Annotated in this window: 46 protein-coding genes and 2 tRNA genes (2 of these 48 cut by a window edge); 14 read left to right on the top strand and 34 right to left on the bottom strand. The window is 61.1% G+C overall.

Annotated features, from left to right (window positions below):
- The 3 genes from DXA43_RS03215 to DXA43_RS03225 form a co-directional block, all read right to left on the bottom strand.
- Positions 1-630: the 5' portion of a PRD domain-containing protein gene (locus tag DXA43_RS03215; protein ID WP_233540008.1), read on the bottom strand. The gene continues 225 nt to the left of window position 1, outside the view; the window shows 630 of its 855 coding nt (coding positions 1-630); the start codon lies at positions 628-630; the stop codon falls past the left edge of the window.
- Positions 631-648: 18 nt separating this feature from the next.
- Entirely contained in the window at positions 649-1,161 is a 513-nt protein-coding gene (locus DXA43_RS03220) for a PTS glucose transporter subunit IIA (RefSeq protein ID WP_158564931.1), read from the bottom strand.
- Positions 1,162-2,163: 1,002 nt separating this feature from the next.
- Positions 2,164-4,434 (bottom strand): DEAD/DEAH box helicase, encoded by a 2,271-nt coding sequence (locus tag DXA43_RS03225; protein ID WP_199580515.1) that lies wholly within the window; start codon positions 4,432-4,434, stop codon positions 2,164-2,166.
- 560 nt (positions 4,435-4,994) lie between these two features.
- On the opposite strand from DXA43_RS03225, the gene DXA43_RS03230 reads away from it, so the two are divergent.
- The 4 genes from DXA43_RS03230 (at position 4,995) to DXA43_RS03245 (ending at position 8,634) form a co-directional block, all read left to right on the top strand.
- Positions 4,995-7,334: a cation-translocating P-type ATPase gene (locus DXA43_RS03230; protein ID WP_117806250.1), complete on the top strand. Its 2,340-nt coding sequence runs from the start codon at positions 4,995-4,997 to the stop codon at positions 7,332-7,334.
- Positions 7,335-7,481: 147 nt separating this feature from the next.
- Positions 7,482-7,703 (top strand): heavy-metal-associated domain-containing protein, encoded by a 222-nt coding sequence (locus DXA43_RS03235; protein ID WP_006235338.1) that lies wholly within the window; start codon positions 7,482-7,484, stop codon positions 7,701-7,703.
- A gap of 38 nt (positions 7,704-7,741) precedes the next feature.
- Entirely contained in the window at positions 7,742-8,014 is a 273-nt protein-coding gene (locus tag DXA43_RS03240; protein WP_022094020.1) for a metal-sensing transcriptional repressor, read from the top strand.
- 146 nt (positions 8,015-8,160) lie between these two features.
- Positions 8,161-8,634, top strand: coding sequence for a hypothetical protein (locus DXA43_RS03245; protein ID WP_117806251.1), 474 nt, complete (start codon positions 8,161-8,163; stop codon positions 8,632-8,634).
- Between the two features lie 133 nt (positions 8,635-8,767).
- Here DXA43_RS03245 and DXA43_RS03250 read toward each other — a convergent pair whose 3' ends face one another.
- From DXA43_RS03250 to gltB, 5 genes are all read right to left on the bottom strand, one after another.
- Entirely contained in the window at positions 8,768-10,138 is a 1,371-nt protein-coding gene (locus tag DXA43_RS03250) for an amidohydrolase family protein (protein ID WP_233540009.1), read from the bottom strand.
- A gap of 295 nt (positions 10,139-10,433) precedes the next feature.
- Positions 10,434-11,510 carry a hypothetical protein gene (locus DXA43_RS03255; RefSeq protein ID WP_117806253.1) on the bottom strand — a complete coding sequence of 359 codons (1,077 nt, stop codon included), beginning with the start codon at positions 11,508-11,510 and terminating at the stop codon, positions 10,434-10,436.
- A gap of 197 nt (positions 11,511-11,707) precedes the next feature.
- Entirely contained in the window at positions 11,708-12,415 is a 708-nt protein-coding gene (locus DXA43_RS03260; RefSeq protein WP_117806254.1) for a hypothetical protein, read from the bottom strand.
- Between the two features lie 353 nt (positions 12,416-12,768).
- Complete coding sequence (locus tag DXA43_RS03265) at positions 12,769-14,250, bottom strand: glutamate synthase subunit beta (RefSeq protein WP_117806255.1); 1,482 nt, start codon at positions 14,248-14,250, stop codon at positions 12,769-12,771.
- A gap of 5 nt (positions 14,251-14,255) precedes the next feature.
- The gene (gltB, locus tag DXA43_RS03270) at positions 14,256-18,941 is read right to left on the bottom strand and encodes a glutamate synthase large subunit (RefSeq protein ID WP_117806256.1); all 4,686 of its coding nucleotides are present in this window, start codon (positions 18,939-18,941) and stop codon (positions 14,256-14,258) included.
- Between the two features lie 566 nt (positions 18,942-19,507).
- On the opposite strand from gltB, the gene gpmA reads away from it, so the two are divergent.
- Complete coding sequence (gene gpmA / locus DXA43_RS03275) at positions 19,508-20,254, top strand: 2,3-diphosphoglycerate-dependent phosphoglycerate mutase (protein WP_199580041.1); 747 nt, start codon at positions 19,508-19,510, stop codon at positions 20,252-20,254.
- A gap of 75 nt (positions 20,255-20,329) precedes the next feature.
- A complete protein-coding gene (locus tag DXA43_RS03280) occupies positions 20,330-21,586 on the top strand; it encodes an Nramp family divalent metal transporter (protein WP_117806258.1) in 1,257 nt (418 codons plus the stop codon).
- Between the two features lie 388 nt (positions 21,587-21,974).
- Here the strand turns inward: DXA43_RS03280 and DXA43_RS03285 are convergent, their stop codons facing one another.
- The 6 genes from DXA43_RS03285 to DXA43_RS03310 form a co-directional block, all read right to left on the bottom strand.
- Entirely contained in the window at positions 21,975-22,118 is a 144-nt protein-coding gene (locus tag DXA43_RS03285) for a rubredoxin-like domain-containing protein (RefSeq protein ID WP_055251878.1), read from the bottom strand.
- 89 nt (positions 22,119-22,207) lie between these two features.
- On the bottom strand, positions 22,208-22,711 hold the full coding sequence (locus DXA43_RS03290; RefSeq protein ID WP_117806259.1) for a flavin reductase family protein: 504 nt from the start codon (positions 22,709-22,711) through the stop codon (positions 22,208-22,210).
- Between the two features lie 208 nt (positions 22,712-22,919).
- A complete protein-coding gene (gene smpB, locus DXA43_RS03295) occupies positions 22,920-23,390 on the bottom strand; it encodes an SsrA-binding protein SmpB (RefSeq protein ID WP_006235325.1) in 471 nt (156 codons plus the stop codon).
- On the bottom strand, positions 23,380-24,297 hold the full coding sequence (locus DXA43_RS03300; protein ID WP_117564212.1) for a hypothetical protein: 918 nt from the start codon (positions 24,295-24,297) through the stop codon (positions 23,380-23,382). Before DXA43_RS03300 ends, smpB begins: the two co-directional genes overlap by 11 nt.
- Before the next feature lie 97 nt (positions 24,298-24,394).
- Positions 24,395-24,471 (bottom strand) — tRNA-Glu (locus tag DXA43_RS03305).
- 17 nt (positions 24,472-24,488) lie between these two features.
- A tRNA-Gln gene (locus tag DXA43_RS03310) sits at positions 24,489-24,562 on the bottom strand.
- A 276-nt stretch (positions 24,563-24,838) separates the two neighbouring features.
- Between DXA43_RS03310 and DXA43_RS03315 the strand changes: the two genes are divergently transcribed.
- A complete protein-coding gene (locus DXA43_RS03315) occupies positions 24,839-25,249 on the top strand; it encodes a hypothetical protein (RefSeq protein WP_089572222.1) in 411 nt (136 codons plus the stop codon).
- A 72-nt stretch (positions 25,250-25,321) separates the two neighbouring features.
- Here DXA43_RS03315 and DXA43_RS03320 read toward each other — a convergent pair whose 3' ends face one another.
- From DXA43_RS03320 to DXA43_RS03395, 16 genes are all read right to left on the bottom strand, one after another.
- Positions 25,322-25,681, bottom strand: coding sequence for an arsenate reductase family protein (locus tag DXA43_RS03320; RefSeq protein ID WP_089572223.1), 360 nt, complete (start codon positions 25,679-25,681; stop codon positions 25,322-25,324).
- Positions 25,682-25,803: 122 nt separating this feature from the next.
- Positions 25,804-26,385, bottom strand: a complete 582-nt coding sequence (locus DXA43_RS03325; RefSeq protein ID WP_158564932.1) for a VanZ family protein — start codon at positions 26,383-26,385, stop codon at positions 25,804-25,806.
- Positions 26,386-26,489: 104 nt separating this feature from the next.
- Positions 26,490-27,095, bottom strand: coding sequence for a recombinase family protein (locus DXA43_RS03330; protein ID WP_117773343.1), 606 nt, complete (start codon positions 27,093-27,095; stop codon positions 26,490-26,492).
- Between the two features lie 177 nt (positions 27,096-27,272).
- Positions 27,273-29,408, bottom strand: a complete 2,136-nt coding sequence (locus tag DXA43_RS03335) for a ribonuclease R family protein (protein WP_117806261.1) — start codon at positions 29,406-29,408, stop codon at positions 27,273-27,275.
- A 135-nt stretch (positions 29,409-29,543) separates the two neighbouring features.
- Positions 29,544-30,464, bottom strand: a complete 921-nt coding sequence (gene ftsX / locus DXA43_RS03340; RefSeq protein WP_035137414.1) for a permease-like cell division protein FtsX — start codon at positions 30,462-30,464, stop codon at positions 29,544-29,546.
- Positions 30,451-31,671, bottom strand: a complete 1,221-nt coding sequence (gene ftsE / locus DXA43_RS03345) for a cell division ATP-binding protein FtsE (protein WP_117759469.1) — start codon at positions 31,669-31,671, stop codon at positions 30,451-30,453. The genes ftsX and ftsE overlap by 14 nt, the downstream gene beginning before the upstream one ends.
- A gap of 450 nt (positions 31,672-32,121) precedes the next feature.
- Positions 32,122-33,063: a transketolase family protein gene (locus DXA43_RS03350; protein WP_006235309.1), complete on the bottom strand. Its 942-nt coding sequence runs from the start codon at positions 33,061-33,063 to the stop codon at positions 32,122-32,124.
- 1 nt (position 33,064) lies between these two features.
- Positions 33,065-33,895: a transketolase gene (locus tag DXA43_RS03355; RefSeq protein WP_117746563.1), complete on the bottom strand. Its 831-nt coding sequence runs from the start codon at positions 33,893-33,895 to the stop codon at positions 33,065-33,067.
- 207 nt (positions 33,896-34,102) lie between these two features.
- Positions 34,103-34,993, bottom strand: a complete 891-nt coding sequence (locus tag DXA43_RS03360; RefSeq protein ID WP_117746564.1) for a YitT family protein — start codon at positions 34,991-34,993, stop codon at positions 34,103-34,105.
- Between the two features lie 166 nt (positions 34,994-35,159).
- The gene (gene prfB / locus DXA43_RS03365; RefSeq protein ID WP_117806262.1) at positions 35,160-36,308 is read right to left on the bottom strand and encodes a peptide chain release factor 2; all 1,149 of its coding nucleotides are present in this window, start codon (positions 36,306-36,308) and stop codon (positions 35,160-35,162) included.
- Positions 36,308-39,115 (bottom strand): preprotein translocase subunit SecA, encoded by a 2,808-nt coding sequence (secA, locus tag DXA43_RS03370; RefSeq protein WP_117806263.1) that lies wholly within the window; start codon positions 39,113-39,115, stop codon positions 36,308-36,310. The genes prfB and secA overlap by 1 nt, the downstream gene beginning before the upstream one ends.
- A gap of 340 nt (positions 39,116-39,455) precedes the next feature.
- The gene (rpmE, locus tag DXA43_RS03375) at positions 39,456-39,881 is read right to left on the bottom strand and encodes a 50S ribosomal protein L31 (protein WP_006235303.1); all 426 of its coding nucleotides are present in this window, start codon (positions 39,879-39,881) and stop codon (positions 39,456-39,458) included.
- A 367-nt stretch (positions 39,882-40,248) separates the two neighbouring features.
- Positions 40,249-40,593: a hypothetical protein gene (locus tag DXA43_RS03380; protein ID WP_006235302.1), complete on the bottom strand. Its 345-nt coding sequence runs from the start codon at positions 40,591-40,593 to the stop codon at positions 40,249-40,251.
- A 1-nt stretch (position 40,594) separates the two neighbouring features.
- Entirely contained in the window at positions 40,595-42,283 is a 1,689-nt protein-coding gene (locus tag DXA43_RS03385; protein ID WP_158564933.1) for an ATP-binding cassette domain-containing protein, read from the bottom strand.
- A 279-nt stretch (positions 42,284-42,562) separates the two neighbouring features.
- Complete coding sequence (locus DXA43_RS03390; protein ID WP_117769450.1) at positions 42,563-43,303, bottom strand: ATP-binding cassette domain-containing protein; 741 nt, start codon at positions 43,301-43,303, stop codon at positions 42,563-42,565.
- 5 nt (positions 43,304-43,308) lie between these two features.
- Entirely contained in the window at positions 43,309-45,531 is a 2,223-nt protein-coding gene (locus DXA43_RS03395) for a hypothetical protein (RefSeq protein ID WP_117806265.1), read from the bottom strand.
- A gap of 552 nt (positions 45,532-46,083) precedes the next feature.
- On the opposite strand from DXA43_RS03395, the gene DXA43_RS10170 reads away from it, so the two are divergent.
- The 6 genes from DXA43_RS10170 (at position 46,084) to DXA43_RS03435 (ending at position 50,693) form a co-directional block, all read left to right on the top strand.
- A complete protein-coding gene (locus DXA43_RS10170; protein WP_147336061.1) occupies positions 46,084-46,596 on the top strand; it encodes a hypothetical protein in 513 nt (170 codons plus the stop codon).
- A gap of 9 nt (positions 46,597-46,605) precedes the next feature.
- Positions 46,606-46,857 carry a helix-turn-helix transcriptional regulator gene (locus tag DXA43_RS03415; protein ID WP_006235292.1) on the top strand — a complete coding sequence of 84 codons (252 nt, stop codon included), beginning with the start codon at positions 46,606-46,608 and terminating at the stop codon, positions 46,855-46,857.
- Between the two features lie 18 nt (positions 46,858-46,875).
- Positions 46,876-47,583: a site-specific integrase gene (locus DXA43_RS03420; RefSeq protein WP_255360342.1), complete on the top strand. Its 708-nt coding sequence runs from the start codon at positions 46,876-46,878 to the stop codon at positions 47,581-47,583.
- Positions 47,584-47,979: 396 nt separating this feature from the next.
- Positions 47,980-48,267, top strand: coding sequence for an ACT domain-containing protein (locus DXA43_RS03425; protein WP_006235289.1), 288 nt, complete (start codon positions 47,980-47,982; stop codon positions 48,265-48,267).
- Positions 48,268-48,344: 77 nt separating this feature from the next.
- Positions 48,345-49,763, top strand: a complete 1,419-nt coding sequence (locus DXA43_RS03430) for a citrate synthase (protein WP_117806267.1) — start codon at positions 48,345-48,347, stop codon at positions 49,761-49,763.
- An 87-nt stretch (positions 49,764-49,850) separates the two neighbouring features.
- Positions 49,851-50,693 (top strand): Cof-type HAD-IIB family hydrolase, encoded by an 843-nt coding sequence (locus DXA43_RS03435; RefSeq protein ID WP_117806268.1) that lies wholly within the window; start codon positions 49,851-49,853, stop codon positions 50,691-50,693.
- A 119-nt stretch (positions 50,694-50,812) separates the two neighbouring features.
- Here DXA43_RS03435 and DXA43_RS03440 read toward each other — a convergent pair whose 3' ends face one another.
- The 4 genes from DXA43_RS03440 to DXA43_RS03455 all read right to left on the bottom strand — a co-directional run bounded on the left by DXA43_RS03440 (position 50,813) and on the right by DXA43_RS03455 (position 57,430).
- Entirely contained in the window at positions 50,813-51,607 is a 795-nt protein-coding gene (locus tag DXA43_RS03440) for a Cof-type HAD-IIB family hydrolase (RefSeq protein WP_117806269.1), read from the bottom strand.
- 198 nt (positions 51,608-51,805) lie between these two features.
- A complete protein-coding gene (locus DXA43_RS03445; protein WP_117806270.1) occupies positions 51,806-53,626 on the bottom strand; it encodes an adenine deaminase in 1,821 nt (606 codons plus the stop codon).
- A gap of 518 nt (positions 53,627-54,144) precedes the next feature.
- On the bottom strand, positions 54,145-55,356 hold the full coding sequence (gene tyrS, locus DXA43_RS03450; protein WP_117806271.1) for a tyrosine--tRNA ligase: 1,212 nt from the start codon (positions 55,354-55,356) through the stop codon (positions 54,145-54,147).
- Positions 55,357-55,453: 97 nt separating this feature from the next.
- Positions 55,454-57,430 carry a U32 family peptidase gene (locus tag DXA43_RS03455; RefSeq protein ID WP_158551506.1) on the bottom strand — a complete coding sequence of 659 codons (1,977 nt, stop codon included), beginning with the start codon at positions 57,428-57,430 and terminating at the stop codon, positions 55,454-55,456.
- 162 nt (positions 57,431-57,592) lie between these two features.
- On the opposite strand from DXA43_RS03455, the gene DXA43_RS03460 reads away from it, so the two are divergent.
- Positions 57,593-57,671, top strand: partial view of a transglycosylase domain-containing protein gene (locus tag DXA43_RS03460; protein ID WP_117806272.1) — the start only. Its footprint extends 2,120 nt past the window's final position; only the first 79 of its 2,199 coding nucleotides appear in the window; its start codon is at positions 57,593-57,595; its stop codon lies off the right edge, out of view.

A 57,671-nucleotide genomic window follows, 5' to 3' on the forward strand; every position in this document is an offset into this window, starting at 1 on the left:
AACGAAACGCTCATAGGGCAGCGAGGTGTTATCGAGGGTCGTAGCATAGCGTTCGGAAACAATCGCGAGCACGTCGCGAACAAGCTGGACCGAGATGATGAGACGGTCGGAGCGTTGCGGCACGGTGGCGTTGACGATATGCAGCGTAATAAAACCCTGCTCTTCTTCGCTCATCTGGATGCCCATATACTCCTTGACAATCTGCAGCGCACGGCCCGCAAGCGCATACTCCTTGCGATAGAACTGCTGGATCTCGAGCAGCAACGGATTCTCGCAGGAGACGCCCTTGCGCTCGCGCTCCAAAGCAAGGCCGATATGGTCTGCGAGGGCAATGAGGATCTTGTCGTTGATATCAACATTGAGCTCCCGACGGAGCATCTGAACAATGTCCTCGGCAATCACGAGGTTGACGGTGGGGATGGACTCTAAAAGATGTGCCAAGCGGTCAATCGTACGCGAATCCTGAGAAGTGCCCTCCTGCAGCGCATAGGTCTTTTCGACCGATGCGTCATCGATAGCGTCGCCGGCATGACGGCCAAAGCAGAGGCCTCGACCGATGACAATGAGCTCGGAGCCATCGTCCGAAGTGACCATTGCGACGTTATTGTTGAAAACTCGCTTGATAACCACGGTACCCACCACAAGAATTTACTCGGAAAGCCAGACGACAGGCTCTTTAACAGCAACAGGGCCGGAAGCATGCTCACGAAGAGTCGAATTCTCCGAGCGCTCGCACACGATAACGAAGACCGTGGGATCGAAGCCGGCGGCGCGGACCGCGTCGAAATCGACCTCGACGAGGGGCTGGCCCGCGTCGACATGGTCACCCTGGGCAACAAGCGCATGGAAGCCCTTGCCCTCAAGTTTAACAGTGTCGATTCCGATATGCAGCATCACCTGAGCAGAGCTGTCGTCAGACATGATGCCCAGCGCGTGCTCAGTCGGAAATAGCGCCGCGACGGTGCCGGAAACAGGAGCGCACACCGTTCCCTCTTGGGGAACCACGGCAACGCCATCGCCCACAGCACGGCTGCTAAAAGCGGGATCATTGGTTTTTTCTAGGTGAACAAGCTCGCCGGAAACAGGAGCGAGGATTTCGAACTCGGAAGCTGCAGTCTTCTGCTCATCCGAACCGCCCATCAGGCGAGAAAAGAAACCCATGGTGGCATGTCCCTTCATAAATATAGCCCAACCAAAATCAAGCGAATGCATCCATAGAGACACACCCGTTCAAAGACTTTGGTTAGGCCCACGTCCGAGGGACTCGGTAACCTTCCGCATTTCTTTTTACGGGACCTATTGTAGACAAGCCCAAAGCCAGAACAATCATTATGACCGGTGAACGGTATTTATTCTCCGATAAACGGTTTTTAGGCGATATTTGGATGTCTCTATAGTTTTGTAACCCTCGTGGCTATTCCCGGTGAGGCACCCGACCCCGTATCGCGGCGCATGTCGCCCCCAATCTGGGTATCCGGTGCATGGTGCCCTATTGTCTTGCATAATTTCGCTTGCGTCATGCATAAAAAGACGGGGGCACCCCTTCCCGTCCCAACGTACCCCCGCTTGGACCGTGCAAAAACCGGAATATTCAGCATCGCGGTCCCCGTCGGCGACGCCGCGAATCGGGGAAGCCGCGCGATCGGCGTCATTTTGGGGCCCGGCGCGACGCGAAACGCGTGATTTTGCCGCGTCGGACCCCGTCCGCCAACCCAAATAGTCTGTCGAAGGATCTCGCTGGCCCAAAAAGACGCTTCCGGTGCGTATGCAGCCGCCCCGGCCTGCTGAATACTCCCAAAAATGCACGGTGCACCCGGGGGGACCCGTGCATGCCGTGAAAAAACACGCTCACATCCAAAAGAATGCGAGCGTGAAAGCAAGATTGCAGCAGGGGCGCCAGACGGCGGGCGGAATCCCTGGCGTGTCCGCCCGGGCACCACAGCCGCCGCGTGTCAGTGGGGAGCTTCATGTTCTCCGTCGATGCCAGAACCCCGCATACGCGAATCTCCAACTAAGCCGATAGCCCACATCTCTTGCCGCGACCGCCTCCGTGCATTTTCGTGAGGGGGACTGGCCCACCTAAAACTGCACCCACTAAAAAGGGCCCCGAGCACAGTCTGCTCGGGGCCCAATTTCATCTCGCCTTACCGCGCGACGCGTATGCTACTTGCGCTTGCCGCCGCCGTCGCCGGGACGACGGGAGCTGCCGCCGCGCTTGCCGCCACGGCTGTTACCATAGCTGCCACGGTTATCGCGACCGCCGGCACGACCGCCGCGGGAGCCGGCCTGGTTGCCGCCACGCCCGCCGCGATAGCCGCCACGGCGCTCCTCGCGGGTGTCATCGTAGTTGCGCCAGTCATCGCGACGATCGCGGCTGGCACGCGGGTCGCGACGATCACGCGACTCATTCGAACGACCGGCGCCGCTGCGGCCACCGTTGCCACGAGCGCCCTCGCGACGCTCGCCGCCACGGCCACCCTCGCGACCCCCGCGCTCGTCAAAGCGCTTGCCGCCGCGGGACTCGCCGCTGCGGGTACCACGCTCGTCACGCGAACCACGGCCCTCGCCACCGCGACGCTCGTCACGGCCACTGCGCTCGTCATTGCGACCGGAGCGACGACGGTCACCCGAGCCGCGCTTGCCGCCGCGTGAACCACGGCCCTCGTCCTCGCGCTCAACACGACGACGACCGCCACGGTCCTCGTCCTCGCGGCGACGGCGATGCGCCTCGCCCTGGAACTGCTTGGCACGGCGCTCGGCACGGTTGCCGCGCGGGGCCTGCTCGACGGCAGCAGCACCGCCGCGCTCCTCGGCAGCCATCTCGCGGGCCACACTCTCCACGGCCTCGTCCACGCGAGCCTGAACGCCCTCGCGCACGCGGGTCTTACCGCCACGCTTGGGACGGCTCGGACGCTCGCCGTCGCCACGACGCTCGTCGCGGCCGCGGTTGGAACGACCGGCCACATCGCCGTAGTCATCGCCGTTGCGCTTGCCGTCGCGACGTGCCTGCTCAAGCTTCTTCTTGCTCTTGGACTTGCCGCGCTTGGTCTTCTTCTTCACCTTAAAGGCCGCAGGATCGCGCTCGGGATCAACGGCGGGCGGGTTGGGACCCACATGCAGGTCGCCGGCCTCGTAGATGTCGGCCGTCTTGTCCATGAGCTTCTCGATCTCGTAGAACTCATCGACATCCTGCTCGGTCACGAACGTGATGGCCCAGCCCAGCTCGCCGGCACGACCCGTGCGGCCAATGCGGTGGATGTAGTCGGTCGGCTCGGCCGGCACGTCAAAGTTCACGACGTAGCGCACGTCGCTGATGTCGATGCCGCGGGCGAGGACATCGGTTGCCACCAGTACGTCGACGGTGCCGTCGCGGAAGGCCGAAAGCGCGCGCTCGCGCTGGGCCTGGCTGCGGTTGCCGTGAATCGCGGCGGCCTTGATGCCCTTACGCTCCAGACGACGGCAGCAGCTGTCGGCGCGGTGCTTGGTACGCATAAAGACGATAGTGCGCTCCGGGCCCTCCTTTTTGAGGAACTCGGGCAGCAGGTTGTTCTTGGCCTCGATGGACACCGGGAACACAAACTGGTCGACGGTGTCGGCGGTCGACGTGGCGGGCGCGATCTCCACGCGTGCCGGGTCGCTCACCAGGTCGGTGATCTCGCCCACAGCCTCCTCGTCGAGCGTGGCCGAGAACAGCAGCGTCTGGCGCTCGGCCGGCGTCTCGCGCACAATACGGCGAACGGCGGGCAAAAAGCCCATGTCGAGCATGCGGTCGGCCTCGTCGAGCACCAGCACCTTGACCTCGTTCAGGTGGCAGGCGCCCTGCTCGATCAGGTCGACCAGACGGCCCGGCGTGGCGACCAGGATGTCGCAGCCATACTTGAGCGCCGCGGTCTGCGGCTTGTAGCTCACGCCGCCCACGACGGTCACGGCGACATGGCCGGTGACGTCGGCAATCTTGCCGGCGACCTCATCGATCTGCTGGGCAAGCTCGCGCGTGGGGGTGATGACGAGCATCACGGGACCGCGACCGTTGCCCTCGGGCTTCTTGGCGCCGCGACGGCGGTTGCGGCCTCCGCGCTCGCGCACGGGCTTGGGCGGAGCGATGTGCTCCAGGTTGTTCATGGTCGGCAGCAAAAAGGCAGCCGTCTTGCCGGTGCCGGTCTGAGCGGCGGCAAGCAAGTCGCGGCCCTCGAGCACCACGGGGATGGAGCCGGCCTGCACGGGCGTGGGCGCCGTGTAGCCCAGGTTCTCGATAGCACGAAGTATCTCGTCGGAAAGGCCCAGCTCGTCAAAGGCGGGCAGGCTCTCGGTCGCGGACTCGACGGCCTGGGCAGCATTGGCCTCATCGGCGGCATCGAAGGCAGCCTGGGTCATGGCCTCGCGGGTCTCGTCCAGGATCTCGGCGTCGGTGACGTCGGATACAGAATTACGCATATGTTGTTGTTCCTTATCTGCACGCGTTATGGGCACGGCATGCGGCCGCGCGAGCGTGCTTGGTAGTGCGCTAATACATACAAAAACAGGTGCGCACAGAGAGGACGTTGCTCAGCACGCTGGCGATCGCTTTGGCAGCCCTATCACGCGCCGTCCAGACGCAGCAGCTCTAAGCGATGGAGCAGATTCGCCGCCGGTTAGTATACCCGTACTCCGTATGCCCCCACGTAAACCACAGATGACGGGGCGGACGGGGCGGGCCTGGGCCAATTGTCTCAATCTATAACAGATACTCAGCAAAAACCGGTCCAGCTGTTATAGATCGAGACAAACTCAAACCTCGCAAAACAAAATCTCGATCTATAACAATTAGAGGTCATTTTCCCTGCTAGATATTACAAATTGAGATGTTTGACAGGGACTGACAACGATTGAGCAGCCACCCTCATCTGTATCGAAATGTCATACATTTCTTTCTGCACTGGACACCCCCAGGGGGTATGGGTGTACAGTATCGGCAGGTTAACAATTACAACACCTAACTGCAGAAAGGAGAAGCCATGGCTCAAGATACGTTCGACGTGGGCGGTATGACCTGCGCCGCCTGCCAGGCGCACGTAGACCGCGCCGTGAGCAAGCTCGACGGCGTCGAGAGCGTCGCGGTCAATCTGCTCGCCGGCTCCATGATGGTCGACTATGACCCCGCGCAGGTCACTCCCGACGACATCTGCACCGCCGTCGATCGCGCTGGCTACTCGGCCTCACCCGTCAGCACGGGCACCGACGCCGCCCAAAGCGGCAGTACGCAAGCCAGGTCCGGCGCCGCCCATATGGAGTCGCCCACCAAAAAACTGGAGGCCGCCGCCTCTGCCATGCGCACTCGTCTCATCGTCTCAATCGTATTCCTCATCCCGCTGTTCTACATAGGCATGGGGCACATGCTTGGCTGGCCGCTGCCCGGCGTCTTCACCGACCATACCCACAGCATGACGCTCGCCCTCACCGAGCTCGTCCTGCTCATCCCCATCGTCTATGTCAACGACGCGTACTTTATCAACGGGTTTAAATCGCTCGCGCACGGCGCGCCCACCATGGACGCCCTCATCGCCGTGGGCGCCACCGCCTCCATCGCCTGGTCGCTCTACGCCATGTTCATCATGGCCGACCAGTTAGCCGCGGGTCAGGTCCACGAGGCCATGATGACGGGCATGGACAATCTGTATTTTGAGAGCGCAGGCACGATCCTGTCGCTCGTCACCGTGGGCAAATACCTCGAGACGCGCAGCAAGTCCAAAACCGGCGGCGCTATCGAGGCGCTGATCGACCTGGCGCCCAAGACCGCGACCGTCGTGGCAGAGGACGGCAGCGAGACCACCGTCGACGTCGACAGCATCCTTCCCGGCCAGATCCTGCGCGTACGCCCCGGCGAGTCCATCCCCGTCGATGGCGTGGTGCTCGAGGGCAGCTCGGCCGTGGACGAGAGCGCGCTGACCGGCGAGTCCATCCCCGTGGAAAAGACCGCCGGTGACACCGTCAACGCCGCCACCGTCAACCGCACCGGCTCGTTTACCTTCCGCGCCACGCGTGTGGGTGCCGAGACATCGCTCGCCAAGATCATCAAGCTTGTCGAGGACGCCAACGCCACCAAGGCGCCCATCGCCCGCATGGCCGACAAGGTCGCCGGCGTGTTCGTGCCCGTGGTGTTCGTGATCTCGGCCGTGACCTTCTTGGCGTGGATGACACTGACCGGAAGCGTCAACGAAGCGCTCACCTCCGCCGTCGCTGTGCTGGTGATCAGCTGTCCGTGTGCACTCGGCCTAGCCACGCCCGTCGCCATTATGGTGGGCACCGGCAAGGGCGCCGAGATGGGCATTCTGTTTAAGAGCGCCGAAGCGCTGGAGAATCTGCGCAGCGTGGGCACGGTGGTGCTCGATAAGACGGGCACGGTCACCCGCGGCAAGCCTGCCGTGACCGATATCGTGGTAGCCACGCGTGCTGACGGCTCGCGCGCCATGAGCGAAAAGGCGCTGCTCAAGCTGGCCGCCGCGTTGGAGCGCTCAAGCGAGCACCCGCTGGCCGAGGCGATTATGGCCGAGTGCGAGGCGCGCGGAATTGTCGCGCGCATGGTCGAGGACTTTGCCGCCGTGCCCGGTCGTGGCGTTACGGCGCGCGAGGGACAAAATGTCATCGCAGCCGGCAACGTGCGTCTGATGGACGAGCTGGGCGTTACCGTGCCCGCGGGCCTTGCCGAACAGCTCGCCGCCGAAGGCAAGACACCGCTGTTCTTTGCCAAGAACAGCGAGCTTGTCGGTACCATCGCCGTGGCTGACGAGGTCAAAGAGACGAGCGCCGAGGCCATCGCCGCGCTGCGTTCGCTCGGCGTCGACGTGCGCATGCTCACCGGCGACAACCGCGTGACGGCCGAGGCCATCGCCCGCCGCGTGGGCCTCGACCGTGCGCAGGTCATCGCCGACGTCCTCCCCGCCGACAAGGAGCGCCACGTGCGCGAACTGCAGGATGCGGGCGGCAAGGTCGCCATGGTGGGCGACGGCATCAACGACTCCCCCGCCCTGGCGCGCGCCGACGTGGGCCTTGCGATCGGCACAGGCGCCGACATCGCCAAGGAGGGCGCCGACGTGGTACTCATGCGCAGCGATCTCATGGACGTCGCCCGCGCCATCGAGCTTTCGCGCGCCACGATCCGCAACATCAAGCAGGACCTGTTCTGGGCGCTGTTCTACAACGGCATCGGCATTCCGCTGGCGGCCGGTGTGTTCTTCCCCCTCACCGGTTGGCAGCTCTCGCCGATGTTCGGCGCCGCGGCCATGAGCCTGTCGAGCGTGTGTGTTGTTTCCAACGCGCTGCGCCTGCGAACCTTTAAGCCTAAAGTGGCAAAATAGGCTCACTATTACGTCCATTTAGAACGGGTTTTCCAGGTGCCAGAGATTGACCTGAAAGAGGAGCGACGCGTACTTTGGTACGCGAGCGACGGCTTGAAGGTCAAGGTCGGGTGCCTGGGAAAGCCGACACAACAGAGAGGAATACCCATGCGTTACACAATCAAGACTTCCGGCCTCATGTGCGGCCACTGCGACGCCACCGTCGAGACGGCGTTGCTCAACGTGGCCGGCGTGACCGACGCCGACGCCGATCACGAGACTCAGACCGTCCAGGTGGAGTGTGCCGACACCGTGACCGCCGAGCAGCTCGCCGCCGCCGTCGAGGGCGCCGGCGAGAAGTTTCACGCCCTGTCCGTAACCGCCGCGTAACGACCCACGCGCACCCCGACCAGAAACGAGGACCCGCCATGATGGCAGACCATAAATCGGTGACCCGCATGCTCAAGACGGCACGCGGTCAGATCGACGGCATCCTGCGGATGGTCGAGGAGGACCGCTACTGCGTCGATATTTCCACGCAGCTTATGGCCACACAGGCGCTCCTCGCGCGCATTAACGCCGACGTGCTCAAGGCACATATCGAGGGCTGCGTGACTTCGGCAATCGAATCGGGCGACGAAGACCTCAAGGCCGCCAAGCTCGCCGAGATCGAACGCGTCGTCGACAAGCTCTCCAAGTGATTGGGGCATTGGAGACAGACTTCTTTGCACCATCTTGGTGCATCGGGGATAGGTACGTTTGCACCACCTTGGTGCAGATTAACCTGTCCCCCTTGCTCTAAATCGGGCATAAAGGCGTGCAGCATATCGAACGAAAGGCAATTTGCATGAATGACTTTATGAAGGGCCGCAATGGCGCCGATGAGCTCACCATCGTTATGGGCTTTGCCGGCATCGTCATCGCGATGATCGGATCGATAGCCCGCATCCAGTGGCTCAGCTGGATCGCCATCGCCGTGATCGTGATTGGCGTGCTGCGCGGCCTGTCCAAAAACATCGATGCGCGTCGCAAGGAAAACGCTGCCTTTGTCGCCGCGACCGCGAACGTCCCCGGCTTGGGCAAGTTCGTCGCCAGCTTGGGCGGCGGCGCTGCAGCAGCCAGCACCTCGCGCGCGGCTGGAACGAGCAAGGAAGACTTTGAGCGCGCCAAGCGCACGGCCAAGAAGATGTGGAAGGGTCGCAAAACTACGGCATACCTCAAGTGCCCCAACTGCGGCCAGATGCTCTCCGTCCCCAAGGGCAAAGGCAAGATCCGCGTCACCTGCCCCAAGTGCCACGCCAAGATGGAAACCCGCTCCTAGCGCCCGCACGCGGGATTAATTAATCAGGTTTATTTGTCCCAAATCTTAAGTATTTGTTCGATAAAAAAGCCGAGGCCCCGTGTTGAGACCTCGGCTTTTTGTATGCGGCAACGGAGCTGTCCCTTTGTCACGTCTACGCCACACCGTCGCGGGCCAGCTCCTCGGCCAGCGCCTCGGCCGGCATGGCCATAATCGCGTCGAGCTCGGCGTCCACCTCGGGAATACGCTTCACCTTGAGCTTGCGTACCAGATCACCGCGACACATCACATGTATCGGCTCACGCAGAGCGCACAGGTCATCGAGCGGATTCTTACGCGTCACCAGGATATCGGCGGCCTTGCCGCACTCGATTGTGCCGGTCTCGCCGCCCAGCCCCAGCAGCTCGGCATTGACTTGCGTAGCCGTATGCAGCGCGAAGGCGTTGCTCACGCCCACGCACTTGGCAAAATAGACCACCTCACGCCACATGTCGTACTGCGTCACGAACGGGCAGCTCGAGTCCGTGCCCAGGCCCACCTTAACGCCAGCCTCCAGTGCGGCACGGGCGCTCTCGATGATGCCCGAGCACACGATGTCGCCGTTCTTCTTTTGCGTGTCAGTCGAATGGGTCTTCTCCGGATCGAGCAATACAAACGGCAGCGCTGGGCTGATAGTGCAGGTAACGCTGGGCGCACGTCCCTCGAGCTGCGTGCCCGCGGCGCCACGGTACAGCTCCAGAATCTCGGGCGTCATCGGGGCACCGTGCTCGATCGTGTCGACCCCGGCCTCAAGCGCGGCCTTCACGCCCTCGGTGCTCTCGACATGAGCCATAACCGGCAGGCCCACCTCGTGCGCCGCCTTGCACGCCGCCGCGGCAACCTCCACCGGCATACGCAGCACGCCCGGCTCGCCCACCTCGGTCGCATCGAACACACCGCCCGTTACGAACAGCTTAATGACGTCGGCGCCGCGCGCATACAGGTCTCGCACCTGCTCGGCTGCCTCGACGGGGCTGTTGGCCACCTGGGCGAACAAGCCCGCACCATGGCCGCCCGGCACCGTGACGCCCGTTCCCGGCGCTACCAGACGCGGACCCTGATACTTACCGGCGTCGATAGCGTCGCGCACGGCGATGTCGGCAAACAGCGGGTCGCCCGCGCCGCGCACCGTGGTCACGCCGCTTGCCAGCTGCTGCTGGGCACTGCCCTTGAGGATGCGGCGGACGATGGCACGCCCCACGGGATTATCGAGCTTCTTCATCAGCGCTCCCGCATCGCCGGCCGAGACAGGCTTGCCCGAGCCGCACAGGTGCACGTGCATATTGATGAGACCGGGCATGAGATACGCACCGCCCAGGTCGATAACCTCGGCACCCGCGGGCGCCTGCGCCACAGCACTCGGCCCCATCCAGGTGATGACGCCGCGCTCAACAGTCACGGCCATATCGGGTTGCGGCTCCATATGCTCCGAACCATCCAGAATGGTCGCATTGATAAACAACGTGGAACGATCGGCAGATGCCATATCGAGCTCCTCCCTCACGATTAACTTGAACATTTGTCCATTATCACCTAGTCCCGCTGGATTGCTGCAGACGCATCGGTTAACGGAAGGAAGAGAGGATGTGGGGGACGGAATACGTTGCAGTCCCATCCCAGCGGCACTAGGGAAATCTCTCGATCTATAACAGGTACAGGGTTATTGGGCCCCCTGATGTTACAGATCGAGACATTCGGTCGACGTTTCACCGGCTTGTCTCGATCTGTAACAATTACGAGCTCAAACAACCTCTAAACGTTACAGATCGAGACAAAACCTCTCAGCGCCCATACCACTGGCATCTCCACTCCTCAGCCAATTCAACCTGCCGAGGAATACCCGCCAGCCTCATTTTCTCGACTAGCTTCCCCGGGTCTTTGAGTTCGTTAAACGTAAACCGAAGCACCTTATGCCCGAGCATTGTCAGATGAGATTCCCGCTGACGCTCTACCACGAATGGGTCAACCGACTCCCGACCCTCGCCGCTCTGCAAGGTGTACTTCCCCTTTCCGTCGAGCTCGCCGATGACACACGTCCCGTCCTCGAGCCGCCAAAAATAGTCGACGCGAAACACCTGGCTCGGATCGAGCGGGTCGCGAAACTCCACCTGCAGCTCCGGAACCGGAAAGCCGTACGCAATAAAGAATGCTCGGAACCGAGACTCGCCGCCGTTTTCAGACAGCCCGTCCGCATACGACGCAATCACCTGTGCCCTGCGATACCCTCGCCTGCCCTCGCAATCGGCGCGGAGGCGCTCGCACAAATCCCCACGTGATACGCCTTTCGCCCGCAGTGCAGAATCGGCAATCGCCAACCCATAGGAGAACGGCGCACGCAGTAGGCAATCCTCCACCGTGCGCCAAAACGACGTCACCCGCACGCCATCAACATGCTCGAGTGCGCCCGCCATCTGCGGACGCAACAACCTGCACCCGCCGCTCAACGTCACCGAACAACCCGTCTTAACAAGAAAACGCGACCCAAGCAGATCATTCGGCACCTCCAGGCCCCACAAAAGCGCCGCGTCATAGCCCCAAAACGCCCAATCGGGATGAAACTCTGCAAGCCCTTTGATGGTACGCAGCGTTCGCTCCGCCGGCGTCAGCACACCCCAATCATGTTGAAAGCAGAACAAATACGGCTCGGGTTCCGCGATATCGTCGGTTCCAACATGACGCCGCAGCCACATGAGCTCGGCATTGTCATGCGTTGTGAGCAGCGCACCTTGCTCGGTCGCCTCCGTGAGTCGCGCGAGCATCCTATTCCGCGCCAACGTGTTGCGAGTCGTATGCTTGTGCTTGAAAACGGTATTAGACACTTCCATCACCACCACATCGGACAAATGGACCATCGTCACCGTTGCCTCCACCGACAAACGTCTTGATCTGTACCAGTAAGACGTTCTCCAGGCCCCTAAACGTTACAGATTTAGACAAACCAGCGGCGCCCAAGCATTCGTCTCGTTCTGTAACAGGTAGACCGGTTTTTTGTCCCCAAACGTTACAGATCGAGACAAAAAGGCAAAAGGCAGGGCAGGCGACAACTACCCATCCCCTACTCCCACTCCTGCTCGTAGATATTGAGCGACTTTACGTACCGCCCCTGGGCACCCATGATGTCGCGGACCAGACGCAAGAAAAAGCTGATGCACGAGGTGTCAAAGCCGTCCTGCAGGTCCTCGGGATGCACCGCACCCGGCCCATCGACCGCCGTGTCGTTCAGGCGCGCGATGTCATACAAGTAGAGCTGCCCCGCCGTAAGCCAGGCATCGTCGACGCAGGCAAGGCGCACCGCAATCGCGCCGTCGTTCCAATGCTCCTTCTGCACGATATGCGGGTCGTAGACATCAAAGCGATGATCGGTGCGCGTGTCCTTCAGCACGACCATGCCGGACGCAGGATTCTTGTCCAAAATGCCAAAGCGCGAGAAATACTGCGTGTCGCGTACCTGCTCGAGCCGCTTGAGCGAGGCAGGCGAAAGCGATGCCGGCGGCTCGTCAACATATAGCTCAAGCAGCGTTTTGCCATGGCGATAGGGGCGCTCGAAGAGCAGCCAATCGGTAAACGCCATGTTGTAGGCCATGATTTCGTTTTGAGAAGGCCCCTCGCAATAGCTGAGCCACGGGTCGACAATGACCTCGAACTGTTCGCGTGCCGGCTCCAGGAATTGAAACTTCCGCAGCATCCAAAAGTGAGCCATGTCGGCAATATCGTTGCCGACGGCTTCAGCCAGCTCTGCTCGGTCAAAAGCGTGGTCAGTCATGGCATCCTCCTCAAACTGATGGACCTCAATTTGAGCTTACGAGGAGGGTGGGCAGCCACGACCAGCGCGGGCAAAATAGGCCTCCGGCTGCAAACCAGATGCTGACCAAACACTTGACGAAAAGCTTGACCGAAAATGCGCACCGCAACAAAACCGCAGGCAAACATAGACGGCCAGCCCGCCCTTTTGAGCCAGATGCCTGCAGCCACCACAGAAACAACAGGTGACCACAGCCCAAGAAGTCGACAAATGAACACCCGTACGTCGACAAACGAGCAAATCACTCGCAAAGAGTGTCCCCAACGACTAGACAAAAAATGACTAGTCATTGAGGACGTTCTTAAATGACTACTTTACAGCTCCAGCGCCTCGGCAACCTCGGCCGCGCAGGCCAGGGAGTCTGCCATGGCGCTCACCACGAGCGAGCTGCCGTTGCGGGCGTCGCCGGCCACATACACCGGCGCGGCATCCGCAGCAACGCCATCCACGCGGGCTGCAAGGTGCGAGCCCTCGGAAGCCATCACGGGCAGCGGGCGGCCCGCCGTAGCAACAGGCACGCCGACGGCATCGAACACGCTGCGCTCCGGACCCGTAAAGCCGCAGGCGATGAGCACCAGCTGGGCCGGCACCTCGTGCTCGGAGCCCGCAATGCGTTCGGGCTTGCCGGCCGACCAGTCCAGATCGACCACGCGCAGACCCGCGGCCGCGCCCTTCTTGTCCAGCAGCACCTCGAGCGTATCCACGCCCCAAGCACGCATCTCGCCGCCCATGGCAGCGATAGCCTCCTGCTGACCGTAGTCGGTCTTCTTAACGTTGGGCCACTGCGGCCAGGGGTTGCTCGCCGCACGCTTATCGGGCGCGGCCGGCAGGAACTCAAACTGGCGGACGCTGCGCGCACCCTGACGCACCGCGGTACCCACGCAGTCGTTGCCGGTATCGCCGCCGCCAATGACCACGACGTCCAGGCCGCGCGCCTCAATAGCGGGCTCACCGCCGTCGAGTACCGACACAGTCGAAGCCGTCAGATAGTCCACGGCATACACCACGCCTGGGGCATCCACGTTCGTAGCCGAAAGACCGCGGGGCGCACGAGCACCGGCAGCCACCACAACGGCGTCAAAGCCATTGAGCTTGGCCGCCACCGCAGGGTCCGTCACGTCGGCACCCAGCTCAAACACAATGCCCAACTCGCGCATAAGTGCCACGCGACGCTCGACCACAGACTTCTCGAGCTTCATGTTGGGAATGCCGTACATGAGCAGACCGCCCGGGCGGTCGTCGCGCTCAAACACCGTCACGCGGGCGCCGCGACGCGCAAGCTCCCATGCAGCCACCAGACCAGCCGGGCCGGAACCAACCACGGCAACCGTGGGTGCGCCCTCCCCTGCCGGCTCAAAGCGACGCGGACCGCCGTTGGCCCACTCATGGTCGCTGATCGCACGCTCGTTGTCGTGAATCGTCGTGGGCTGGCCGTCGACCGAGCCCAGGTTGCACGCGGCCTCGCACAGTGCCGGGCACACGCGACTCGTAAACTCAGGCATGGGCGAGGTGAGCGACAGACGCTCGGCAGCCTCGTCCCAGCGGCCGCGGTACACCAGCTCATTCCACTCGGGAATCAGGTTGTGCAGCGGGCAGCCGCTCGGGCGTGCCTTGCCAAAGCTCGCGCCCATCTGACAAAACGCCACACCGCACATCATGCAACGGCTCGCCTGGGCACGACGTGCGTCGTCGTCGAGCTCCACGTACAGCGGATCGAAATCGCGGCTGCGCTCCTCCACGGGGCGAAGCTCGTGGGCCACGCGATCGATATCAAGAAAAGCACCGGGCTTACCCATGGCACTTACGCCTCCTTCTTGGTCGAAGCAACAGAGCTGGCGGCGGCGGGCACAGCACCCGCAGCATCGAAGCGAGCAACATCCGCGGCGCTCGCGCGACCGGTCACAATGTCAAACGCCAGCTCCTCTGCCTGCGCATGTGTCTTGCCCACGGCCTCGGCCCCAGCGACAATCGCCAGCACGCGCTCGTACTCGGTCGGAATGACCTTCACAAAGTGCTTGCTCATCGTCTCAAAGCTGTAGAGCAGCTTAATGCCGCGCGGGCTCTGCGTCGCGTCCACGTGCTCCTGGATGAGCGCACGAATCTGTGCCAGCTCGCCGGCCGTCGGGGCCTTGAGCTCAACGCTCTCGTGGTTCACGCGGGCACTGAGCGTGCCGTACTGGTCAAAGACGTAGGCCACGCCACCCGTCATGCCAGCGGCGAAGTTCTGCCCGACCTCGCCCAGGACGAGCGCCAGACCACCCGTCATGTACTCGCAGCCATGGTTGCCGCAACCCTCGACCACCACCGTGGCACCGGAGTTGCGTACGCCAAAGCGCTGGCCTGCCAGGCCGTTAATGAAGCCGCGACCGCTCGTGGCGCCAAAGAACGCAACGTTGCCCACGATGATGTTCTCGTCGAACTTGTAGGTCGCATGCGGGTTGGGGCGCACCGACACCTCGCCGCCCGAAAGGCCCTTGCCAAAGTAGTCGTTGGCGTCGCCGCACACGTTGAGCGTAATGCCACGCGGCAGGAACGCGCCAAAGCTCTGACCGGCCGAACCATCGCAATCGACGGTGATGGAGCCGGCGGGCAAGCCCTCGGGATGTGCCTTGGTCACCGCGTTGCCCAGGATGGTGCCCACGCAACGGTTGACGTTGGCGATATCGGCGCGGAAGCGAATCGGACGCAGGTGCGCACGGGCATCGGCCGTATAGGGCACGAACAGCGTGGAGTCGAGCGTCTTGTCGAGCTCGCTGTCCGCGGCCATCTGCGGCAGGAAGTGACGACCGTCGGCACCCGGGATATGGGCACCGAACTCGCAGGTCGCGCTCGCCAGCACGGGCGACAGATCGAGCAGGTTGGCCTTACGGTTGCCCGGGACCTCAATCTGGCGCAAGCACTCGGGATGGCCGACCATCTCGTCGACGGTGCGGAAGCCCAGGCTCGCCATGACCTCGCGCAGTTGCTCGGCAACAAAGAGCATAAAGTGCTCGACGTGTTCGGGCTTGCCGCGGAAGCCGCGACGCAGGCGGCAGTTTTGCGTGGCGATGCCGGCGGGGCAGGTATCCTGCTGGCAGTCGCGCTGCATGAGGCAGCCCATCGAGATGAGCGGCATGGTCGCAAAGCCAAACTCCTCGGCGCCCAGCAGGCAGGCGACGGCAACATCGGTGCCGTCCATGAGCTTGCCGTCGGCCTCGAGCACCACGCGCGAGCGCAGGCCGTTTTGCAGCAGCGTCTGCTGGGCCTCGGCAAGGCCAAGCTCCAGCGGCAGACCGGCGTGCCAGATCGAATCGCGAGCAGCGGCACCCGAGCCGCCATTGTGGCCGCTGATCAAGATCTTGTCGGCAGCGCCCTTGGCCACACCGGTGGCGATGGTGCCGACGCCGGCCTCGCTGACCAGCTTGACCGACACGCGTGCGCCAGGGTTGGCGTTCTTAAGGTCAAAGATGAGCTCGGCCAGGTCTTCGATGGAGTAGATGTCGTGATGCGGCGGAGGCGAGATCAGGCCGATGCCGGGCGTAGACTGACGGACCTCGGCAATCCAGGGGTAGACCTTCTTGCCGGGCAGGTGGCCACCCTCGCCGGGCTTGGCGCCCTGGGCCATCTTGATCTGAATCTCGAAGGCGCTGCACAGGTAGCGGCTCGTCACGCCAAAGCGCGCACTTGCCACCTGCTTGATCGCGGAGTTCTTGGAATCACCGTTAGCCAGCGGGGTCTCGCGACGCGGATCCTCACCGCCCTCGCCGGAGTTGGAACGGCCGTGCAGGCGGTTCATGGCGATGGCCATGCACTCGTGCGCCTCTTTGCTGATGGAGCCATACGACATGGCGCCGGTGTTAAAGCGGCGGACGATGTTGAGTGCGGGTTCGACCTCGTCGAGTGCCACCGGAGTGCGACCGCTGGCATCAAAGTCCAGCAGGTCGCGCAGGCGCACGGCGCGGCCGGTGCGGTGCAGGCGGGCGCTGTACTCCTTAAAGGTGTCGTAGCTGTCCTCACGGCAGGCGGTCTGCAGCAAGTAGACAGTCTGCGGATCGATGAGGTGATCCTCGCCGCCGAGCGGGCGCCACTTGGTCAGACCCAGTGTGGGCAGCTGATCGGGAGCCGGGCTCTTAAGGATAGCGAGCGCGGCGTCGTAGCGCTCGTTTTGCTCGCACTCAACGTCCTCGACACCCATACCGCCCACACGGCTCACCGTGCCGGCGAAGTACGCGTTGACGAACTCCGGCGTAAAGCCCACGGCCTCGAAGATCTGCGCCGAATGGTAGCTCTGCACCGTGGAGATGCCCATCTTAGACATGATGGAAACGATGCCGGCGGTCGCAGCCTTGTTGTAGTTGGCGATGCCCTGCTCGACCGTCACGTCCAGGTCGCCGCGTGCCGCCAGATCGCGGATGCACGCATGTGCGTTGTACGGATAGATGCCGCTCGCGGAGTAGCCCACCAGTGCCGCAAAGTCGTGCGGGGACACGGCGTCGCCGCACTCCACCACGATGTCGGCAAAGGTACGCACGCCAGCGCGAATCAGGTGGTTGTGCACACAGCCCACGGCGAGCAGCGACGGCACGGGCACCTCGCCCGCAGCGGCACGATCGCTCAACACCACAATGTTCACGCCGTCGCGGACCGCAGCCTCAACGTCCTCGGCAAGCTGTTTGAGCGCAGCCTGCAGCGCGCCCTCGCCGGCATCGCGGCGGTAGACGGCACGGAAACGACGGGTCTTAAAGCCAACACGGTCGATGGCACAGATATGCTCGAACTCTTCCTCATTGAGCAATGGGCGCTCCAAGCGCACCAGCTGACAGGCCGTGCGGGAATCCTCGAGCAGGTTGCCGTGGTTGCCCAGGTAGAGCGTGGTCGAAGTCACCATGTGCTCGCGCAGGGCATCGATCGGAGGATTCGTGACCTGAGCGAACAGCTGATAGAAGTAGTCAAAGAACGAACGCGTCTTCTTGGACAGGCAGACCAACGGCGCATCGATACCCATCGAGGCGAGCGGGGCCTTGCCCTGCTGGGCCATGGGGCGCACGACCTCGTCAACATCATCCCAGTGATAGCCGAGCTTGGCCATGCGCACGGCGGCGGGCACCTCGGCATCCTCGGCGGGCGCGGGCGCGGCGGGCTCATCGAGCGCGTCGACGGTCAGTGTCTCCTCGGCAATCCAGTCGCGGTAGGGCTTCTCCTTGGCATAGCGGGCGCGCAGCTCGTCGTTGTAGATCACGCGGCCGCGGGCAAAATCGACCTCGAGCATCTGGCCCGGTCCCAGGCAGCCGCTCGTCAGGATGTTCTCGGGGCTCACCTCGATGGTGCCCACCTCGCTTGCCAGCATAAAGCGGCCATCGCGCGTCACGTAGTAGCGGGCGGGGCGCAAGCCGTTGCGGTCGAGGGCGGCGCCCAGCGTGCGACCGTCGGTAAAGGCGATGGCCGCCGGGCCGTCCCAGGGCTCCATGAGCATGGACTGGTAAGCGTCGTAGGCGCGGCGCTCCTCACTCAGGCTATCGTTGTGGTCCCACGGCTCGGGCAGCAACATGGACGCGGCACGCGTGAGCGGGCGACCGTTCATGACCAAGAATTCGAGCACGTTGTCCAGAATCGCGGAGTCGGAACCCTCGCGGTTGATGATGGGCATCACGCGCTCAAGATCGTGCTGCAGCACGGGGCTGTACAGGTTGGGTTCGCGGGCGCGAATCCAGTTGACGTTGCCCTTGAGGGTGTTGATCTCGCCGTTATGGATGATAAAGCGGTTGGGGTGCGCACGCTCCCAGCTGGGCGTGGTGTTGGTGGAGTAGCGCGAGTGGACGAGCGCCACGGCCGTTTTGACGGCGGCGTCGTTGAGGTCGATGAAGAAGCGGCGCATCTGCGTGGCGACCAGCATGCCCTTGTACACGATGGTGCGCGAGCTCATGGAGCACACGTAGAAGATCTTGTCTCGCAGGGCAAACTCGGCATCGGCCTTCTTTTCGATGGTGCGGCGGCACACGTACAGGCGACGCTCAAAGGCATCGCCGGCGGGCGTGTCGTCCGGACGGCCCAGGAAGGCCTGCAGGATAGTGGGCATGCAGGCGCGGGCCGTCTCGCCCAGGTCGTGCGGGTCGACGGGCACCTCGCGCCAAAAGAGCAGCGGCACGCCGGCCTCGGCACAGCCCTCCTCAAACACGCGGCGGGCATCCTCTACGCCCTTGTCGTCCTGCGGGAAGAACAGCATGGCCACGCCATAGTCGCCCTCTGCCGGCAGAATCTGACCGCACTTTTGAGCCTCTTTACGGAAAAAGTGATGCGGAACCTGGAACAGGATGCCAGCGCCATCGCCGGTATTCTTCTCGAGTCCCGTGCCGCCGCGGTGCTCCAAGTTGACCAGAATGGACAGTGCGTCGTCCAGAATCTGGTGATGGCGCTCACCGTTGATATCGGCAAGCGCGCCGATGCCACATGCATCGTGGTCGAATTCGGGGCGATAAAGGCCCTGCTGCTGAGCGGAATCTGCCTGCATCGCGATCCTCCCCTAGATATTTAGACAGTCAGTTGAATAGGCATAGTAGGAGCATCGTCGGCCCGTTGTGTTTCCCACCCGTTTCGAAACAATCGCGTAACGCACACCTTACGAGTGGGCACCGCCGACCTCAAGGGCGAAAACATAGGCCCCAAGTTCGGCCTGCAAACTCACCTCTTCAAACATCTCAATCTGTAACAGTAAGACCCAATTTCGACGACTAACTGTTACAGATTGAGATGTTTTCGAGAGACGGCTCCGAATGTCTCAATCTGTAACATGAAGGGCCGGTTTTTGCAGCTAACTGTTACAGATCGAGATTTTCCATAGGACCATTTCTTCCTGTCTCGATCTGTAACACCTAGGCCCAATTTCCATCCCTAGTTGTTACAGATCGAGACATTTCGGCAGCCCCCTTTCACCATCCCATTCAAATACAACAATTTTGTTAGTCTTGGTTAACTTTTAAGCTTAAAACGGGTATCCTTTGCGGCGTCAAGCAAACGGCACGCACACCGTGCCAGATCAAGGAGGCCCCTATGGCGCACCAAGCAGACCAGCAGACGATGCAACTCGTCCTTATCCGTCACGGAGAGTCCGAGTGGAACAAGCTCAACCTGTTCACCGGCTGGACCGATGTCGAGCTCACTGACACGGGCCGCGAAGAGGCGGCGGCAGGCGGCCGCGCCCTCAAAGAAGCCGGTTTCGACTTTGACGTCTGCTACACTTCGCGTCTCAAGCGCGCGATCCACACCCTCAACATCGTGCTCGGCCAAATGGATCGCGAGTGGCTGCCCGTCATCAAATCCTGGAAGCTCAACGAGCGCCACTACGGAGCGTTGCAGGGTCTCAACAAGGCCGATGCCGCAGCGGAGCACGGCGACGAGCAGGTGCTCATCTGGCGCCGCTCCTTCGATGTCTGCCCGCCGGCACTCGAGCCGGACGACGCGCGCGATCCCCACACCCAGGAGCAATACCGTGATGTCGCGCCCGATCAGCTGCCCTATACCGAGTGCCTCAAGGACACGATCGCCCGCGCCTGGCCTTATTTTGAGGATGAGATTCGCCCCCAGATGCTCGCCGGCAAGCGCGTACTCATCGCCGCACACGGCAACTCCCTGCGCTCACTCGTCATGAAGCTCGAGCACCTCACGCCCGAGGAGATCCTCAAGGTCAACATCCCCACCGGCGTGCCGCTCGTCTACACCTTCGATACCGATTTCAATGTCCTCGACAAGCGCTACATCGGCGACCCGGCGACCATCGCCGCCAAGATCGACGCCGTGGCCAATCAGGGCAAAGCGCACAAGTAGCTCCAACCCAAATCCGACGCGTGGCGCCGCACGACCCAGATGCGACGTCACGCCGCCCATACGCAGGAGCGCACCATGATCAACCATCTCAAACATCATTTTGGCCCCCGACGCACTGGTGGTCACGGAGGCCTAGACATTGCGCGGCATATCGGCCCTGGGCTGCTCGTGACCGTCGGCTTTATCGATCCGGGCAACTGGGCCTCCAATATGGCCGCGGGCTCGCAGTTTGGCTACGCGCTGCTGTGGATCGTCACGCTGTCCACGATTATGCTCATTGTGCTGCAGCACAACGCGGCACACCTGGGTATCGCCACGGGCGCCTGTCTTGCCGAGGCCACGACCCGCTTTCTCCCCCGCATCGTGGGACGCACGGTACTCGCCAGTGCCTATCTCGCGACCATCGCCACCGCCATGGCCGAAGTCCTGGGCGGTGCGATCGCGCTCCAGATGCTCTTTGGGCTGCCCGTGCGCGCGGGCTGCGTCATCGTGGCGGCAGTATCGATGGCGATGCTCATGACGAGCTCCTACAAGCGCGCCGAGCGATGGATTATCGCCTTCGTAGGCGTGGTAGGACTCTCGTTTTTGGCCGAGCTTGCACTGGTCAAGGTCGACTGGCCGCAGGCCGCCGCAAGCTGGATCACACCCAGTATGCCCAGCGGCTCGGCCGCGATTATCGTGAGTGTCCTGGGTGCGGTCGTTATGCCCCACAACCTCTTCCTGCACTCCGAGGTCATCCAATCCATGCACTTCGAAGGCCAAGGCGAGAAAGTTATCGAAGAGCGTCTACGCTACGAGCTCTTCGACACGCTCTTTTCGATGGGCGTGGGCTGGGCAATCAACTCGGCCATGGTCATCCTGGCCGCAACGACCTTCTTTGCGCACGGCATTGTCGTAGACGACCTCGCCGTCGCAGCGGCCACGCTCTCCCCCATCTTAGGCCCGGCGAGCTCGACCATCTTTGCGGTAGCGCTGCTGTTCGCGGGTCTCTCGAGTAGCGTGACAGCGGGCATGGCGGCGGGCACCATCACCGCGGGCATGTTCGACGAGGAATACGACATCCACGACCGGCACTCATCGATTGGAGTGGCGGTCTGTTTCGTCGGCGCAGTGGCGGCGTGCCTGATCGTCCCGAATCCTTTTGAGGGTCTCATCTGGAGTCAGGCACTGCTGTCGCTTCAGCTGCCGATTACGGTCTTTGTGCTCATACGACTCACCAGTTCGTCCCGCGTCATGGGCAAATACGCCAACTCGCACCCACTTAACGCGTTGCTCGTAGGGATCGGTGCCGTCGTGACGATTCTCGATGTCGTGTTGTTGACAGGGATGTAATGGGACGGGGTACCTACCCAGGCAAACGTCTCAATCTGTAACATCTAGACCCGCTTTTGATATCTAGATGTTACAGATTGAGATCATTCCGAGGGACAGCTCCGTTTGTCTCAATCTGTAACACGTAGACCCCGTTTTCACTGCTAGATGTTACAGATTGAGATCTTCTGCCGGACGGTTTTGGTTTGTCTTGATCTGTAACAAGTAGACCCGTTTTGAGCCGCCGCATGTTACAGATTGAGACAAACGGTCGGCCGACTCACAACAGACAGGATCGGCTAACAGCAGCCGTGATCCCTTGGGGACGGAGGAAAAGGGCCCCGGCCGGGATGACCGACCGGAGCCCTTGGACAGAGCTATGTTCGGCTGTTTGCCGTGTGTCTGTGAGCTACTCCTCGACGAGCTCAAACTGATCGGGACCGACGCCGCACACCGGGCACACATAATCCTCGGGTAGCTCGGGCGTATCGACCTCAACCTCGTAACCGCAAACGACGCACACGAACTTATACGTCTTCTTCTCCTCAGCCATGATGTTCTCCTCTCGAACGTGACTGGTGATGTACTTCGCTTATTAGTATATGTTCTCAATAATATAATGCAAGTGTTTTTAAAACATTTCTAGCCTTGATACGAGGACGCCTTCGGAGGCGTCTTGCCCTTCAGGACCTTATGGTAGTAGTCGTAGGTCAACGGCGTCTCGTCGCTCAGGCGCTCGGCGTCCTCGACCTCGCCGATAAACAGTAGATGCGTGCCCACATCCACAGTGTCGATCAAACGGCAGCTAAACAGGGCCGCCGCGTGCTCGGGCACATAGGGCATGCCCAGAGCCGTCTCGCGGGTCTCGTATTTGGCAAACTTGTCGTAATCGCTGCTGGTGCGGAACCCAAAGTTACCGATGTAGAGCATATCGGCGGTCTGATCGATCACGGTCAGCGCGAACGCTTTGGCCGATGCGATGACACCCGAGGTGACGTTGTCCTTGTTCACGGCAATCGAGATGCGCGGCGGCATGGACGTCACCTGCACCGCAGTGTTGATGACGCAGCCGGCGCGCAGCCCGTCTGCCGCGGCGCTCACCACATACAGACCGCTCGGCATGGTAAAGAACGCAGTTTTGTCCATAACAATCACTCCCCTAACGCGGGTTGGAACCTCATGGATGTATGTACCCACAAAAAAGGCGGCGCCCACAACGGACACCACCTTTGAGACATATGTGTCAAAACAGTATAAGCAAGATGAGACACCCGCAGCTGCGGTGAAATAGGGACTGAATAGCCCCTCAAACAGGCAAAACAGTCCGTATTCCACCGCAACTTATATAGAGCGCCTAGCGGTTGCGTTCCTTGAGGGCGCGGTCGATCTCGCGTTGGACATCACGCTTGGCCATGTCCTCGCGCTTGTCGTAGAGCTTCTTGCCGCGACCCAGGCCCAGCAGCAGTTTTACGCGACCGTCGGTATTAAAGTAGAGCTCCAACGGAACCAGCGCATAACCACGGTTGCGAAGTTTGCCGTCAAGAAAGTCGATCTCCTTGCGGTGCAGCAGCAGACGGCGCCGACGGTCGGGATCGCGATTCCACACGCCACCATGGCTATAAGGGTGGATATGTAGGCCGACGAGCCAGCACTCCCCGCCACGAATCAGTGCAAAGGTATCGGTAATCTGGCACGCGCGCTCGCGAATCGACTTGACCTCGGTACCGCTCAGCTCAATACCGCACTCAAACGTCTCATCGATAAAGTACTCGTGATGTGCCGAGCGATTCTTGGAAATGAGCTTGCGCTCGCGCTTACTGGGCATCGCCGGCCTCCTTGGCGCCATCGGCGTTTGAGCCCGCAGCCTCGCGCTTTGCCCTGCGCTCGGCATTAAGCTCGGCATCGCTCTCGCGCACCAGCTTGATAATCGCCGCGCATGCCTCCTCGCCCACCAGGTCGCGGGCACGGACCGTCAGACGCGTAGCCTCCTGCTTGTCGCCGTCGCTTGCAGCATCGGTCGCGCACATGATCAGGCAGATGGCGATCTCGGCCGAAGGCGAGGTCGGCACGCCCTGCAGGGCGAGCTCACCCATCACATGGTCGTCACTCTCGTCCGCGGCATCCGGATAGGTGGTATGGATCTTGTTGAGCAGGCGTGTCGTATGCGCATCATTGGGCGCCAGGCGCAGCGCCAGACGCGCGCAGCCCACGGCAGCCGAAATGTTCTCGGTCTCGGGCTCCAAGAAGTACTGACCCAAATTGGTGTAGGCGCGTGCGGCGCACTTACCGTCGCTCGCGCGCTCCAGCACCGAGAACGAGAGCGATGCCCACTCCTGCTTGTCCTCGAGCGCGCGGAACAGCTCGGCCAAGTCCAAGCGATAGTTGCAGTTCATGGGATCCCAACGCACGGCCTGCATCAGGGCATTCCGAGCACTCACATAATCCTGCTGGCGAATGTAGGCAAACGCCATGTCGGAGTACAGGCGGTCAAAGGGAACCTCGACCTGCACCAGCTCGCGCGGATCCTTCTCCACGCGGCGATAGGCCAGGCGCTCAAACTTGCTGTCGAAGCTAAAGTACTGGCGCTTCTCCTCCGTCTTGCACTCAGCGTCGATATACTCCTCGGCGAGCTCCACCAGACGCTCAAGCAGCGGCGTCGCCGTAGCCAGGTCGCCCTGCGCCAGATAGTTCTCGGCATACGTGATGTCTTCCAAGCTGATAGGCAGGTCCATGACAACTCCTCGGTCCGGGCGGCAGACTCAACGCGCGCCTTAAATATCGGTCAATACACAAAACCCGGGTCTCTTACGAGGCCCGGGCGTTCAATTTTGGTAGCCCGTACCAGATTCGAACTGGTGATCTCCGCCTTGAGAGGGCGGCGTCCTAAACCGCTAGACGAACGGGCCATATGTAGCAAATGCAATGGCTGGGATGGAGGGAGTCGAACCCCCATTGACGGAACCAGAATCCGCTGTCCTGCCATTAGACGACATCCCAATGACTGCATCGCTGCGCTCGGCTGTGCCTTTGCGCAAGAAAGAAATATACGGGAAGTACCGCCGTGACGCAAGCCCCAATTTTGACTTTTTTAAAATTCAGTCAAATTGGCCTAATTTAGTCCAACCCGTGAAGGACCTGTGAAGCCGACCGCCGTACACGAAGGGAAAAACGCAGCGAGCGGTAGCCGTCAACCGTTGGCAGATTCTACCGCGAAAACGATAGCACCAGGCAACACAATCGAAGTATCAATGATCACGTAGATATCGAGGCGCCATGGACGAAGAGCTTGATTACCTATGGGAGACCCTGGGCCTCGAGATCACTGCTGACCTTTGGCCCGAACGGGACAAAATCCATCCCACTCTGCGCCCCGCCATCACGGTGATGCAGGCAAACTACCGCCGTGCATCCTTTTTGATCATGCGGATGTCATGGCACGCGGGACTCCCCGACCTTAAGCGAATCCAGGCAAGCCTCGTCGAGCTGTCCGGTATGCCGACTGTCATATCCGAGGCGCACCTGGAGCAGCGACAGCGCGAGCGACTGCAACAGCAGCGGATTCCCTTTATCTGCCCCGGCGTTCAGGCATATCTGCCCTTTATGGACGAGGAGTACTGGAGCGGCAAGCCCAACAAGCACGTAAAGGTCTACGATCCGCACGAATGGGCACAGCTCGATGATTGAGCCGAGCGAGCCCGCCGATGGAAAACACGTCCCACCCTGAGCACTCAAAACGGGTCGCACTTTCCGCAGCCGCTACAGCAACGCCTCGACCCAAGCCGATTCCCTAAAGCCGGGAATCGCAAAGTCGTCGCCCACCAACAGCGGACGCTTGACCAGCATGCCGTCGGTCGCCAGCAGCTCGTAGCACTCCCGATCCGTCATGCCCGCATCTAGACGCGCCTTCAGGCCCAGCTCTCGATATTTCATGCCCGACGAATTAAAGAAGCGCCGCACCGGCAGTCCCGAACGAGCAATCCAGGTCGCAAGCTCATCAGCCGTGGGATTGTCCAAAACGATATCGCGGTCGATATACTCTACCCCGTGTTCGTCCAGCCATGCCTTGGCCTTCTTACAGGTCGAGCACTTGGGATATTCAACAAACAGTACCGCCATGGGATTTCCTTTCTTAGAGAAAACAGGTGTCCGGAAAACTGCACATCGACGACCACTCGCGATTGCAGCCGTTATTGTAGCCAATGTCGAAGCATAGGCAGTCGCGATGTCTCGTCTTAAGGCTAGCGCCTCGCATGGGCGCCGATCGGCCGAGTCGCATAGCGCACCAACGCCGCTGCCAGCAATACCAACAGCATGGCGGTGACATAGCCCGCAGCATCGAATCCTAAATCGATAACGTCGAAATGCCTGCCGGGAACAAAGATCTTATGTACCTGATCGCCAACGGAGCAGACGGCGCAAAAGAGCAACACGGGCACGCAACGGGAGCATACGCTCCAAGGACGCCTGGAAAAGCAAACCACGACCACCGAGGCGAACAATCCGACGAAGAAAAACTCTACGGTATGGGCAACGCGACGGACGTTCGTGCCCACCCACATGCGAATGGAAGCAAGTCGGCCAGACCGGACATTCGAAGCAGCCGAATCGGTGCCCCCGGTCATCCCGTTCTCGGTCTGAGCTTCACCCGCGACATCGGCAGCCTGTACGCTCGTAGCCTGACCCTCCACCACACGCGCGGTGGACTCGCTCAGCAACGACGTCTCCACCGCATTTTGCTCCGTCAGCACCCAGATGCCCGCCAGCGTTGCAGCGAACAGAACGATCGCGGTCCATCCGATTATTTGTTTTACGCGCGCCAAGGGCCTACCTCCTTTTTTGAATATCAGCGAGTGTAGCCCCAAATGACATCGCCATCGTATCAAAATTTGAATCGCAACAGGAAGCGACAAAGCGACGCAAACCCCTACCCCGCCTCGCGCATCCAGCGATCAAACGTCCCCACGCACACGCCCAGGCACTTTGCTGCCTGGCTGCGGGTAATATCGCCCGCCTCATAGCTATCGCGTACCAGATCAAACTGAGGAGGGCACGGCTTGCGAGGTCGACCGAAACGGACCCCTCGCGCCCGCGCCGCCGCAATTCCCTCCGCTTGGCGCCGATGGATATTCTCGCGCTCCACCTGCGCCACGTAGCTCAGCAGTTGCAGCACAATATCGGCAATCAGGGTGTTGGTCACATCCGGCGTGCCGCTGGCCCTGGCGCGCGTGTCAAGCAATGGCATGTCCAACACCACAATGGCAACCCCGAGCTCCTTGGTAATGCGTCGCCATTCCTCAAGAATCTCGGAGTAATTACGACCAAGTCGGTCGATAGAAAGCACCACTAGCACGTCCCCGTCTCCCAGGACGTGCAGCAGCTCGCGATAACGCGGTCGATCGAAGTCCTTGCCGCTCGCATGGTCGGCATAAATATTCGCCGAGCCCACGCCATAGGCGCCCAGCGCATCCAGCTGCCGATTAAGATTCTGATCGCGCGAACTCACCCGCGCATAACCATACACCGTCGCCATCTCATCCCCGCTTTCTTGTAAACCTGCCAAAAAGGGACAGGTTTATTATGGTAGGTTTTACCTCTCCAATAGCAGGCAAGCAGGCGGCCGAGCAGACGGCAAGATAGCCACGATTCAAATGCGAAGGGCGGTCCCGAAAGGCCGCTCTCCGCCCCCACACCATGAGTCGGAATTTGACTAATGGATAAGCTTAAAGTCCAAGTGCCCGCGCGTGGTATTGACGCGTGAGACCTCGATGATCACACGCTGCCCCAGTTCATAGCGGGTCCCCGTGTCGACACCTGTGAGCGTGAGCGCGTCCTCGTCAAACTCGAACCACTCGTTGCCCAGGCTCTTGATCGAAACCAAGCCTTCGACCTGTGTCAGGTCCAAGCGTACGAACAGGCCCATACTGCTGACCCATGAGACCGTTCCGGCATAGCGCTCGCCCAGGCGATCCTCATAGTACTGGGCAATCTTAATCTTTTGCGTCGCATGGCTGGCGGCATCGGCCGCACGCTCCGCATCGCTGCACGCACGGCAAATCTGCGGCAGAATGCGCGGCAGCGACTCGCGACCTTTGCCGATGAGCCGCGGCGTGCGCACCAAGGCGTCCTTGCCGCCGAGCTGCTCATAGGCCAACTGCAGTTTGAGCACGCGGTGCACCACCAGATCGGGATAGCGACGGATGGGACTCGTAAAGTGACAGTAGCACGACGCGGCGAGCGCAAAGTGGCCCTCGTTGCGCGGCTTGTACAGCGCACGCTGCATGCTGCGCAGAAGCAGCGTGTTGACGAGCGGTGCGCTTGCCGTACCGGCGGCAGCATCAACTGCAGCCTGCAGCTCATCGGGACTCCCCAGGGCAATACCGGCAGCACGGCGATCGTCGATGATGCCCAGCTGCGCCAGCGCAACGGCGGCACCGTGCAGGCTATCGGGGCTCGGATCCTCATGCACGCGATAGCAGGCCTCGATATCACGGTCTGCCAGCCACTCTGCAACGCACTCGTTGGCGAGCAGCATGGCTTCCTCGATAAGCGACGTGGCACACGAACGCTCACGCGCCACAATCTGCACGGGTACTCCGTCCTCGTCCAATAGAGCGCGAATCTCGGCCGTGTCAAAATCGACTGAGCCGCGGACGCGACGAATACGACGGCGAAGTTCGGCGAGTTCGTTGGCGGCGACAAGGAAATCGCCGAGGTCGACGTTATAGCCGCGAGCAGTTTCCTCGCACGCAAGACCGCGCTCAAGCGCCTCCTCGCGCGAGGCCTCAGCAGCCGCAACATCCTCAGCGGCGCCTTCCAGCACCGAATACTCAACCGCGTCGGCACGCACCAGCAGCGCCTCGGCGCCGTCATAGTCCATACGCACGCGCGAGCGAATCACGCTGGGGTACGGATCGTAATGCCGCACGCGACCCTGCTCATCGAGCTCGATATCGACGGTAAACGCAAGACGGTCCTCGTCAGGGCGAAGCGAGCATAGGTCACAGGACAGGCGTTCGGGCAGCATGGGAAGCACACGATCGGCCAGATACACCGATGTCGTACGATGGCGAGCCTCAAGATCGATATGCCCGTCCCAAGCCACATAGTGTGAAACGTCGGCGATATGCACACCCAGCTTGTAGCCACCCTCGGGCGTACGCTCCAGCGAAATGGCATCGTCAAAGTCGCGCGCGTCGACCGGGTCGATCGTGATGACAAAGCGGTCGCGCAGATCGCGGCGGAGCGGGTCCTTAAGCGCCGCGGACACATCGAGCGAAAGCCCCTCGGCCTCGTCCAGCGCGGCCTCGGGATAGCTATCGGTATAGCCGTAACGCGCCATCACGTATTGAACGCCCAAATCGGGCGCGTCATCTCCGCCAATGCGGCGTTCGATCGTCACGGTGCCCGATTCCAGGCGCGTCGGGTAGGTCAAAATGCGCGCGACAACGGCATCACCCGGGTGGACGCCCAGACGATCCGCCGAGGTATCCTCGGGCAGAATGAAGAAGTCGGCCTTCAGGCGCGAATCGAGCGGCTCGATCACACCGAGCGGACCAGCGGTCTGGTACGTACCCACCACGCTTATGGCTGCGCGCTCAACCACGCCTTCGATCACGGCGCGCCGCTCACCGTGCGGGCTGTTCTTAATGCTCACGGCAACGGTATCGCCATCCATGATCTCGCGCTTACCGCGGCCCATAACCTTGTAGTCGCCGCTCTCGGTTATGACATAGGCGCCATGCTCATGGAGCTGCACGCGCCCGGTCAGGCTCGGACGGCGTTCGCTGCGCACCGGCCCACGCTTATTGCGAGCACCGCGCTTATGCTTGTTATTGCGCCCCATGGCGCCTCCTTGCTATCGATGACGAACTCCAAAGAGTCTACCCAAATGATTCGCTTTCCTGCCGTCCCCTAGAGATCAAAAAACGGGCCGCCCCATAAGAGACGACCCGTTGGAAGGGATGAATTCCAGACATGCCTACACGCGCAGGTAGCGGCGCATGGCTATGGCAGAACCAAAGAGACCGATAATCACGCCGACCAGAATCAGCGCAGCATAGGTCACCAGGTAGTACTGCATCGGCAGGGCAAACGACATCCAGCCGATGCTCTCCTGCAAACGCGGAATCATCAGATTGCGCAGCAGCTCCAGAACGCCGATGGAAAGCAGCGAGCCCAAAATGGCCTGCAGTACGCCCTCGGTGATAAACGGACCACGAATGAAGCCGTTGCTGGCGCCGACCAGACGCATAATCGCAATCTCACGACGACGCGCCGTGATGGACAGGCGAATCGTGTTGTTGATGAAGATGAATGCGATAAAGGTCAGAAGGCCAACGAGCACCACGGCGGCGATGCGAATGTAGTTGGTCACCTGGAACAGGCGGCTCACTTCCTCCTGGCCATACAGTACGCTCGCGTTGACGTCGCCGTCGTCCGCGATCTTTTGGAAGTCGGCATTCTTCTTGAGCTTCTTGGCCGTGCTCTCGACCTGAGACGGATCGTCCATCTCAATCGCAAACGAAGCCGGCAGCGGGTTCTGGCCATCGAGCGCGCTCATGGTGGCGTCGGCGTTGCCCGACATCTTGCTCGTATACTCGGCCAGCGCGTCGTCCTTGTCCTTATAGGTCACGGACTTGACGTTATTCCATGTCTTAAGCTCGGCCTCAAAAGCCTGAACATCAGCCTGATCGGCGTCATCGCTAATGAACGCGTTGATGACAACCTGATCCTCGACGGTGCCGATCACGGAGTTCAGCATCGCGGAGCCCATGATGAACAGGCCGATGATAAACAGCGAAAGGAAGATCGTGATGACGGCGCCGAGCGAGGTAGTCCAGTTACGGAAGAAGTGGCTGATTGCCTCTTTGAAGGAGTAGCCCACGTTAGTTGGTGCCATAGTTGCCGTAACCTCCCCTCTCCTGGTCGCGGATAACGTGGCCGCCCTCGAGGGCGATCACGCGACGGTGCATGCTATCGACCATCTCGCGGTCGTGCGTGGCGACGATCACGGTGGTGCCGGTGCGGTTAATACGCTCGAGCAGCTTCATGATGCCCAGCGAGATCGCCGGGTCGAGGTTACCCGTGGGCTCGTCGCAGATCAGCAGCGGCGGACGGTTGACCATAGCGCGGGCGACGGCAACGCGCTGCTGCTCGCCACCGGAAAGCTGGTCGGGCAGCGAGTCCATCTGATCGGCCAGACCGACCAGACGCAGCACCTCGGGCACCTGGCTGCGAATGACGCCCTTGGGCTTGCCGATGCACTGCAGGGCAAACGCCACGTTTTCGTAGGCGGTCTTTTGCGGCAGAAGCTTAAAGTCCTGGAACACAGCGCCAATCTGGCGGCGCAGGAACGGAACCTTGCGGTTCTTGATCTTCATGAGGTCCTGACCGGCAACCAGGATGCGACCGCTCGTCGGCTTGACGTCGCGGTTGAGCGTCGACAGCAGCGTGGTCTTACCCGAGCCGGAGTGACCGACCAGGAAGACGAACTCGCCCGGATAGATCTCGATGTTGATGTCGTCGAGTGCAGGCTTGTTGGGCTGTGCCGGATAGATCTTGGTGACATGCTCCATAAGGATGACGGGCTCGACACCGGCCTGCTTGGCCATCTTCTTGCGGCTGGCCTGCGGATCGATGGGCGCAAACACCGACGTAAAATCGGGGTTGTTGAGCGCGTTATCGAGGCTTGCGACCTCGGCTGCCTGATCGCTCTCGACCACCGGGGCAGCAGGCTGCGTGGGATCGGGAATAGCGGCAAAGAGACCGGACTGCGCAGGCTGAGGAACCGGCGTCGCGGGGGCCATGGGGTCGGGAATGCCGGCCATGGTAGGCTGCGGCGTGGCGGCGCCAGCCTGAGGCTGCTCCACGCGAGCAGTCACGGCCTGAACGGGCTCAAAACCCGCCGTGCCGGAAAGCGCGACATCGCTGGTGGGATTGTAGGCAAAGGGATCGGATGCCGGCTGTGCCTGATCTGCCGGCTGAGTGGGGGCCTGAGCAACAGGCTGGCCCTCTGAATCCGGAGTGGCGAAACGACTGCCCTGGACGCCTGTCTGCGTCTTGGGGGCATCATCGCCCGCACCGGAGGTACGGAAGTGGTTACCCACTGGTGCTCCTTATCGTCGTGCGTTTAAACTACATGAGCGCTTTGTATTTTAGCAGCATTAGCTTTACTGCACATAAGAAGCATGGCGGGGTTTGGGTCTCACCGGCCGGGCGCAGGGTTACCTCCCAAATCGTCCTCGCGCATGGCCGGCATTTGTCCTGCTCCTGCGGAGCTGCGGACAAACGCCGGCCTGCGCTGCGGAAAGATTTGGGAGGTAACCCTGCGCCCGGCCTGCGGCTACTATGGGGCCGACGCACCAACTTGAGATGCTGCGCATACAAAGTTGGAAGGGTCTGAATTGCACTTTGTTGGGATGGGCCCGTTTCCCCATGGGAACTTTGCTTGGCAGGACTCTAATTTAAATTCAGCATAAACAGGGGCGCCCTCTTTGAGGACGCCCCTGTTCTGGCTTGTTTGCGGTTGTCGACGCGATACTTTGCCTCGTCTTGCCTTATGCCAAGAACTCCTTGGTGGTCGCCACGATGTTGGCGGCGTCCAGGCCGTACTTGTGCAGGAGCTCGGCACCCGGGCCGGACTCGCCGAAGGTGTCGTTGACACCGATCTTCTTGAGCGGCGTCGGGCACTGCTCACACAGGACGTCGGCAACGGCGCTGCCCAGGCCACCGATCACAGAGTGCTCCTCGACGGTCACGACGTGGCCGGTCTTGGTGGCGCTCTTGACGATCAGGTCGGCATCGATGGGCTTGATCGTGTGCATGTTGATGACCTCGGCGTCGATGCCCTCGGCAGCGAGCTGCTCGGCGGCCTCGAGAGCCTCGCCGACCATCAGGCCGCAGGCGATGATGGTCACATCGGCGCCCTCGCGCATGACAATGCCCTTACCCAACTCGAACTTGTAGGTCTCGGGGTCGTTAATAACCGGCGAGGCCAGACGGGCGAAGCGCATGTACACCGGACCGTCGCACTCGTAGGCGGCGCGCGTCACGGCGCGGGCCTCGACGTCGTCGGCAGGAACGATAACGGTCATGCCGGGGATGACGCGCATCAGGGCGATATCCTCGCAGCACTGGTGTGTGGCACCGTCCTCGCCCACCGAGATACCGGCGTGCGTGGCACCGATCTTAACGTTGAGGTGCGGGTAGCCGATGGAGTTGCGGACCTGCTCAAAGGCGCGACCGGCAGCGAACATGGCAAAGGTACTCGCGAAGGCAACACGACCAGTGGTCGCGATACCGGCGGCGACGCCCATCAGGTTGCTCTCGGCAATGCCCACATCGAAGAAGCGGTCGGGGCAAGCGGCCTTAAACTTACCGGTCTGCGTGGCGGCGGCCAGGTCGGCGTCGAGGACCACAAAGTCATCGTGCTCGTTGGCGAGCTCGACGAGGGCCTCGCCGTAGCTTACACGCGTGGCGATTTTCTTGACGTCTGCCATCCTAGAGCTCCTCTCCGGCGGCCGTGAGCTCTGCCATGGCCTGCTCAAACTGTTCATCGTTGGGGGCCTTGCCGTGCCAGCCAACCTGGTTCTCCATAAAGGACACGCCCTTGCCCTTTGTGGTCTCGGCGATAATGGCGGTCGGCTGCCCCTTGGTGGCGCGAGCCTCGGCAAAGGCGGCGCGGATCTGGTCGAAGTCGTTGCCGTCGGCGAGCTCAACCACGTGGAACTTGAACGCGCGGAACTTGTCGGCGAGCGGCATGGGGTCGTTGACCTCCTCGACGGGACCGTCAATCTGAAGGCCGTTGTGGTCGACGATCACGCAGAGGTTATCGAGCTGCTGGTTGCCGGCAAACATGGCGGCCTCCCAGACCTGGCCCTCCTCGCTCTCGCCATCACCCAGCAGGGCGTACGTGCGATAAGTATCGCCCCAGTGCTTGGCGGCAACGGCCATGCCCACGGCGGCGGAGATGCCCTGGCCGAGCGAACCGGTGGACATGTCAACGCCCGGAGTGTCGTTCATGTTGGGATGACCCTGCAGGTGGCTGCCGATGTGGCGCAGCGTCTCAAGATCCTCCTTGGGGAAGAACCCACGCTCGGCGAGCACAGCGTACAGACCAGGTGCACAGTGGCCCTTGGAAAGCACAAAGCGATCGCGGTCGGCCTTGCGGGGATGGGCCGGGTCGACGTTCATTTCCTCAAAGTACAGATAGGTCATGATGTCGGCAGCGCCGAGCGAACCGCCCGGATGGCCGGACTTGGCAGCGTGCACGCCGGTGACGATGCCCTTCCTTACCTCGTTGGCAACCTTTTTGAGCTCTTCGTCGCTCATTGTGCCTTCCTTTCATCCTCATTAGACAAAATGCGCACGGCACCGAAGGTAATCCCAACACAGCCGCAATGCACGTACGTCATTCATTATGCTGGAAACTGATGGCTTTACCAGAGTTTTTATCATTATTTGAACAATTTAGCAGGCAGAACCGCTGATGAAACGGTTTATCAATGTGAACGTCTTTTGGATGGGACGCGGTCGGCCCTACGCGCTAATGTCCTTGAATCCCTCGCCGAAAGCTTCCGTAACGTCGGCGACCGTCACAATGGCGTGAGGATCGCGCTCGCGCACGATCGTCTTGAGGGTATTGAGCTCTCGACGGTTCACGATGACCATGATCACCGGCTTCTCGGCACCCGAATACATGCCAGTCGCCTTAAACTTGGTACAACCACGACCCAGGCCATACATGATATCGGCAGCGATATCAGGGAACTTGTCCGAGATGATGAGTACCATACGGCGTTTGTTGCCACCATCGACCACGGCATCGATCACGTAGCCGCTAATGACCATCGAAAGGCCTGCATATAGTGCATTTTCGATTGAAAAGACCGGAGCCGACAGCGCACATACGGCAACATCGATCGCCATGACGGTCGAGCCCACGGGCAGCGAGGTATTACGCGAGATGATTTGGCCAATCGTGTCCGAGCCGCCGGTGTTGGCGCCGGCGCGCAGCACCATGCCGTAACCGATGCCTGTAATAATGCCGCCCCACATGGCAGGGAGCATCAGGTCCGCATCCGCCAGAGGTGCTACAAACGGGGCGAACAGATCGGTAAAGAAGCCCAGCAGCACAAAGCCCGTCGCGGTCTGCACCACGTAGAACATGCCGCCCTCGCGCATAACGACCAGCAACAGCAAGGCGTTCATCACAATCGTCTGAATACCAACGGGAAGCGATATGCCGCGCGATGCGCCGACCGCCTGGATAATGGTGGCAAGGCCCGTAACACCACCGGCAGCAAGGCCGTTGGGAATCAAAAACAGGTCGGTCGCAATAGCGGCCAGAGCGCACCCCAACATAATCTGGGGCAGGTCGTGAAAGAAGTTCATCGATAGAATGCGCTTGATGTCCAGACGATATGCCATGCTACCTCCCTCAAAAAAGCGCACCCAAACGGATGCGCTTCGAACTTCTTGCTGTATTCGATTCTACCGATTCGCCGAACAAAAACCACCCCTGCGCAGGGTTTGCTTTGGATACAAAACCACCCTGCTCGGAGGGTTTTATCCATTTCCACATAAACCGGGCGGTTTATGCAGATGGGATCTCTGCGTCAGCGTTGCCAGTGGCCCAGCGATGGTAGCCAATAACAAACGGGTCCAGGTCGCCATCGTCAAGAACTGCCTCGACGTTGCCGGTCTCAACGCCCGTGCGTAGGTCCTTAACCATCTGATACGGGTAGAGCACGTAGCTGCGGATCTGGTTGCCAAAACCAATCGTGGTTTTGGGTCCGCGAATCTCATCCAGGGCCTCGGCGCGCTTCTCGAGCTCAATCTCGTACAGGCGAGCCTTGAGGATCTGCATGCACGCGGCCTTGTTCTGGATCTGGCTGCGCTCGTTTTGGCAGGTGACCACAATGCCGCTGGGGAAATGCGTCACGCGCACGGCGGAGTCGGTGGTGTTAACGCCCTGACCGCCCGGGCCGCTCGCGTGGTACACGTCCACGCGGATGTCATCGGGACTGATTTCGATGTCGATATCATCGGGTAGCACGGGGATGACCTCGACGCCGGCAAACGTGGTCTGGCGGCGCTTCTTGTCGTCGGTGGGGCTAATGCGAACCAAGCGGTGGACGCCGGCCTCGGCGCGCAGCATGCCAAATGCGTCCTTGCCCTCGACGGTAAAGGTCGCGCGGTCGATGCCGATGACCTCAGCAGCGGGGCAGTCGTTAATCGTGACCTTCCAGCCGCGACGCTGGCAGTACTTCATGTACATCTTAAAGAGCATGAAGGTCCAGTCCTGGGCCTCCAGACCACCCTGTCCGGGCTTGATGGTCACAATGGCATCGCCGTGATCGAACTCACCGGTAAACCAGCTCGAAAGCTCAAGCTCATCGATGGCACGGGCCAGGCGCTCAGCCGTGGCTGTAGCCTCCTCGCGAAGGGCGGCGGCATCGGGGTCATCCCCCATCTCCTCGGCAAGCTCCAGCGCGGCGCGGGCATCGGAAAGCTCGCCGCGCGCGTTGTCCACGGCAGCGATATCTTCCTTGGTGCGCGCGATTTCCTCCATGGTGGCACGGGCGGCGTCGGCGTCATCCCAAAAGCCGGGGGCCACGCTTTTGGCCTCGAGCTCGGTCACGCGCGTGCGCTTTTCGTCCAAGTGGAGATACGACTCGACCTCGCCGAGCCGGTCCGCAAACGCGTCCAGCTCGGCGGGCGTTACCTCTAAAGCCTCTGCCATTAACGATTCCTGCCGTGGCAGTACTTAAACTTCTTGCCGCTACCGCAGGGGCACGGGTCGTTGCGGCCCACGTTGACGTACGGATCGTCGCTCTCGGACTTGCGATAGGTGGTCACCTTGCCACCGTTGTTGACGGCAGCCGGACCACCCTGGACAGCCGTGCGGGCCTGCACCTGCGCCTGCTTGCGCAGCACCGAGTCGCCGTTGTCACCATCGACCTCGGCAGGACCGGAGAAGTGCGCACCCTCGAGCGCGGGCTCCTCCTTGTGCTCCACGGCACGCGGGGCAGCCTTGATCTCGATGCGCAGAACCGTGCGCAGGTAATCCTCGTACATGGTGTCGACGAGTATCTGGAACGCGCCGTAGGCCTCGGTCTTGTACTCGACCAGCGGGTCGCGCTGGCCAAAGCCGCGCAGGCCGATGCCGGTCTTGAGGTAGTCCATCTCCTGCAGGTAGTTCATCCAGCGGGTATCGATGACGCGCAGCATGACCTGGGTGTTGAGCTCGCGCATCAGGTCCTCGCCCAAGCGCTCGGCCTTCATGTTGTAGCACTTCTCTACGTAAGCCAGGACATCGGCAGCCAGAGCCTCATAATCCTCGTCGGGGAACTTCGGCGTATCGATGTGGCCGGTGAGCTCTACAACCCACTTGCGCAGGCCCTCCAGGTCGCGCTCGCCATCGTGACTGTCCTTGGTGCAGAACTCCTGCACGCAGCGGTACACGGTATCGTGCATGACCTCGGTGATGTGGTCGGTCAGATCCTTGCCGTCCAGAATCTTATTGCGCTCGGCGTAGATGACCTGGCGCTGCTTGTTCATGACGTCGTCGTACTCAAGGACGCTCTTGCGCATGGAGAAGTTGATGCTCTCGACCTTGTGCTGGGCGCTCTTGACAGCCTTGGAGATGATCTTGTGCTGGATGGGCATATCGTCGCCCATGTCAGCCGTGACCATCATCTTGGAGACGCGGTCCATCTTGTCGCCGCCAAACAGACGCATCAGATCGTCCTCGAGCGACAGGTAGAACTGGGTCTCGCCCGGATCGCCCTGACGGCCGGAACGGCCGCGCAGCTGGTTGTCGATACGGCGGGACTCATGGCGCTCGGTGCCGATAACGGTCAGGCCGCCGGCGGCAAGAACGCGCTCGCGCTCGGCCTTGCAAGTCTCCTTGGCCTCGGCGTTAAACTGCTCAAGCTGCTCGGGCGTTACGTCCTCCATGGTCAGGCCCTCGTACTCCAGGCGCTCGCGCACCAGCTCGTCGGGGTTACCGCCCAGCAAGATGTCGGTACCGCGGCCGGCCATGTTGGTAGCGATGGTCACGGCGCCATAGCGACCAGCCTGGGCAACGATATGGGCCTCGCGCTCGTGGTGCTTGGCGTTGAGGACCTCGTGCGCGATACCGCGCTTCGTGAGGGCGGCGGACAGCTTCTCGGAGCTCTCGATGGAGACGGTACCCACCAGGACCGGCTGGCCCTTAGCGTGACGACGCTCAACGTCGTCGGCAACGGCGTTGTACTTAGCCTGAATGGTGCGGTAGACCAGGTCCTCGTGGTCCACGCGCTGCACGGGCTTGTTGGAGGGGATGACCTCGACGGGCAGCTTGTAGATCTCGCGGAACTCGGCGTCCTCGGTGAGTGCCGTACCGGTCATACCGGAGAGCTTGTCATACAGGCGGAAGTAGTTCTGCAGGGTGATGGTCGCCAGCGTCTGGTTCTCCTCGCGCACGAGCACGCCCTCTTTGGCCTCGATGGCCTGGTGCAGGCCCTCGGAGTAACGGCGGCCTTCCATAATGCGGCCGGTGAACTCGTCGACGATCTTGACCTCGCCGTTGGTGACCACATACTGCTTGTCGCGGTGGAACATGTACTGGGCCTTCAGCGCCTGCTGCAGGTGGTTGACCAGCTGGCCGGAGAGATCGGCATAGATGTCATCGATACCCAGGCGGCGCTCGATCTTCTTAAGACCGCGCTCGGTGGCAGCGATGGTGTGCTTGGCCTCGTCCATGACGTAGTCGCCCGTGGGTTCAACGTCCTCGGTGGCGGTAAGCATGTCGTGCGACACGTCCTCGCCGCGCTCAAGGCCACGCACGGCACGCGCGAAGTCCTTGTAGGTACTGGCGGACTTGGTGCCAGCGCCCGAGATGATCAGCGGGGTGCGAGCCTCATCGATCAGGATGGAGTCAACCTCGTCGACGATGGCGTAGTTGTGGCCGCGCTGCACGCGCTGCTCGGGACGGGTAACCATGTTGTCGCGCAGGTAATCAAAGCCGAACTCGGAGTTGGTGCCGTAGGTGACGTCGGCCTGGTAGGCCGGGCGCTTGAGCTCGAGCGGCATGTTGTTCTGGAGCAGACCGACGGTCATGCCCAGGTACTTATAGATGCGGCCCATCCACTCGGAGTCGCGCTTGGCAAGGTAATCATTGACAGTAACGACGTGCACGCCCTTGCCGGCAATAGCGTTGAGATAGCCAGCCAACGTGGAGACGAGGGTCTTACCTTCGCCGGTCTTCATCTCGGCGATGTGGCCCTCGTGCAGTGCCATGGCGCCAATGAGCTGCACGTCAAAGTGGCGCATACCCATGGTGCGCTTGGAAGCCTCACGCACGGTGGCAAAGGCCTCGGGGAGCATGTCGTCAAGCGACTCGCCGTTGGCGTAACGCTCGCGGAACTTATCGGTCTGGGCGCGGAGCTCCTCCTCGGTCATCTTCTCAAACTGGGGCTCAAGACCGTTGATCTGGTCGACGATCTTGTAGTAGCGCTTAAGGTCCTTATCGGATCCAAAGGACAGCAGCTTTGACATGAATCCCATGTTGTTTCCTTTTTGGCCATCGCCCGTGCCATGCAGCTCCGAGCGAGTTAAACACAGATAGTTGTACTTTAGCCAAACAGGACGCACCCTATGCGGTCGACCTCAACCGCCACGTAATAACTACGACCAACCTGCCAAAAAGGGACTGGTTTATTTTGGCAGCTTTTATCTGGGAAAACGCCGTCTCTCTGCCATTTGGTGCAAACCAACCTGTCCCCTCCGCACCAATCTGGTGCAATGGGGACGAGCTAGCTTGCACCAATAAAAAGAAAAGGGCCGCGCACCCGAACGGATGCACGGCCCTTATGCCATGAATGCGAGCGATTCCGCGGCGAGCTATTTACTCAGCAGCCTCGGTGGTCTCGGCCTCGGCAGCGGCCTCCTCGACGGGAGCCTCTGCAGGAGCCTCGGCGGCCTGCTTGGCAGCCTCCTCGGCAAACTTAGCGGCACGCTTAGCCTTCTCGGCAGCCTTAGCCTCAGCGGCGGCCTTGCGAGCAGCCTCGGCCTCAGCAGCCTTGGCGGCCTTGGCAGCCTTGGCCTCCTCAGCCTTCTTGAGCTGGGCGGCAGCGGCGCCACCGAACTTGTCGGCGAAGCGCTGGACGCGTCCACCGGTGTCGACGAACTTCTGCTGGCCGGTGTAGAACGGGTGGCACTCGTTGCAAAGCTCGACCTTCATCTCGGACACGGTAGCGTGCGTCTTGAAGGTGTTGCCGCAGGAGCACGTCACCGTGCACTCGACATACTGGGGATGGATACCCTGCTTCATGGTAGGACTCCTTATTGGTCAGGCGCTGGTTACCGATCAGCGCATAAGGCGTCTTGGTTTCCGACCAAGACAACAAACTCGGCTATGGTACCACGGCGCCGCGCGTCCCACAAAAGGTTCACGGTCTTTTCGGAACGACACGAATCTGACCCATCGAAACACATCTCCACCGTTCCTTCAACTGGGAGAATGCCGTCCCCGGGGCCTGAGAAGGGCCCCGGGGACGTTCGACTGACTGCGGGAACGGCCTTTCCGCTCAATGTGTTCGGCTGAGATCGGAAATCAACCAAACTGAACTAGGTTCAGTTGACATGGTTAAAAACGAGGGGCGACGCTTTTGCGTCACCCCTCGTCCCGGCCGGTTGCTTTAGTTGTACACACGGTAGTTACACTTGAACTGGGTTATGTGTCCATAGTTGGAGCGGTACCAACCCGACGTATAGCTGATTGCCTCTGCGCCTAGATAGTCGTAGCCCTTGTTGTAGCGAAGCTGACGGTAGGTCGTGTCGTACTCTGCTACGTAAAACGTGTCTCCAGAGAAGGCTTTGTACCGGTCTTTAACCGTCGAAGCCATGTACGCGGGTTCGACATCGCCTTTCTCTCCGTTGAGCGCATAGACGGGTGCCGCGATTCCGCATAAAGCCGTTGCCACGAGGATGGCGTAGACAGCCATGCGCGACGCATTGGACTTCAGCTGTTCAAATAGTTTCATGTCATTCGCCTCCCTCGTATGTATCGAGGTATTCCTGCTTGAGCGTCTGCGAGGACGACTTGATCTTTTCCACGAGCGTGCCGGCCTCGATGAAGTAGAACGAGTCGGTGAGGTCTGCCAGGTCGTCGAGCAGATGGCTTGAAATGAGCACGCTTCGTCCCCGCGCCACCTCGCTGCGCATCGCGTCGCAGGAGGTTTTCCGTTTTCCCGGATCGAGGCCGTTCAGCGGTTCATCGAGGATGAGGTACGGGCAATCGGTCGCTATCGCCATGGCAAGCTTTACCTGCTGCTTCATTCCTGTCGAGAGTTTACGGGTCGGCTTGTCGAGATATGGGGAGATTCCGAGGGAGCTGCAGAGCGAGTCGATGTCGGCGGCCGATTTCCACGCCTCCCTAACGAAAGCAAGGTGCTCGATGGCCGATAGCGTGGGATAGAGATCCGTGCCGCCTGAAGAGCTCAGGTAGACGAGTTCTGCAAATTCGGCTGATCGACGTTGGCTGATTCCGTCTGCCGCCAGGCTTCCCGAGCGGATGCGGGTGGGAAATTGGCCCGACAGCGCTTCAAGAAGGGTGGTTTTCCCCGAGCCGTTGGGAGCAACGAGGCCCGCCGCCGTTCCCGGGCTCAGGAAAAGCGACCCGATTGAAAGTACCGTCGTGCTCCCGTATCCCACGCTCGCGTCCAGAAGCTCGAGCCCATGGTGCTTTTTAGCGGGTCCGGGCTGTTTGGGCGAACGTGCCGCAACGGCGCCGACCGCAAGAAGGACCGCGGCGTATGCCAGGGCCACGGCAAGCATCGATGCGCTGCCTGAACCGGAGCCAATGAATTCTGTCGGGAAGCATCCTACGTAGCCCGTGGCCTCGATAGGCGAGAACACGGCCAGCGGCAGGAGCCCGAGCACGGCATTATGCTCCAGCGCCGAATCGGACAGCAACGGGAATGCCGGGGCCGCGACAAGCAGCGCTGAGGTAAGGGGGCCCGCGAGGACGCGCCTCGTTGCGGTCGATAGGACGGCGGAGCAAACGGATATCAAGGTTCCGCCCGCAAGCAGCGCGAGAAGCAGGGCTGTGAAGACGTTTCCCGCGGTCGTGGTGGCAAGCGCGCCGTCATGGAAGAAGGCGATCGGGTACCCAATTTGCCCGAAGCCGTTTAGGGCCAAGGCGTAAATGCCCCCGGGTGCGAGGCCGGCGAGGAGCATCGCGGTCCCCGCGACGATTATCGAAAACACGATCTGAATAAGGCGCCGGAATTTGGGCACGGGCGCCTTCGCCGCCAGGGTCGCAGGCCTTGTGGCGCCGAGCACGAGTATCGACGAGAGAAGGAAGGGGATGAAGGGAAGGAAAGACGGCGCCGTGGCAATGGCGTAAGGCAGGAAGGAAAGGAATGGCAGGTCGCTTGCGGAGGCCGGGATATCCGTGATGCCGGAGCTGCTCAGGGCACGGCAATACGCGAGCGCCGCGTCATTGCCCTCTCGGTCTCCCACGATGGACCCGGATTGGAAGCCTTCGCCCATGAGCGCGTAGTAGCTCTCGGCAGAATCGAGAAAGGCGGCGTCGGTTTGAGCGGCAAGGGCGGCGTTCGCGTATCTTGCAAGCTCCGCGTCAGCTTGCTGCTCTGGCGATAGGTCTGTGCCGCTGGCCTGGGGCGCGCGCGTATTGAATGCGTCGACAAAGCCCTGCATGCCCTGCTTCATAAAGAAGGGCCCGTAGATGGGTGAATTGAACGCAATGGGGACGGAAAAGGCTGCAGCGAGAACGAGCGTACAAATCCATGCGGCCTTGTCTCTTAGGATCAGTTTGAGAAGAAGTCGACAGTACATTCAGAAGCACCTACGTTCCTCAAAGAATCGTTAGATTAAAAGTAACAGACCGGATGAAGATACGTGCGACGGGGGCGAGGCGAATGGCTGAGCGGTATCGATATGCGGGTTTAACGGTATTATATTGACCACATAGATTATTAACTTGCATTTCTACCCGCCCTTTTCGTAGAGTCGCCGATACGTGCTTAGCGCACCCTCGGCGCGTCCGGCAGGCTTTGCGAAATGGGATCCAGGAGACTTCGGCGCAGCATCATCTTGCGGAATGCTTCTAATGAGCCTCCCATCCTTCAAAAACAGAATCTCATCGCACAGCCTATCGACCGAATCCAAGATGTGGGATGACATGATGATGCACGTACCAGAATCGGCCAGCTTCCTGAGAATCTCGGAATGCAAGTCCACCCTGCTGGGGTCGAGCGCGTTCATGGGCTCATCTAATAGAAGGTACCGCGCGCCCGTCGCATACGCAATCGCCAGGGTAAGCTGCTGCTTCATGCCCTGGCTCAGAGTGCGGATCCTCATCTTCGCGAACTCGCCTATCTGCGTTTGTTCCACTATCTCTTCGATATCGCGAGCATGCGGCCACATATCGCAAACCATCTTGAGGTGATCTTCCGCACGCAATCCGGGATACAGCAGCGTCCCCTCACCAGGTGCATAGAAGATCATAGAACGGACCTCTCTCGCACCCGTACCCTGCACCTCATCCAGAACGATGCTCCCGTCCACGCGAGGACCCGGCAAACCTGCCATCGCACGCAGCAACGTCGTCTTTCCATGCCCGTTCGGAGCGACGAGACCGTAGACCGTACCCGGGGCAAACTCAGCGTTCACCGAATCTACGAGCACCTTCTTTCCATAAGAGATCGTCAGCGTTTGAAGGTCAATCATCGAGATCATCCCCTTTCGATCTTTGGAACACTCAGGCGCACCATCAACGGAGATACGGCGCCCAAGACCACCAGCAGAGCGCCCGATGCGCCGACGACCTCTCCAAAAGGCATCGCGTTCGTCCCTCGCCCAAGGAACCCAATCGTCCCCACCTGGGAAGCGGGATCAAACGAGGCGAATGGAGCCAGCAGCGCGACGCCCATGCCCACGCTTTCAACATGAGCGCTCAACGAACCCAACACCAAGAGAACCGCGCAAACCATTCCGGTGACAACGGGGTTGCGGCTAATCGCTGCTGTCAACGCAGCGACGACGGAAATCACGCCGTATGCCATGACCAGCAACGGAATACTGCACAACACCGCCTCCCCCACCATGGACGTTGTCGAAGCTCCCGCCCGAATGAGAGCGACGGGATACTCCGATCCACCCGCACCGTTCTTAATCACGGACACAACGACAGCGGGAACCATCGACACCAAAAGCAGCACCAAGCCAAGCAGGAGAGCCAGCGCAACAGCCGTCAGAAAACGCACATGCGCTGTTGCGGGGATCTGGAGAACCAGAAGGGAACGACACTGCAGGTGGGTGCACGCGAGCGATGTGACAACCACGGGCAACAGCAAAAATAAGGAGGGAAGCACTGCCTGGAGATACGAAAGGAGGATTAATGGGGGCATCTTCGTACTTAACTCGTAAACCTTGGGGTCCGGCAAGCTCGCGATCGACTCAAGCAGAAGGGCGCGCGCCTCCGCACGAGAAGGAGTCTCAGGCTCGATTCCGATCGATTGCAGGAGAGTCGCATCTGCCGCGCCCAGCTCACCTCGAGCGCGCTCGTACGTCGCAAGGCTTCGAAACCCCTCCGCAGGCATAGGCGCGTACACGAAACCCGAAAGAGCATCCCGCATGTCTTCCAGGGCCGCTTTGCCCTCGACGTCCATATTCGCAGCGTTCCGCTCTAGATACCGATCTATTGAACGGAGCTCCCCATCCCTATACCGAACAGCGGAAACGTTATCAGCGTCAGGAAACATCTCGATCAGAGCCGGGGCCAGCATCGTCGTCGACATTGCAATCGCGCATACGGCGAGGGTAGGAGAACGCAGGAGCAGTTTCCCCATCGTTCTTACGTATGCAACGGCGGAGGCACAAGCGCTCGAACGAGTTGCCGTTCTCGATGCAGTGAAGGAACCTCTCTCAAGACAAATCGGGGATATCGGGCACGCGCAGCCGCTCTTTCCAGCAACGCAAAGCAGGCTAATTGCCAGCACCTCGATCCCGATTGCGCATACGAGGGCAATCGCGCCACGCTCGAAGCAAAGTCCAGGCAGATTCACTATCTGCGTTGTCGGGTACGGGCTATAGGCGCCGACGGTCAACTCAGTGTTCGCATACGTAAGGGGATTCAACAGGGCGAACTCACGTAAAGCGATGGATCTTCCGTAATACCCGGGAACCATCGTCACCCCCATCAGGGCACATACGAACACGATTCCAAGCGTAGGGTTATTGGCAATCTTCACGGCAAGGTGAACGACAAGCGAGATGAACGCTGCCACCAAGAATTGCAAGATGGCCGTCTGCGCGAACACCAGCCAAGCCGGTTTGATAACCGGAGTCGCATATTGAATGTAGCCTATCGGATAGAACGGCGAGCCCGGGCCATTCTTCACAAGCGCGGCGATTATCCCTGGAAGATTGATGGCGAGGACGGCAAGCATTGCAAAAACACTCGCCCATACGCTCGATGCAACAAGTCTACCCAGCTCGCCCATCGGTGCCTGGATGATGAGCTTTTCACGTTTGTTAAGACGCGCGGCAAGGAACGAGACGGCAACGGCCGTTGCGACCCATAGCAAGTACTCCTTCGATCCGTCATAATAGGTGTACTCTCCATCCGATATCTGCAGAAACGGAAGTAGGGGAGAGAGCGGTGCCAAGATAAGACGTCCCGCGGCAAGAGGGTACAGAAGCGCGGGCATGCTTGATGAAGAGGTATAGACACCGTCCTCCCCCGCATTCACAAGCGCATCCGCATAGGATGCTGACAATTCCTGCTCAACACGGGTTATTCCCGACTCGAGGTATTCGACCCGTCCGTCGATGCCAGCCGCGCTCCTGAAGACGGGCAGAGCACAAAGAACCATCAACGCAACAACGACAACACAGAGCGACCTGGAGGAGAGAAGCGACCTAAAGATCGCCTTCGAGATTTTGAGCATATTCATCGCCAACCTTAACCTCATCCAGTCGGAACAGAGGGGCCGAACAAAATGCTCGGCCCTTCCTCGCATCTAGTAGGTGCTATAGACAAATTGCCATTTATCAGTTGTGCCAAGAACACCACAGGAGCACATTGCAGCGAGGCGGGATTCCCTATGATGCGCGGATCGGCGATAGCCATTTCGGTAGGAGATCGTCTTGTAAGAGATGTTGAACATCGAGATGCTGTGCCCGCTTACGCCGCGAGGACAGCTGTAGCTCCAGTAGGTATCGACGACGTCGTCCGTATACCCGAGGGGCTCAACGAGGGCACACTGGCTGCTCTCCTGGGAAGGAGGCATCGGGGTATCCGCAAAAGCGGGGGCTCCCGGCAGCAACAGACAAAGAGCGAGGCCGAGGAAAACCAAGAGCTTACACGACTTAACAGTACTGAACATAATCCTCTCCAATCTAGAGGGGTTTCGGTTGCAGCATGCTGTGATTACTTGCCGGCAAAGTCAATTTAACATAAACTGTTAAAAAGTAACCTGAGTTTTTTAAATACTTCGGAGGTTATTATGAGTTCCGACAATCGCACTCCCCGGCTTCATTCCTTCCGCATCGCATGTGCGATAGCCTCTGCGACCCTTTGCGCCACCGCCATCGCACAAGTGGCGTTCTCCTTAAAGCCAGCAATCGAAGTGCTCGACAACCCTGTAATTGCAGACTCCCCCGCGTATCCAGCCCTTGCGATCTCGACATTGGTCCCTGCCGTCATCGGTATCGCTACGACCATCCTCAGCGCCGTTCTCGTGTGGACGATCAAGAGCGCAGACCCCTTCAAGAAAGGGTCTGCGACATGCTTGAAGGTGCTCGGCATTCTCTTCGTTGTTCAAGCTGCCACCAGCCTCTACGCCGGCTCACTCAAAACCTCCGTTTCGATGTTTGGCGGCGAGGGGGCCGTCGGCGCCCAAGAGATCGCTTCATCATTCGATTGGACCTCTCTGGTTCTCGGCATCGTCCTGTTCATGCTTTCCCAGCTCTTCTTGTACGCCCGAGAGCTGTACCTCGACTCCGACGAGATTGCGTAAGGAAACGCCATGCCCGTAATTGTTCGCCTCGACAAGATCATGGCCGAGCGAAAGATTTCCTCGAACGAACTTGCCGAAAGGATTGGAACCACGCCCGTGAACCTGTCCCGTATTAAAAAAGGGCATATTCGCGGCATTCGCTTCAACACACTCGAGCAGCTATGCCTCGCCCTTCGTTGCCAACCCGGAGACCTTCTCGAAGTCATGAGCGAAGAGGATGCCCGAAAGGAGTTCGGACTCGATTGGTCCGCCGAGGATTAGAGGGCGGTCGTACTCGCCCTGCACACGGGGATGCGAATCGGCGAGGTCTGCGGCCTTCGGTGGTGCGATGTGGATTTCGAGACGGGCCTGATCTCGATCAGACACTCGGTGGCGTACGCGAAGGGAATGGGTTCGTTCATCAAGGACACCAAGACCCATGACGCCAGGGGTATCCCCATCGACCCGGTCGGCCTACTCCCCTTCCTGAAGGAGACCCACGAGATCGACTGCGGAAAGCTGCGCTTGCGCGGCCTTACCGGGGCGGTCGAGATCGGGGACTGCTACATCCTGTCGGAGCCGGGCGCGACCTTCGCGACGACAAGCTATATCCGCAGGGCGTTCAAGACATTCTCGGAGACCAACGGCCTCATGGGCACCAACGACGAGCTGATCACGTTCCACGGCCTTCGCCACACGTTCGCAACGCAGTGGATCCGCCAAGGCGGCGATATCAAGGCGCTCCAATCGATCCTCGGCCACAAGGACGCCATGGCGACGCTCAACGTCTACGCCGACATCGAGCCCATCTCCAAAATCCATAACATGCTGCGCGCCACGCCGTGCCTTTGGCGCGGGCACCTCGGGCCGAGGGTCGATCCGGGTCCCATGTTCCAACAGAGGATCCAGGAGTCCATCGAGACGCTCCAGGCGTTCGGCTACGGCATCACCGAGCCGGACGACCGAAATATCGCTATACGCGACGTGAAGACGAACAGTTGGCTCTAGCTCACCGAGTACGCGGCAGTGCTGGGCCCATCCCAACTGAGGTCACGGTGGTCCGATAGGGGCGCCGCCCGCGGCATGCGCCGCGGAGCGGTATCCCCTACCGAAGGGCGGGGATGCCCTCCGCTTCCAGTTCGGAATCAGCCGTCGGAGGCGTTCGGCTGACTGCGGGAACGGTCTGTCCGCTCAATGTGTTCGGCTGAGATCGGAAATCAACCCAACACGAGCCGGACACGCGCCAGACGGCTCTTCCCCGTGCGGCCTTCCCCCTTACGCTCATGTTGCAGGCATGTAACGCCGCAGCGAGCGCGCCTTTTTTGCGCCAGACAGGTACAATGATGAACACTGTACCGTAGCGGAGCGCCCCGCGCGCGCCGCAATCACGCGAAAGGGTTTCCCATGGCCGAGATCTCGTCCTCCCGTATCGTCATCACCGTCCTTGGCAAGAACCGCCCCGGCATCGTCGCCGGCGTCACCCGTGTCCTAGGCGAGGCCAACGTCGACATCCGCGACATCACGCAATCCATTATCGAGGACATCTTCACCATGACCATGCTGGCCGATACCGCCGAGTCCAAGCTCGACTTCGCCGAGCTGCAGAAGGCGCTGGCCGAGGCCGGCGAGCTTTCGGGCGTCAACGTGTCCATCCAGCGCGAGGACGTCTTCAACTTTATGTACCGCCTGTAGCGAGCAAGCCGCTGGGGATAGCCTGACGCGCGCATGCCCATGCAAGTCACCCCGATGCGGCCCGGAGAGGAGCGCGCATGGCCTACGACGCCAAGAAAATCTATTACCGCTTCGATGACCACTTGAGCCGCCTGGTTCTGGATTACGAAGCAAGCCGCCAGATTTCGCCTGAGAGCGAAAGCCTCTACCACGGCCTGCCGACCGACCCTTATGACGAGGGCCTATTTGTTGAGCACAATGTCAAGCGCGGCCTGCGCAATGCCGACGGCTCGGGCGTGGTCGCGGGCCTCACTCGCATCTCGGATGTGCACGGCTACAACAAGGTCGACGGAAAGGTCGTACCCGATCAGGGCAAGCTCACGCTTCGCGGCTACAGCATCGAGGATCTGGTCAACAATGCCCAGGCCGAGAATCGCTACGGCTACGAGGAAGTCGCCTATCTGCTTATCACGGGTTCGCTGCCCAACAAGGAAGAGCTCGACGGCTTTTGCGAGCGCCTGGGCGCCTTTAGACATCTGAGCGACGAGTACGTCAAAGAGTTCCCTATGACCACGGTGTCGTCGAGCATCATGAACGTGCTCCAGCGCGCCGTGCTGCTGCTCTACGCCTTCGATGCCGAACCAGACGTGATCACGCCCGAGCACGAAATCGACGTCGCCATTTCCATGCTCGCACGTCTCCCGCGCATCGCCGCCTTCGCCCACATGGCCTCGATTGCCAAGCTTCGCGGCTCCGAGGTTCACGTGCCGCACCCCACGCCCGGCCTCTCCACCGCCGAGACCATTCTGCAGGTCCTGCGCGGCGGCATGGCGTTCACCCGCGGTGAGGCGATGCTGCTCGACGTGATGCTCATGCTGCATGCCGAGCACGGCGGCGGCAACAACTCCACCTTCGCTTGCCGTGTGCTGTCGTCTTCGGCCACCGACCCGTATTCCGCCTACGCCGCGGCTATCGGCTCGCTCAAGGGCCCGCGCCACGGCGGTGCCAATGCCAAGGTCGTGTCTATGCACGAGGACATCCGCGCGCATGTTTCCAACTGGGAGGACGAGGACGAGGTCGCGGCCTACCTGGGCAAGATCCTCGACAAGCAGGCCTTCGACGGCACCGGCCTCATCTACGGCATGGGCCACGCCGTCTATACGCTCAGCGACCCGCGCGCCGAGGTCTGCCGCCGTTACGCGCGCTCACTGGCAGCCAAGAAGGACTTGGGCGAAGAGTTCGCACTCATCGAGCGCATCGAGCGCCTGGCGCCCCAAGTCATGCGCGACCATGGCATGACCAAGCCCATCTGCGCCAATATTGACCTGTACACGGGCTTTATCTACAAGATGCTCGGCGTGCCCGAGACGCTCTTTACGCCGCTGTTCGCCGTCGCCCGCATGGCGGGCTGGTCGGCGCACCGCATGGAAGAGCTCTTCTGCGCGCACCGTATTATTCGCCCGGCCTATCGTCCGGTGATCGAGCCGCTAGCGTACAAGCCGCTCGCCGACCGCTAGGACGCGAACCGTTATAGAACTCGAGCGTGGCCAGGGCATCGCCGCCCTCGGCCACGCTTTTTATGCCAGCAGAAAGGGCTGTATCAAATGATTGTGTTTTCCGATATGGACGGAACGCTGCTGACGAGCGATAAGCAAATGAGCGATGCCACCTGGTCGATGCTCGACGAACTCGCTCGACGCGGAATTGAATTTGTGCCCTGCACGGGACGTCCGCTGTCGGGCATCTTTGAGCCCATCCTCGCCCATCCCTCCGTGCACTATGCCGTCTGCGCCAATGGCGCCAGCGTCTGGCAGCTCGACGACGATGTGCCCAACGATGCCTCGCGCGCCACGCGCATTTTGAGCCGTCCGCTCGATCGCGGCATTGCTCATCGCGTCCATCGCATCGCCGCCGGCCACGATGTGACCTTCGATATCTTCGCGGATGGGCAGTGCTTCCTCCCCCGCTCGCTCTACACGCGCCTGGACGAATTCTGCGGCGGCGACCCCCACATCGCGGCTTCGCTCAAGCGCACACGAACACCGATCGACATGGATATCGACAGCAAGATCGACGGGGTCGAGACGCTCGAACGCATCGCCATGTACTGGCACGACCCGGCCGATCGCGACGCCATCGCGGCTGAGCTCGACACGCTCGGAGGCATTGAGGTCACGCGTTCTTACGCCATGAATATCGAGGTCATGGGTGAGGGCGCCACCAAGGGAACGGCCCTCACGTGGCTATGCGAGCACCTGGGCGAGCGTCTCGCCGACGCCTGGGCGTTCGGCGACAACATCAACGACATCCCCATGCTGCAGGCAGCGGGCCACGGCATGGCCATGATCAACGCCGAGCCCGAAGACCGCGAGGCCGCCGACGCCGTCACCGGATACGACAACGACCACGACGGCGTCGCCCACACCATCATGGCCGCCCTCGCCTAGTCATTGGTCAGCCATTGGGGACGTTCTTAAACGACTAGTCACTGGGGACACTCTTCGCAAAAAGCTGCAAGGACTGTCCCCCCACTGTCGGCAGAAAAGGAACGTCCCCATCTGCCGGATTAGGAGAGACTCTCCAGCACGCGACGGAGCTCCTGCTGGACGGCGTGGTCGCGGTTGCAACCCACCACGCGATCGGCCACCGCCTTAAGCGCGGGGCGCGCGTTTTCCATCGCGCAGCCCGTGCCGACAAAGCGAATGATCTCGTAGTCGTTCATCGAGTCGCCAAACGCCATGACCTCGTCGCGCCCAATGCCGTAATGCTCCGCGAGCTGCGCGATACCCGAGGCCTTCGACACACCAAGCTGCATGGCATCGATCCACGCGTTGCCCGAAGGCGCAAAAGTAAAGAGCTGACCAAGTTCGCGCTGTAGCACGTACGCACTGTCCATAACCGCACTGTCGTCGCAAAAGATACTCGCTTTGATGATATTTACGCTGGGATCGGGCAGCTCCCAAATACGCTCGGCATTGGGAAGGTCCTTATCGACCTCACGCACGAACTTGCACTCGTCATCGAGCAGGAAGGACTTGGTTCGGTCAAAGAGCGCAAGATGCAGATTGGGAAACGTCCTGACGGCTTGGGCGAGCCTTCGAATCGCCAGGTGGGAATACACCTCACGGTCTACCATCTTACCGTCGGCGTAGACTTGGGCGCCGTTAGCGGCGACAAAGTCCATCTTGTCGCGAACGGGCGCAAAAAACTCGCACAGGCGATCGTAGCGACGACCTGACGATGCGGCGAAATGCACGCCATGCTCGTGTAGCGCCAGAATCAGTTCGTAGGTCTCGGGAGGCACCTGGCCGTTTTCGTCAAGCAGCGTGCCATCCATATCGGATGCAATCAGTTTAAACATAGAAAAGCTCCCTTCGGGCTTGTTGGAATCGAACGTGTATCCGATTCCAACGTACCCAAAGGGAGCTCAAATAAGACTCCGCGGGCGTAAACGTTACAAGGACCTGGCAAATAGCTCACACATGCCAGAGGTCTCACGGTCGCGGCGTCAGGCGACACGCCACCCCGACGGCTAGTCGTTTAAGAACGTCCCCGATGACTAGTCGGCGTAGGTGAAGGTGGTGACGTCGAACATGCCCTCGGGGCGGATGCGGAGCGTCGGGATCACCGGCAGGGGCAGGAAGATGATGCCCATGATGGGGTCGAGCGGCGGCTCGATGCCCATGGCGCGCGCCTTGACCATAAAGTCGTCGTGCTGCGCGGCGACATCCTCGGCCGTGCCCTCGCTCATCAGGCCACCGAGCGCCAGCGGGATGCGCGCTACGACCTCGCCATCGCGTACCAGCACGTGGCCGCCCTGGCCAACAGCCTCGACGGCAGCCATCATGTCGGCCGCGTTGTCGCCCACCACGCACACGTTGTGCGAATCGTGGCCAATCGTCGAGGCGATGGCACCGCCCGTGATGGTAAAGCCGCGCACCCAGCCGCGACCAATGTGCTTGCCAACGAGACCCAGGCCCGCAGGACCATCACCGTCGGCGCCCTCGGCCTGCAGTGACACGCCGCGGCCGTGGCGCTCGATCAGCATAATGCGGCGCAGGCCCTCGGCGCTCTCGGGGCGAGCCATGCCCGTGATGGCCTTACCCGGCACCACGTCAATCACGGCCTCGCCCGGCTTAAAGGCATAGTCAAACACGTCGAGCGAAAGCTTCGGCAGCTTAACGGAGGCGCGCAGCTCATCGGCAAGGGCCGCAACCTCGGCCATCTCGGGTGCGATCTCGCCCACAAAGGTGCCGTCCTGCGCCACCAGAGCACCGGCGGCATATACGCGATGCGGAGCCTTGGCAAACGTCAGGTCATCGAGCAACAGCAGGTCGGCGCGTTTGCCCGGGGCGATCGCGCCACGGAGCTCATGCGGGTCGCGACAGCCGTGGTCCAGGCCAAATGCCTCAGCCGTGGAAAGGGACGCCATGGAGATGGCGACCACCGGGTCGATGCCGGCCTCGATGGCCACGCGGCAGGCATTGTCGATCATGCCGGTCGAAAGAGCATCGGAGGGAGCGCGGTCGTCGGTCGCAAAGCAGCAGCGGCGGGCGCGGGCAGGGTTCTCCAGCAGCATCGGAGACAAATTGGCCAGGTCGTGGCTGCACGTGCCCTCACGCAGCATCACATACATGCCGCGGGACAGCTTGTCGAGCGCCTCCTCGGGAATCGTCGACTCGTGGTCGGCGATAATGCCCGCTGCGGCATAGGCGTTGAGGTCCATACCGGCAACGAGCGGCGCGTGGCCGTCAACCTGCTTGGACGGCGTCTGGTTGGCAGCATCGATGCGGGCACAGGTCTCGGGGTCGGCCATAAAGACGCCCGGCAGGTTCATCATTTCGCCCAGACCAAAGACATCGCCCGGATGCTCGGCAAAAAACGCCTGCATGTCAGCGGCGGTAATCACAGCGCCCGCTTGCTCGTCGGGCAGTGCGGGCACGCACGAAGGCATCATGTACTTGATGGAGATGGGCGCACGACGACCATCCTCGATCATAAAGCGCAGGCCGTCGAGACCGGCAACATTGGCAATCTCGTGGCTGTCGGCAATGGCGGTGGTAGTACCGCGCGTCGCGGCCATGCGAGCATACTCGGCGGGACGGATGTTCGAGGACTCAATGTGCAGATGCCCGTCAATAAAACCGGGAGCGAGATAGCGACCCTGGCAGTCGACGACCTCAGTTGCCTCGTAGGTGCCAGCGGCATCGTCGCGGCCATCGTAGAGCACGCCGACGATCACACCGTCCTTGACGGCAACGCTACCGGGCGCCACACGCTGGCCATACACGTCGACGATCTGCGCATTGGTAAACAGCGTGTCGACGGGCACGCGGCCCTCGGCGGCCTCGATCACAGACCTCATGACCTCAACGGACATACATTCTCCTTTAACCGTAGAAAACAGCTGCGGAGCGGACAGGCCTTCACCGCAGCAAGACAATAGCCATTGTATGCCCAAACGATGGGTCGGGAATACACCCCCTCCGCTTAACGGCACACGCCGCTTGGCGCAATGGGGACAGGTTGCTTTGTACCAATGACAAGGAGTGTCCCAAAGTGCCGACACAAAAGGAACGTCCCCAAGTGCCGCAAAATGATGAGAGTGGATAATCTCCCACTTTGAACCCCCAAGCAGGCCAAAAACGGAAGATTATCCACTCTCATTCTGTGGGCACTCATTTAAGTCTGTCCCCAATGAGTGCACCTAACTGCCACTTACAACAACGGAAGCGCCGATGTCTTGGCAACGACAGCGAAAACCCGCCAGAGCGAGCAAGGTGCCTTGAAACGAGGCGGCATTGACCTTCTGGTCATGCCGCCGAAGTTGAAAGACAGATTGCCGCTCTGGCGGGTTTGCAGCGTCAACCGGTTACGCGGTTTGGTAAAACCGCGTAACTAAACCAGCTTGAAGCCCTTGCGCTTGCCCACGGAGAGGGTGTCGCCCAGTTTGAGGGCGCTCGGATCGATGTTGTAGCTCTTGGGAGCCACAGCCTTGCCGTTGACCTTGACGCCGCCGCCGTCGATGTCGCGGCGGGCCTGACCGGCGCTGGCCGAAAGGCCCAGGTCCTTGAGCAGGCCGGCGAGGTAAATCTGGCCCTCGTCGTTGACGGTCAGTTCAACGTGCTTCTCGGGGAAGTCGGCAAGCTGGCCCTCCTTGAACACACGGTCGAACTCGGCCTGTGCCTCGTCGCCGGCGCCGGCGCCGTGGTAGGTGTCGCACAGGTCGCGGCCCAATGCGCGCTTGAGCTCGTAGGGGTCGGCAGAACCATCGGCCAAGGCGGCGTCGATCTTGTCGACCTCGGCCGGGGCGAGCGAGCTGGCCAGACGATAGTACTTGCCGATCATCTCGTCGGGGATGGACATGGTCTTGCCGAACATATCCTTGGGAGCATCGGTCAGGCCGATGTAGTTACCGTAGGACTTGGACATCTTACGGACGCCGTCGGTGCCCTCGAGCAGCGGCATGGTGAGCGCGATCTGCGGTTCCATGCCCATCTTCTCCATGAGCTCGCGGCCGGCGAGCAGGTTAAAGAGCTGGTCGGTGCCGCCCATCTCGACGTCGGCCTTGATCTGCACGGAGTCGAAGGCCTGCATCACAGGGTACAGGAACTCGTGCAGGGCAATCGGCGTCTGGGACTGGTAGCGCTTGGTAAAGTCGTCGCGCTCGAGGATGCGGGCGACGGTGAACTTGGAGCACACCTGCAGCAGGCCGGCCAGGTCCATCGAAAGGATCCAGTCGCCGTTGTGCACGATGGTGGTCTTCTCGGGGTCCAGGATCTTCATGGCCTGGCTCACGTAGGTCTCGGCGTTGGCCTCGATCTGCTCCTGCGAAAGCTGCGGCCGGGTGGAGTTCTTGCCCGAGGGGTCGCCGATCAGCGCAGTGCCGTTGCCGATGATAAGGGTGACGTTGTGGCCCAGGTCCTGGAACTGACGCATCTTGCGCAGGGGCACGGCATGGCCCAGGTGCAGGTCGGGGCTGGTGGGATCGACGCCGAGCTTGATGTTGAGGGGCTCGCCCTTCTCAAGCTTCTTGCGAAGGTCGGCCTCGGGGACGATCTGCGCTGCACCCGAGGTGATGATACGCATTTGCTCGTCAACAGACAGCATTGGGTATCCTCCTTTTGCTATAGCACCCTCACCGGATACGGCGGTGCTGGAAGTTCATAAACCCACTAATAATAACCAAAACAGCGCGACGCGGCACCTACGACAGGAAAATCCTCGTCCTGCCGCACGCGTCGATAACGACCGGCAAACGCGTGCCGTCACGTTCGACCAAAAAGCGCGCCTGCTGACGGCGCGAGCAGTCACGGCAACGGACCTGCCCCGTTGCATCCGTGGCGCAGGCGCCCTCGGCAGTCAGCAAGCAGTGCTCGCACACCATGAGCTCGGGACGGTCGGCATCGACAGGCCCCAAGACACCGGGGCAAGCGGCAAGTTCGGCAACACGCTCCGCATCATTGCCGAGCAACTCGGCCGACAAGCACACCCGCCCCGCACCGAGTCCGCGCAGCCAGGTAAGCGTGGCCCGATTGGCACAGAACACCGGCGCCGCCACGTCAAACGTTGTGCCCAGCTCGCGGGCCATCGCCACTTGTCCCAGATTGCGGCAGACGACGCGCCCGGCACGCTGCATAAGCGCCCGAGTCCGCTCGGCGTCGCCCGCGCGGCACACTTCGTCGAGCACCACCGTTGTATCGGACAGATCTCGCTCATCGCGCGGACCCACATCCATCAGCTCCCAGGCAAAGACCATACGAGCAAAATCCTCGCGCTTTGCCGGCCCCGCCGACCCCGCCAACTCCGTCGACGCACCGCCATCCACCGCAGCGCCCTCAAAGGGCAGCACCTCAACGGCACGCGCAACGGGCGCAATCGCATCCGCCTCGGCCCGCATGCGCTCCAACACCGCCGCCGTCTGATCCAACACGCCGGCGCTGCGAATCAGATAGACCTCGCAGCCCGCGTCCACCTTACGTTTGCAATGCACGACGATGCGCTCCCCCGCAGCGGCATCCACGGGGCAAGGCACCTGTGGCCAGCGCTTGGGCACATCGGGACGCGCGTCGGCACCCGGGTAAAATCGGATTTCGAGCGTATCGCCCGCCGCCACGGCGGCATCAAGCTCAACCGTCACCTCTTCGTGACCCACCGCCACCAAGTGGCCCACGCGCACGCCCTGGTTGATCGCGCGCTCAAAGCTCATGAGCTCGGCACCCGAACGACCCCGCAGGTAAGCATCGGTAAACCCACGGTTAAACGACCTTCCCAGCTCGCGTTCAAGCTCTTCCACGGCACCGGAGTCCCACGCGCCGTCGCACAGCATATCGAGTGCCCGACGCCACACCCTCACCACGTTGAATACGTAATCGGGATTCTTCATGCGTCCCTCGATCTTGAGCGATGCCACGCCGGCGGCAACAAGCTCGGGCAGGTGCGCGATACCCAGATAGTCACGCGGACAAAGCAGGCGGTCTCCCTCGACGGCAACAACACTCTGCCCCGCCTCGTCCACTAGGTCGTACGCCAGACGGCACGGCTGCGTGCAGTCGCCGCGCATCGCCGAGCGCCCACGCCGCAAGGCCGAGAACTCGCACGCCCCCGAATAGCCGATGCAAATCGCACCGTGGCAGAATACCTCGATGGGCACGCCCGTGGCACAGAGCGCCGCAATCTCGTCGACCGTCAGCTCGCGTGCCGTCGTCACGCGCTCGACCCCCAGCTCATCGGCGGCAAGCCGCACGGCACCCTCGCTATGAGCGCCCGCTTGCGTGGACAGGTGAATCTCGACCCCGGGAATCGCCGCGCGCAGCGCGCAGGCCAACCCGGCATCGGCGACAATCAGAGCATCGGCGCCCAGCTCCAGTGCATGAGCTCCCAACGCCACCGCGTCGGACAACTCATCGTCAAACACGAACACGTTGAGCGTTACGTACACACGCACGCCATGGGCATGCGCCACGGCGCAGCCGCGCGCAAACTCGTTATCCGTAAAGCCATGGGCGCTCACACGGGCGTTAAAGCCGCCCAACCCCGCATAGATGGCATCGGCACCCGCGGCGATGGCCGCAAGCATCTGGTCGAGTCCGCCCGCCGGCGCCAGCAGCTCGGGCAGCGCCGCACCGGCAGCATCCAATCCAGTCTCGTATTGTCCGCTCGGCCCCATCGTCCGAATCGCCATCGACAAACTCCTTACCAAGGTATGCATTCACTCTGAAAAATGCCGTCTTCCAGCATACACGAGGCCTCGCGCGCCCCGTTTGGTTTATCGTGTAATAACTTATGTCCATCCTGCCCCGACGGCACATCCACCGTCTGGCACGACATACCTGGAGGTCAATATATGGGTCCTCGCCAACGACAGGGACGCAGCCGTTCAAAGACGCATGCTCTGCCCATAATCCTGCTCTCGTTTTTGGGCT

Origin of the sequence: Collinsella sp. OF02-10 (assembly GCF_003463445.1) — a bacterium.
In the GTDB taxonomy this organism is placed as follows: Bacteria; Actinomycetota; Coriobacteriia; order Coriobacteriales; family Coriobacteriaceae; genus Collinsella.

Coding starts and splice junctions, on each gene's coding strand:
- DXA43_RS03440 (WP_117806269.1), bottom strand. CDS start 51,607: ATGTTTAAACTGATTGCATCCGATATGGATGGCACGCTGCTTGACGAA.
- DXA43_RS03230 (WP_117806250.1), top strand. CDS start 4,995: ATGGCTCAAGATACGTTCGACGTGGGCGGTATGACCTGCGCCGCCTGC.
- secA (WP_117806263.1), bottom strand. CDS start 39,115: ATGGGATTCATGTCAAAGCTGCTGTCCTTTGGATCCGATAAGGACCTT.
- tyrS (WP_117806271.1), bottom strand. CDS start 55,356: ATGCTGTCTGTTGACGAGCAAATGCGTATCATCACCTCGGGTGCAGCG.
- DXA43_RS03225 (WP_199580515.1), bottom strand. CDS start 4,434: ATGCGTAATTCTGTATCCGACGTCACCGACGCCGAGATCCTGGACGAG.
- DXA43_RS03300 (WP_117564212.1), bottom strand. CDS start 24,297: ATGGACCTGCCTATCAGCTTGGAAGACATCACGTATGCCGAGAACTAT.
- DXA43_RS03455 (WP_158551506.1), bottom strand. CDS start 57,430: ATGGCGATTCGGACGATGGGGCCGAGCGGACAATACGAGACTGGATTG.
- DXA43_RS03330 (WP_117773343.1), bottom strand. CDS start 27,095: ATGGCGACGGTGTATGGTTATGCGCGGGTGAGTTCGCGCGATCAGAAT.
- DXA43_RS03445 (WP_117806270.1), bottom strand. CDS start 53,626: ATGTCCGTTGAGGTCATGAGGTCTGTGATCGAGGCCGCCGAGGGCCGC.
- DXA43_RS03320 (WP_089572223.1), bottom strand. CDS start 25,681: ATGGCGGTACTGTTTGTTGAATATCCCAAGTGCTCGACCTGTAAGAAG.
- DXA43_RS03240 (WP_022094020.1), top strand. CDS start 7,742: ATGATGGCAGACCATAAATCGGTGACCCGCATGCTCAAGACGGCACGC.
- DXA43_RS03395 (WP_117806265.1), bottom strand. CDS start 45,531: ATGAATATGCTCAAAATCTCGAAGGCGATCTTTAGGTCGCTTCTCTCC.
- DXA43_RS10170 (WP_147336061.1), top strand. CDS start 46,084: ATGAGTTCCGACAATCGCACTCCCCGGCTTCATTCCTTCCGCATCGCA.
- DXA43_RS03360 (WP_117746564.1), bottom strand. CDS start 34,993: ATGGCATATCGTCTGGACATCAAGCGCATTCTATCGATGAACTTCTTT.
- DXA43_RS03335 (WP_117806261.1), bottom strand. CDS start 29,408: ATGGGGCGCAATAACAAGCATAAGCGCGGTGCTCGCAATAAGCGTGGG.
- DXA43_RS03355 (WP_117746563.1), bottom strand. CDS start 33,895: ATGAGCGACGAAGAGCTCAAAAAGGTTGCCAACGAGGTAAGGAAGGGC.
- DXA43_RS03250 (WP_233540009.1), bottom strand. CDS start 10,138: ATGGCATCTGCCGATCGTTCCACGTTGTTTATCAATGCGACCATTCTG.
- DXA43_RS03435 (WP_117806268.1), top strand. CDS start 49,851: ATGATTGTGTTTTCCGATATGGACGGAACGCTGCTGACGAGCGATAAG.
- prfB (WP_117806262.1), bottom strand. CDS start 36,308: ATGGCAGAGGCTTTAGAGGTAACGCCCGCCGAGCTGGACGCGTTTGCG.
- DXA43_RS03235 (WP_006235338.1), top strand. CDS start 7,482: ATGCGTTACACAATCAAGACTTCCGGCCTCATGTGCGGCCACTGCGAC.
- rpmE (WP_006235303.1), bottom strand. CDS start 39,881: ATGAAGCAGGGTATCCATCCCCAGTATGTCGAGTGCACGGTGACGTGC.
- DXA43_RS03265 (WP_117806255.1), bottom strand. CDS start 14,250: ATGGGTAAGCCCGGTGCTTTTCTTGATATCGATCGCGTGGCCCACGAG.
- smpB (WP_006235325.1), bottom strand. CDS start 23,390: ATGCCCAGTAAGCGCGAGCGCAAGCTCATTTCCAAGAATCGCTCGGCA.
- DXA43_RS03245 (WP_117806251.1), top strand. CDS start 8,161: ATGAATGACTTTATGAAGGGCCGCAATGGCGCCGATGAGCTCACCATC.
- DXA43_RS03290 (WP_117806259.1), bottom strand. CDS start 22,711: ATGGACAAAACTGCGTTCTTTACCATGCCGAGCGGTCTGTATGTGGTG.
- DXA43_RS03285 (WP_055251878.1), bottom strand. CDS start 22,118: ATGGCTGAGGAGAAGAAGACGTATAAGTTCGTGTGCGTCGTTTGCGGT.
- DXA43_RS03425 (WP_006235289.1), top strand. CDS start 47,980: ATGGCCGAGATCTCGTCCTCCCGTATCGTCATCACCGTCCTTGGCAAG.
- ftsX (WP_035137414.1), bottom strand. CDS start 30,464: ATGGCACCAACTAACGTGGGCTACTCCTTCAAAGAGGCAATCAGCCAC.
- DXA43_RS03350 (WP_006235309.1), bottom strand. CDS start 33,063: ATGGCAGACGTCAAGAAAATCGCCACGCGTGTAAGCTACGGCGAGGCC.
- DXA43_RS03315 (WP_089572222.1), top strand. CDS start 24,839: ATGGACGAAGAGCTTGATTACCTATGGGAGACCCTGGGCCTCGAGATC.
- DXA43_RS03415 (WP_006235292.1), top strand. CDS start 46,606: ATGCCCGTAATTGTTCGCCTCGACAAGATCATGGCCGAGCGAAAGATT.
- DXA43_RS03220 (WP_158564931.1), bottom strand. CDS start 1,161: ATGGGTTTCTTTTCTCGCCTGATGGGCGGTTCGGATGAGCAGAAGACT.
- DXA43_RS03385 (WP_158564933.1), bottom strand. CDS start 42,283: ATGAAGCAGGGCATGCAGGGCTTTGTCGACGCATTCAATACGCGCGCG.
- gpmA (WP_199580041.1), top strand. CDS start 19,508: ATGCAACTCGTCCTTATCCGTCACGGAGAGTCCGAGTGGAACAAGCTC.
- DXA43_RS03280 (WP_117806258.1), top strand. CDS start 20,330: ATGATCAACCATCTCAAACATCATTTTGGCCCCCGACGCACTGGTGGT.
- DXA43_RS03380 (WP_006235302.1), bottom strand. CDS start 40,593: ATGAAACTATTTGAACAGCTGAAGTCCAATGCGTCGCGCATGGCTGTC.
- DXA43_RS03390 (WP_117769450.1), bottom strand. CDS start 43,303: ATGATTGACCTTCAAACGCTGACGATCTCTTATGGAAAGAAGGTGCTC.
- gltB (WP_117806256.1), bottom strand. CDS start 18,941: ATGCAGGCAGATTCCGCTCAGCAGCAGGGCCTTTATCGCCCCGAATTC.
- DXA43_RS03260 (WP_117806254.1), bottom strand. CDS start 12,415: ATGACTGACCACGCTTTTGACCGAGCAGAGCTGGCTGAAGCCGTCGGC.
- DXA43_RS03430 (WP_117806267.1), top strand. CDS start 48,345: ATGGCCTACGACGCCAAGAAAATCTATTACCGCTTCGATGACCACTTG.